Consider the following 55,349-nt stretch of genomic DNA (forward strand, 5'->3'; position numbering starts at 1 on the left):
CGCGGTGGAGCTGAAGGTGCTGATTGAGCAGATGCGAGAGCAGATCCAAAATATTGAGTGATGAAGATGAGTCGAGCGACACCCTGGAGTGCTGGCGAGGTAGAGGCAACCATTGCTACCTACCGGCAGATGCTAGTAGCAGAACTGAGCGGGCAAAGTTCTAACAAGCGCGCACTTAATCGAGCGCTGATGATACAGCTTGATGGCCGCTCGGCCAGTGCCATAGAGTTCAAGCACTGCAATATCAGCGCAGTGTTACGCGATGCCAACTGCCCCTATGTCGATGGCTATAAGCCGCGTAGCAACTATCAACAAAGCCTAGTTGAAGCTGTCGAGGGGCTGTTGTTGCGAAGCGAGCTTGTTGATCGCGCAGCGCGTTTGGCCGCTGATCTTCCAGTGATTGATACCACTGGCATCGTAGACGAGCGCATTATCGTCGAACCTCCTAGAACGACACCGCCGCAACAAGGCGTTCGAGAATTCCGCGCCGACTATTCAGTGCGCCCGCCGCAAAAACGGGACTACCTGGCCCGGGAAACCCGCAACCGCGAGCTTGGGCTAGCCGGTGAGCACCTAGTGATTCGGTTCGAGCAGCACCGGCTGATCCAAGCTGAGTACGATAAGCTGGCGGAGAGGGTCGAGCACGTTGCGGTAACTCAGGGTGACGGGCTGGGGTTCGATATCCGTTCCTTCGAGCCCGACGGCAGTGATCGGCTGATTGAAGTCAAAACCACCGCCTTTGCCAAAGAGAGTGCGTTTTTTATTACGCCCAACGAGCTCGAATGCTCGCGTGCCCATTCGGAACACTATCATTTGTTCCGACTGTTCAACTTCCGCAAGGGGCCGAAGCTTTTTTTCTTGAAAGGTGATCTCCACGAACAGCTCTGGCTGGAGCCAAATAGCTACCGGGCGGGAGTACGTTAATAGCTTAAAAGAGGGAGCTGCTTCAAGAAATCAAAACTTCAGCCGCTGAGATTGTTCGTGAAGCTATCGTTCACTCATCGCTCCGTTCGTGCTGCTGAAGCTGTTCAACGGCCTGAGCCCGTTCGCGCTCTAGCTCGCGTTTAAGCTCATCTTCAGAGGGCAGATACGGCAGGTACTTCGCCGCAAACAGCTGTTTTTGCTCGGCCAGTACCGAGTACTTGACCACGGCTTCGCTTTTTTCGCTGCACAGCACCAAGCCAATAGTGGGGTTGTCGTCGCTGCCTTTGCGCTGCTCATCGTATAAGCGCACGTAGGTATCCATTTGGCCGATATCCTGATGCCTGAGCTTGCCGAGTTTTAGATCCACCAGCAAAAAGCACTTCAGTTTGAAGTTGTAGAATACCAAGTCGATGTAGAAATCTTCGTCGTCAAAGCGAATGCGCTGCTGGCGCTCCACAAAGGCAAAGCCTTTGCCTAATTCCAGTAAAAACTGCTGCAGGTTGCTGATAATGGCCTGCTCTAGCTGGCTTTCCTGATAGGTTTTATCCTGCAGATTAAGAAAATCCAGAATGTAGGGATCACGCAGATAGTCTTTAGCGCTTTCTGCCAGTGGCTGGGTGTTTTGCTGGGCTTCTGCTGCCACCGAGGATTTTTCTTGGCTGGCCAGAAGTCGCTCGTAGTAGAGAGTGCTAATCTGGCGTTCTAGAGCTCTGGCGCTCCAGCTTTGGTTGATCGCTTCGTGCAAATACCAGTCGCGGGCTTGGGCGTTTTCTATTCGCAGAAGGGTGCGATAGTGAGTCCAACTCAATTCAAGACGCACTGCGTCGCGAATTGGAAAGGCGTGATAAAACTGGCGCATATTGCGTAAATTGGTGACATCAAAACCTTTCCCCAGCCGCTCGGTGAGCTGTTGTGAGAGCTGCTTTAGCTGCTGCTTACCATACTCAGCACGACGATTGCCTTGCTGTTCGTGTTCGACAATTAAACGGCCTATTTCCCAGTAGCTTTGTACCATGGCCGTATTCACGGCTTGGCGAACCTGCCCGCGTGCTTGCTCTATCTGTTGAGTAATTGCGCTAACGAGGCGGCTAAAAGCGGTTTGGTTCTGCTCCGTCATAGGCTTAACCCCTGGCGTTATAGAGTAATGTCAGCTGGCTGAGGCCTAACAATATCAAATTTTGCCGATAGGAAGAGTTGGTGATGGCGATCATATCAACAGTGCATATAGCCAACTGCTTCGCTCACAACCCCAACAACTCCTCAACCGGCAAGTGGCTGGTCGCCTTCATTTCCCTCAGCGAGAGGTTGGAGCGGATGCTCGACACGCCGGGGAGCTGGCGCAGTACCGTTTCGACGAAGTGGCTGTAGTCGTCTAGGCCTTTGGCGACCACTTGCAGTAGGAAGTCGGCCTCGCCGGTGGTGTTGTGGCAGCTCAGCACCCGAGAGCTTGATTGGATGATGCGCTCGAACTCTGCCGTCGCGGCTTCGCTGTGTTGGGTACAGGTAATCTGCACGAAGGCCAGTACGCTGGCGCCGACTTTGCGTCGATTGAAGATGGCTTGATAGCCCTTGATCACCCCCAGTTCTTCCAGGCGTTTGTGCCGTCGCCAGCAGGTGGCTTCGCTCAGGTGCAGCTGTTCGGCCAGTTGCGCGTTGGGCATTCTGCCATCAATCTGGAGTAACGCTGCTAACTTGGCGTCTTTTTTATCCAATGCGCTCATATTGCAAGTCTCTTTCTTATCAACACTATAAAGAGAAAGAGTGCTTCACATTGGTCAGTGTTGTCCACGATATGGAAAGCTCATTTCAGGTCAGGCTCGCTATAGTAGCGTTAGCGAATCCGCAGCCTAAACGTTCAGGAGTGGCCCATGAAAGCCGTCGTATTTGAGCAGTTTTCCACCCCGCCCACTATTCAGCAGGTGCCGGATCCGACTCCCGAACCTCACGGCGTCGTGGTCAAGGTGATGGCTAACGGCGTATGCCGCAGTGATTGGCACGGCTGGATGGGCCACGACCCGGATATTCGGCTCCCCCATGTGCCGGGGCACGAGCTATCCGGCGTGGTGGAAGCGGTGGGCAAGGACGTGACGAAGTGGCGGGTCGGGGATCGTGTGACCGTGCCGTTCGTGGGCGGCTGCGGCACTTGCCCGGAGTGTAACGCAGGCCACCATCAGGTATGCGATAGCCAGTTCCAGCCAGGGTTTACTCACTGGGGCTCGTTTGCCGAGTATGTGGGCATTTACTACGCCGATGTGAACCTAGTCGCCCTGCCAGATACCCTAGCGTTCGACACTGCCGCCAGCCTGGGTTGCCGGTTCGTGACCTCTTTTCGTGCGGTGGTGGATCAGGGCCGCGTGTCCGCCGGGCAGTGGGTGGCCGTGCACGGCTGCGGCGGTGTAGGGCTGTCGGCCATCATGATCGCCAGCGCGGCGGGCGCGAACGTGGTGGCGGTGGATATATCCGAACAGGCGCTCGCCTTGGCGCGCCAGTTGGGCGCGGTGGCCACGGTGAATGCCAACCAAGAGGCCGAAGTGGTGGAGTCGGTGGTGGAAATCACTCAAGGGGGCGCGCACGTCTCGCTGGATGCGCTGGGTCACCCCACCACCTGCTTCAACTCTATTAGCAATTTGCGAAAGCGCGGCAAGCATGTCCAGGTAGGGTTGATGCTGGCAGATCACAGCACGCCTGCCATTCCGATGAGCAAGGTGATTGCTAATGAGCTGGAAATTCTGGGCAGTCATGGCATGCAGGCCCATCGCTACGATGCCATGCTGGCGATGATTCAGTCGGACAAACTGGCGCCGGAAAAGCTGATTGGCCGCCGGATCACGCTAGAGGAGTCGGTGCAGGCGTTGATCAACATGGATAAGTTTGAAGGCGTGGGGGTCACCGTCGTCACGGAATTCTGATAAAAGAGGGCTGCTGGTGACGCATCAGGTGAATATCACGGCGCTGACCGGTGGGGGCGTTAGCTCCGGGGAAATGGTGGTCGTGCGCCCGCAAGAGGATAGCTTCACGGTGGTGGGACGGCTGAGCGTTCCCAGCCGTTAAGGCGTTCTATTCATTTCCTTCAATGAACCGGGGCAAATTATTCGCTCCTCATCCGTCAATTGAGGTTTTACGCTGGGCGTATCGATAAGGAGGACGTCATGTCATCACCCCATACCCCATCCGTTCGCCGTGTGGTCGCTCAGCATCCTGCCCATCGGGACGATATCGGTGACCTGGTCACCCGCAGGCCGCTGCCGGGGCCTGGCGTGGATCAGCTCGATCCGTTTCTGTTCCTGAATCACCACGGCCCGCAGGTTTACCCGGCCAACAACCGCGGGCTGCCCTTTGGGCCGCACCCGCACCGTGGGTTTGAAACGGTGACGTTTATTTTAGAAGGCTCGCTGGCCCATGCCGACAGCGCCAAGCACCAGAGCGTGATTCACGCAGGCGGTGTGCAATGGATGACCGCCGGTAGCGGCATCGTCCATGCGGAAATTTCGCCGGAGGAGTTTCTGCGCGAGGGCGGCCCGCTGGAAATCTTGCAGCTGTGGGTCAACCTGCCGTCACGGCTGAAGATGAGCGAGCCGCGCTACGTGGGCTTGCAGCAAGAGGGCATCCCCGCTGTTGAGCTGTCGGGCGGCGGTACGCTCAACCTGATTGCCGGGGAGTGGCAGGGGCAAACAGGCCCGATTGAATCGCTGACCGGCGTGTTCATGTCGACGCTAGCGCTGCCTGGGGGCGCGCGTGAGCAGCTACCCGTGGCTCCTGGCCGGCAGGTGTTTCTGTACGTGGTGAGTGGTGACGTGACGGTGGGCGGCGAGCCTGCCAAAGCGCACCATTTGATCGAGCTCGACCGTGACGGCGAAAGCCTTGCCATCGAGGCAGCCAGCGATGCGCGCCTGCTGTTTGGCCATGGCGATGTCATTGATGAGCCGGTCTACTCCCACGGCCCCTTCGTGATGACCACCCGCGACGAGATCGTGCAGGCGGTAGAGGATTACCAGAACGGCAAGTTTGGCGGGCTTACCCTTTAAAGACCCGCTAATGCTCTAAACGCCCGCGCTACACCGGCTCGCCGCGATAGTAGTGCCATAAAAACAGCGACCCCACGCTGCGCCAGGGTGCCCAGTGCTCTACCATCTGGCGCGCCTGCTTCGGCGTGGGTTTGTTTTCCATGCCCTTCAGGCGGCCCAGCGCCACTCTTAACGCAAGGTCGTCGGCGGGGAAGATATCGGGGCGCTGGAGTGAGAACATCAGGTAGATCTCGGCGCTCCAGCGGCCAAACCCACGCAGCTGGGTAATCGCGGCAATCGCCTCGTCATCGCTGAGGTGCGCCAATCCATCGGCGCTAAACGTGCCCGCCAGCTCCGCCTCTGCCAGCCCTTTGGCATACTCGATTTTACGCCACGATAGCCCCGCATCGCGCAGCGCCTGGCCTTCCACCTCCATCACCGCTTTGGCGTGCAGCTCCGGCAGCAGCGTATTCACCCGGCCCATGATGGCCCGTGCGGCCTCGGTAGAGATCTGCTGGCTGACGATGGTCGAGAAGAAGGTCGCAAAGCCTGGATCGCGCTGGCGCGGGTTGGGCGCGCCGACTAAGGGGTAAGCGCGGGCAATGTCGGGGTCGGCATTGGCCAGTGCCTGCATGGCGTGCTCGATGGTGCTGGAGGTCATAACCGGCTCACTTGATGAAAAGATAATCGTAACATCCTAGCAGTTGCTTCTTGGGTGCTGCCGCGTCAGTGTCCACGGGGCTGCCCCTTTGCACGCTAACTTTTTTAGCGTCATATATTTCTACTTTCGTCTAATCCTGCCATCATTTGACGCAATCTAAGACCGTTTTGATAAGCAGGCGTTTTATCCAGCGCCTGGGGAGAGAGGTATGCAAGAGTTGTCATCGGGGCTGGCGCGTAACCCGCGATTGGCAGAGTTTGTACTGGCGCTGGGTGGGTTCGGCATTGGTACCAGCGAGTTCGTGATCATGGGACTGATGAACCGCGTGGCGGAGGATTTAGCCGTAACGGTGCCGCAAGTGGGCTATGCGATTAGTAGCTACGCACTGGGCGTGGTAGTGGGTGCACCGCTGATTTCGGCGCTGGCCGCACGGGTACCCAGGCGGGCGCTGCTGATTGCGCTGATGCTGGTGTTTGCCGTGGGCAATATTGCCAGCGCCATGGCGCCGGGGTTTTGGTCGTTTGTGGGCCTGCGCTTTTTGGCGGGGCTGCCTCATGGTGCCTACTTCGGCATAGCGGCGCTGGTCGCGGCAGGAGCGGTGCCGATTGACCAGCGAGCGCGGGCTATTTCGCGGGTAATGTTGGGGCTCACGGTAGCGATTTTAATTGGTGCACCGCTGGGTACCTGGGCGGGTAACGTCTTTGGTTGGCAAATCGCTTTTGCCGGTGTGGGAGTGATTGCGCTGTTAACGGCACTGCTCATTCGGTTATGCGTGCCGGTGCAGCCGTTTGATGCCCACGCGAGCCCGTTAAGAGAGCTATCTGCACTGGTGAAGCAGCGGGTGCTGGTGACCATTGCGATTGCCTGTATTGGTTGCGGCGGTATGTTTTCGATCTTCAGCTATGTGATGCCGACGCTGACCCAGCAGGCGGGCATGAGCGAAGCGCTGGGGCCTTTGGTGCTGGTCATTTTTGGCCTGGGCTCCATCGCCGGTAACTTGGTGGGCGGGCGCATGGCGGATAAAGACCTGATGCGGGCCATTCCTACCATTTTGGTGTGGTGCGCGGTGGTGCAGGGGCTGTTCTACTTTGCTGCCAACCAGGTGTGGTCGGGACTGCTGTTCGTGGGATTGGTGGGCACCAGCATGGCGCTTGCGCCGTCGCTGCAAACCCGCCTGATGGACGTGGCCGAAGACGCCCAAACCATGGCGGCCTCCATGAATCATGCGGCGTTTAACGGGGCGAACGCGCTGGGGGCATGGCTGGCGGGCTTGGCGATTAGCGCTGGGTTCAGCTGGTCGAGCACGGGGCTGGTAGGGGCCGGGCTTGCGCTGTGTGGCCTAGTGATTTTCGCTTGGGGGCGCTGGCTGGAAAAACGCACCTATCCCGCGGAGCCGTCGGTGGCTCAGAACTACAAATAAAGCGCTATAAATAAGTGATTGCTAAATAAATATTTAGAGCATTTAAAGTGGCAAAAAACGCTTATCGTTTCTAGGGTGTAAAGGTGCAATCCATAAGGAGGTGACCTATGCATAACCTAGTGAAGACATCGCGCGTTGTAACCCCGCGACTCGTAACATTAAGTGCTATTGCAGCGATGACTCTGGCGCTGGCGGGCTGTGGAACGACCACTAGCGAGCGTGCTACCAGTGGTGCTGGCGTAGGGGCGGCTGTTGGTGCTGGGGCCGCTGCGGTCACCGGTGGTAGCGTCACCCAAGGTGCTGTGATTGGCGGTGGCGTGGGTGCTGCCACCGGTGCCGCCACTGATGAGGACGATATCAACCTCGACTAACCCGCCTATCTATCGACACAGCCTGAAGCCGCGCATGCCTAAATGAAAGTGGTCGGCATGCGCGGCGTTGTACTCAGGCCCCAGTACATTGCCGAAGGTATCGCAGGCGCCATCCCGCGCTGCCCGCAAGAGCTCTCCCATTTCTCCCTCGTCATCCCAGTCGCGAATCAGCGTAATCTGACCTCCGTGTGGTTTCTTGAACCCCTACAGTCCCTGCCAGGGGTGTGCGATACTGCGCACCCAATAACGCCGGCAGTGGCCGGCCTGCGTGATAACGAACGACCATTTTGACTAACTAGGGAAGCGCTTCATGTCCCAGGGTACGCTGTTTATTGTTTCTGCCCCGTCGGGCGCGGGTAAAACCAGCCTCGTTCGTGAGCTGATCGAAAGCCTGGACGGCATTCAGGTGTCGGTGTCGCATACCACGCGTGCCAAACGCGAAGGTGAGGTCAATGGCGTCAACTACCACTTTACCCAAGTGCCTGACTTCGAAGCGATGATCGACCGCGGCGACTTCTTCGAGTATGCCAAGGTCTTCGACAATTACTATGGCACGTCGCGTCAGTCGGTCCAAACCTTGCTAGACGCGGGGCAAGACGTCATCCTAGAGATCGATTGGCAGGGCGCGCAGCAGGTGCGCGAACAGATGCCTTCTGCCGTGTCGATCTTCATCCTACCGCCATCGCGTAGCGAGCTGGAGCGACGTCTCTCCAGCCGTGGCACCGACGAACACGCGGTGATCGCTCGGCGCATGCGCGATGCGGTCAGCGAGATGTCTCATTACGATGAGTACGATTACTTAGTAATTAACGACGATTTCACCACCGCCCTGCAAGAGCTGCAGTCGCTGGTGATCAGCCGCCGCCTCACGCGTGCTGCAATGCAAGAACGCCACGCCCCCTTGCTCGATGCGCTCTTGTCACAGGCGCCTAGCGTCGAGTAATCTATCAGGTCCTATCACCACTCTTTTCGCTGGGTCGGCGACGTTGTTCAACAACGCCGGCCCGGCGTCGTCATTACAGGAAGGCCCCATGGCTCGCGTAACCGTTGAAGATTGTCTGGAAAATGTAGAAAACCGCTTCAAACTGGTGATGATTTCCACCCATCGTGCTCGCCAGCTGGCCCGCGGCTCCCGCGATGCACTGCTGCCCTGGGAAAACGACAAGCCGACCGTGATGGCGTTGCGTGAAATCGCCGCTGGCCTGGTCGACCACACCGTTTTGGACGAGCCAGTTGAAGCTCCTGTGCGTGCGCGTCCTGCTATGACGCCTAGCGCTCAAATCGACGATTAAGCTAGCACCGATTAGAGGCGCGGTACATGTTCACCATTGATGACCTAGCTGACCGACTCGGCGGCTACTTACCCCCGGATGAGATCCAGCAGGTCAAGCGCGCCTTCTACTACGCTGAGCAGGCCCACGATGGCCAGCGCCGCCGCTCTGGCGAGCCGTACGTCACCCATCCGCTGGCGGTCGCTAATATTCTCGCTAACATGCACATGGACCATCAGAGCCTGATGGCCGCCATGCTGCATGATGTGATTGAAGACACCGGCGTCTCTAAAAAAGCCCTGGCGGCGCAGTTTGGCAAGCCTGTGGCTGAGTTGGTAGATGGCGTCTCCAAGCTGACCCAAATCACTTTTGAAGATAAAGCCGTCGCTCAGGCGGAGAATTTTCAAAAGATGGTGTTGGCAATGTCGCGGGACATCCGCGTCATCATCGTCAAGCTGGCCGACCGGCTGCACAACATGCGCACCTTGGGCGCACTGCGGCCCGATAAAAAACGCCGCATTGCCCGTGAAACGTTAGAAATCTACGCCCGTATTGCAGGGCGACTGGGGATCAACACCATTCGTGTGGAGCTGGAAGACCTCTCGTTCCAGGCGATTCACCCCATGCGGGCCGAGCGTATCAAACGCGCGGTGGCCAGCGCGCGGGGCAATCGCCGCAGCGCCATGCGGGAAATCCAGGCCTCGCTGCAGCAGAGCCTGGACGACGAAGGCCTAAAAGGCACGGTGATTGGCCGCCAAAAACATCTGCTCTCGATTTATAAAAAGATGCGCGACCAGCGCAAGCCGTTTGCCGAGATTATGGATGTCTTCGGTTTTCGCATTATCACCGAAGACGTGGCCAGCTGTTATCGCATCCTTGGCGTCGTGCATAACCTCTATAAGCCGGTACCGGGGCGCTTTAAAGATTACATCGCGATTCCCAAGGCGAATGGTTACCAAAGTCTGCACACCACGCTGTTTGGCCAGCGCGGCATGCCCATCGAGGTGCAAATCCGCACCCGTGAAATGGAAGCCATGGCCAATAACGGAATTGCCGCGCACTGGCTCTACAAAGCCGGGCAGACGGCGCATCCGATTGCTGAAGGCAGCCATGCCCGCGCCCGTGCCTGGGTGAAAGGGCTGCTGGAGATGCAGCGCCACGCGGGGGATTCGTTGGAGTTTATCGAACACGTCAAAAACGACCTGTTCCCCGACGATGTCTACGTGTTCACCCCAAAAGGCGACATCATGGAGCTGCCCCAGGGCGCCACGGTGATCGACTTCGCCTACAGCGTACACACCGATATCGGCAATAACTGCATCGCCTGCCGCATCGATCGCCACCTCGCGCCGCTCTCCACGAGGCTGGAAAGCGGCCAGACGCTGGAGATTATCACCGCCCCCGGTGCGCGGCCGAACCTAGCGTGGCTGAATTTCGTCACCACTGCCAAGGCGCGCTCCGCCATTCGCCATGCGTTGAAGCATCAGCAGCAGGCGGAGGCGGTGATGCTGGGCCGTCGACTGCTCAACAAGGCGCTGGCATCGTTCGAAACGAGCCTGGAAGAGCTCGACGAGAGTGTCTTCGAACAGGCGTTCAAAGAGTTGGATGTGTCGTCGCTGGACGCCTTGCTCGAATCGTTGGGGTTAGGCAACCGCATGGCCCACGTAGTGGCCCGCCGTTTGGTCGATGTTGCGCATGGCGATAGCTTTGATAAGACGCTTTCCGACAATAGCGATAAGGCTGTGGTGATTAGCGGAAGCGAAGGCATGGTGCTTAACTTTGCCCGCTGCTGCCACCCGTTACCCGGCGACCCGGTGGTAGGGCATCTGTCGGTCGGTAAAGGGCTGGTGGTACACCGTAGCGAGTGTAAAAACCTCGCTGACCGTAAAAACGATCCTGAAAAGCTGTTTGCCCTGGAGTGGTCCGAGCATATTGATGAGGACTTCCCTGTGGCGCTGCGCATCGAAATTGAAAGCCGCCGTGGCCTTGTTGCTGAACTGGCAGGCCTAGTGACCGATGCCGATGCCAATATCGAACGTATCGGCATTGAGGAGCGCGATGCTCGGCTTTCCACCGTCAATCTCACGCTGTCGGTGAAAGGACGGGTACACCTCGCCCGTATTATTAAACGCATTCGCAACCTGCCCAACGTTGGCAAAATTACCCGTACTGCAAACTAAACGCTTATGCGCCTAGCGCTGGCTTTTCAAGCTGGCAGCGTAGGCCATGGTGATAATAATCAACGTTTCATTAATACAGGAGCATGACACCCCATGAGCAATAAAGCGGTTATCAACACAGAAAAAGCCCCTGCCGCCATCGGCCCGTACTCCCAGGCTGTCAAAGCGGGCAACACGGTTTACCTGTCGGGTCAGATCCCGCTTAATCCGGAAACCATGGAAATTGTCTCTGATGATTTCGAAGCCCAGGCGCGTCAGGTGTTCACCAACCTACAGGCCGTGTGTGAAGAAGCCGCAGGCTCGCTGGGCGATATCGTCAAGCTCAACCTCTACCTGGTCGACTTGGACAACTTTGCGATCGTCAACAAGGTGATGGAAGAGTTCTTTTCTACGCCGTTCCCGGCGCGTGCGGCGGTCGGCGTGAAGGCGCTGCCCAAAGGCAGCCAAGTAGAAGCCGAAGCCGTGATGGTGATCGGCGACTAAACGGCGTGACACCGACGCATACAAAAAGAGCGAGCCGATGAGGCTCGCTCTTTGCCTTTTCTAGCGTTCTAATCGACTCGCGGCTAGGGCGCTAGGCTTTTTGCAACTCTAAAAAACCGCCCTCTTTCAACACCTGGGCATAGCCCTCTTTGTAGGTCGGATAGCGGAAGGTGTAGCCGGTTTCGAGAATACGGCGGTTGTCGCAACGCTTGCTGGCACGACGGCGCAGCGGCGACTGCATGGTGTCGGTGGACTCCACCTTCAACTGTTTGGCCAACCACGCCATCACGTTGTGCAGGGTCACCGGTTCGCAGTCGCTACCGAGATAAAGGTCGGCCAGCGGTGTGCCGCTCTCCTGGCAGCGGATCAGGTGCGCCAGAATGCCGGTGCAGTCGTCCCGATGGATGCGGTTGGAGTAGATCACCGGCGTGACGGCGGCCAGTCGGCCTTCGGCCACTTGGTGAATCAAACGATCACGCCCTGGGCCATAAATCCCGGAGAAGCGCACCACGGTGCCGGGCAGCGGGTGATTGAGCAGCGCCTGTTCGGCCTCACACATCAGGGTGCCGGAGAAACTAGTGGATTCCGTGGGGCTTTCTTCGTTAACGACTTCGCCCTCTTGCTGACCATAGACGCTGGTAGAGGAGACGAAGAAGATACGCCGTGGTGGTGTGTCGTGCTGCTCCAGTACGCTGAGCACACGCTTGAGACCGTCTGGGTAGGCGCTCTGGTAAGCACTCTCTTCAAAGCGGTCTGCGCTGACGGTGTAAATCACGTAGTCGGCTTGGGGCAGTGCGCTGGCGTCGGCCCCTTCCAAGGTGCTGAGATCAAGGGCTAACGGCTCAATGCCGGTATGCTCTAATGCCTTGGCTTGGCGGCGCACGCCAATCACCCGATGCCCCTCGTCCAGCAGCTCTTGTCCAAGCGTGACGCCGATGTCTCCACAGCCGATAATCAGTATCGTTAGCTTCAACTTGCTCACCCCTCTTGATTAATATTCCCTATCAGATACAAAGTCCCTATGAGATGTGCCATCTTCAATAGGGCTTGTCTGTCCTTTTCCGTCTCGCTAACACGATGACTAGTCACGAGCTGCAACGAGAGGATGCCACTGGCACCGCTATGACTTTAACAGAACTTCGCTACATCGTAACCCTTGCCCAGGAGCGCCACTTTGGCCGCGCCGCCGAGCGCTGCCATGTTTCTCAGCCGACGCTCTCTGTGGCCGTTAAAAAGCTCGAAGATGAGCTGGAAATTCCCCTGTTTGAACGCTCTAAATCCACGGTGCAAGTCACCCCTCTGGGCGAAAAAATTGTTGCTCAGGCACAGCGTGTGCTGGAGCAGAGCGGGCTGATTTATGAGTTGGCCAGTGCTGGCAAAGACCAGTTGGCGAACCCGCTGCGCATTGGTGCGATTTACACCATCGGACCTTACCTGTTCCCGCACCTGGTGCCCGCGCTGGCCAACGCCGCGCCGCAAATGCCGCTCTATATTGAAGAGGGCATGACCGGCACGCTGCGGGCCAAGCTGCGTAGCGGCGAGTTGGACGTGATCATTGTCGCGCTGCCGTTTACCGAAACCGACGTGGTCACCAAACCGATCTACGACGAGCACTTTGAAGTGTTAATGCCCGCCAGCCACCCGTGGGTCGAGCGCGAGGCGATCCATAAAGAAGACTTATTAGAAGAGCGGCTGCTGCTATTAGGGGAAGGCCACTGCTTCCGCGATCAAATTTTGGAAGCCTGCCCGGCGATTACCCAGAAGCTCAACAGCCCCAATAACACGCTGATTGCCGAAGGCGGCTCGCTCGAGACCATTCGCCATATGGTGGCCTCTAAGCTGGGTATCACCGTGTTGCCGCAGTCGGCGCTAGGCACCGACCAGTACGAAAACGCCATGCTGGTCAGCCGCCCGTTTGTGGACCCCGCCCCTTCACGCACCGTGGCGATTGCCTGGCGGGCCAGCTTCCCACGGCCCAAGGCCATTGATGCCTTGGCCAAGGCGATTAGCCAGTGCCAGCAGCCGGTGCATAAGAAGAATGCTCCCTCATGAGTGATCTGTCTGCACCGGTCACGGCGCTGAAGGGCGTGGGGGAAGCGCTGGCGATTAAGCTCGCCCGGCTCGGCGTGGAACGCATCAGCGACCTGTTGTTCCACTTGCCGCTGCGTTACCAGGACCGTACGCGACTCACCCCGATTGGCCTGCTGCGGGCGGGCCATGAAGCGGTAGTAGAGGGCGAAGTCACCGCCAGCGATATCGTTAAGGGGCGGCGGCGCAGCCTGCTGATCCGCCTGCGCGATGGTAGCGGTATTTTAAGCCTGCGCTTTTTTCACTTCTCGCCCGCTCAACAGCAACAGATGCGCCCCGGCGTGACCGTTCGGGCGTTTGGTGAAGCGCGGGCGGGGGCGACGGGGCTGGAGATTTATCATCCCGAGTATCGGCTTAGCGGCGGTAGCGAAACGCCGGTCGAGGAGTACTACACGCCGATTTACCCCACCACCGAGGGGCTTCACCAAACCCGTCTGCGAGCGCTGACCCAGCAAGCGTTGCGCCTGCTAGAGCAAGCCCCCGAAACGCTGCCCGATGTGATTCCCGATGCGCTGCGTCAGCGCTTCCAACTGCCGGGGCTTCACGCGAGCTTGCAGCTACTGCACCAGCCGCCGCCAGACGTAGATTTAGAGCAGCTTGCCCACGGCCTTCATCCCGCCACGCGGCGGCTCGCCTTGGAAGAGCTGCTGGCCCATCAGCTTAGCCTGCGGGAAGTGCGCCTGCGTATTCAGGCTGACGGCGCGCCAGAGCTGCCCTCCGGGCGTAGCCTGCAAACGCGCTTTCTGGCGCAGCTACCGTTTGCGCTCACCGGTGCCCAGCGTCGGGTGCTGGAAGAGATCGCCCTCGACCTAGCACGCCCTGCACCCATGCTGCGGCTGGTGCAGGGGGATGTCGGCTCGGGTAAAACCGTGGTGGCCGCCATAGCGGCGCTCTCAGCGCTGGCGGGCAATTGCCAAGCGGCCATGATGGCACCTACCGAAATCCTCGCTGAGCAGCACTACCGCGCATTTAAGGCATGGTTTGAGCCGCTGGGCATCGAAGTCGCGTGGCTGGCGGGCAAGCTAAAGGGCAAGGCCCGGCTGGATGCCAAAGCCGCCATTGCCGATGGCCGAGCGCGTATGGTGGTGGGCACCCACGCGCTGTTTCAAGGTGATGTGCACTTCCAGTGCCTGGGGCTGGCGATTATCGATGAGCAGCACCGCTTTGGCGTTCACCAACGCCTCGCCCTGCGTGAGAAGGGCGAAGCGGGTGGATTAACCCCTCATCAATTGATCATGACCGCCACGCCGATTCCCCGCACCCTGGCCATGAGTGCCTACGCCGACCTGGATGTGTCGGTGATCGACGAGCTGCCGCCAGGGCGCACACCGGTAAAAACCGTAGTGGTCTCTGACGAGCGCCGCCCCGAGGTGGTCGAGCGCATCCGCAACGCCTGCAGTGACGGTCGCCAAGCGTATTGGGTGTGCACGCTGATTGAGGAATCCGAGGTGCTCCAATGTCAGGCCGCCGAGGTAACGCGTGATGAGCTGACCCAAGCGCTGCCGGAATTAGCCGTTGGGCTGATTCATGGGCGCATGAAAGCTGCGGAAAAGGCCGAGGTGATGGACGCCTTCAAGAGCGGCGAGCTGGATCTACTGGTGGCCACCACGGTGATTGAGGTGGGAGTCGACGTGCCCAACGCCAGCCTGATGATCATCGAAAACCCGGAGCGCTTAGGGCTTTCCCAGCTTCACCAGCTGCGTGGGCGGGTAGGACGCGGCAGCACCGAAAGCTTCTGCGTGCTGCTTTATCACCCGCCGCTCTCCAAAAGCTCCCGGGAACGGCTCGGCGTGATGCGGGAAACCACCGACGGCTTCCGCATTGCTGAAAAAGATTTGGAAATTCGTGGCCCCGGCGAAGTGCTCGGCACTCGCCAAACCGGCCTTGCCCAGATGAAAATTGCCGACCTAGAGCGCGATGCCGATCAGCTAGAGCGGGTAACCGCCCTGGCCAAGGCGCTGCAGGGCAATGCCGACGTGACGGCCGTGCTGGTGCGCCGCTGGCTGGGTGAAGCGGCAGGCCGCTACGGGCAGGTGTAGCGGCAGGGCATGGGTATGCGCGCGGTGCTAAACCGCTGCGTTAGGCTCGTGGAGCTTTTCGGCGCTGGGGCTTGTTAAGCGGTTGGCGGCATCGCTCAGCGGGCCAAGCTGGCTGGCAATTAGGCGCAGCTGGCTTTGGATGGGGCGATAGAGCGTGACGGCCTTCTCTTCCGCTGTGCCGCTTTGCTCCTCTAACTGACTCAGCAGCTCGTTGGCAGGCGCGGTCAGCGGCTCCACGGGTAGGCGTTTATCCAGCTGCTCGGCCAGTTGCTCTAACAGGGCACTAATCCGCTTGGCAAGCGGCACAAAAGCGGCATCGTCCTCATCTTCTGCCAGCCGATGGCGGTGGGCACCCAGCGCGGAGAGGTGGCTTAACAGCGTGTTGGAAAGTACCAAAAAGCGCAGCCCGTTATCAGCATCCTGCTTACGATAGTGCCCCGGCTCGTGGAGCATGTTGGTGAGCAGGGTCGAGAGCGCCGCATCCGCGTTGTGCGCATTGCGCCGCGCCAAGCGGTAAGCTAGGTCGTCCTGCTTGCCCTCTTCGTACTGGTGGACGATTTCGTCCAAGTAGCGGCGGTGGTTGGTCAGCACCTTGGCGGCCTCACGGTAGAGGCGGCGGCTCTGCCAATCCGGCAGAATAAAAAATACCGCCAGTCCCGCAATCAGCGAGCCGATCAACGTATCAAACAGCCGCGGCCAGATCAGGTCGAAGCCATCCCCCACCTGATTGAAACTGCACAGCACCAGCAGGGTGATCGAGGCCGTGGCGATCACGTAATGCTTTTCACGATTGGCAAAGAACGATACGCCCGCCGCCACGGCAATCATGCTCTGGATAAGTGGCTGGGGGAACAGGCTGATAGACGCCCAGCCTGCAATCAGCCCAAGCACCGTGCCCAGAATCCGCTGGGAGAGAAAGCGCCGGGTGGTGGCGAAGTTAGGTCGACATACGAACAGCGTGGTCAGCAAAATCCAGAACCCTTGCTGGGGGTCGAGCCACTGCAGCAGCCCATAGCCCGCCACTAGCGCGGTGGTTAGGCGCACCGCGTGGCGAAAGGTGGGCGAACCCAGCGTAAAGTTCAGCCGCACCCGTTTCCAGGCTTCCAGCAGGCTAGAGGGCGAGCGGTCATAAAGCGCGCTGTCCCGGCGTTCGCTGCCGGTGTCCGGGTTGTGGACGCTGGCAATCTGAGCTTCTAGCGTGGAGAGGTTGTCCGCTAACGCATTCAGCGGGCGTATCAGTGGCCGCCATTCGGGCTTTCCGCGCTCGCTCAGATTATCGATCGAGGCGCGCAGGTCGGCCAGCGCCTGCTCGCTCTGCTCGTGGCTGAAAGGGCGGTTGAGCAGCAGCGACTTGGCTAGCTGGCGGCAGGCGCGGCCCTGCTGGTCCAGCAGCCGCTGGCAGCGAAACAGTACGTCGTGATGAAAAAAGGCGTCAGTAAGTGCGCTGTAAGGGTAGTGGGTGGAGCTTGCCCGCTCGTGGATATCCTGGGCGATAAAGTAAATTTGCAGGTAGCGGTTGAGCTTACGGCTGCCGCGCTGGCCTTCCAGGCGGCGAAAGATCATCTCTTTTGCTTGGTTAAGAGCATCCACTACCTTGCCGTTCTGGCGAGCGAGCGCCACGCGGCGGGCCTCTACATCAACGCCCCGTACCGGCTCAAACAGCGCCGATTTCAAAATCAAGAACTCACCTAGGGCTTTGTAGACCCGTGCCATGCTCTGTTTCACCGGCTGGCGAGAGAACAATGCACACCACACTACGGAAATTGCGCCGTACCAGGCGGCACCGGCCAACAGTAGCAGCTGGCGGGCGGCGACGTCTTCATCCACGCCGCCATGCTGCTCGATATTGATCATGGAGTAGATCGAAAGAATCAGCGTGCCGGAGGCAATGGTCGCGTAACGCTGGCCAATCGCTCCCAACATAATCAGCGTGAAGGTGGATACCGCCAAGCCCGCTGCAAATAGCCACGGCCACGGAAACAGCCACTGCACCACGAACGACGCCGAGGCAAAGCAGAGCAGCGTGACCACCAACGCCTGCAAACGCCCTTGCCAGCTATCGTCGGTCTCTGAGAGAGCGCTGGCAATAATGCCCAGAAACAGCGGAATCACCAGCGCCACATCCCCCGCCAGCCCGCTAAACAGCAGCGCCCCGCTGAAGGCGATAAACACCCGCAGGCTGTAGGCGAACTTATCTAGGGTCCAAAGGCGGCGCAGGGAAAGGGAGAGGGGCATAGAGGCTCTTGTGAGTTTGCTGTTGTTAGACTTTAGTATAAATAGTATGCCGGCACGTGGCTATGGTGTGCCGTTAACGAAAAACCCCGCAGCGTTTGGCTGCGGGGAGCTGGTTGCCTGCGGCTGGGCGTATGGCGCTACAAATACTTCAACAATTTTTGCAGCTTGTTCATATCGGAGGAGTCGCCGACGAGGCGGACGTCTCCTGCCACCATGCCGTCCAGAAACGCCTGCTGGGTAGGCTTCTTGAGAATACGCAGCGCCGCGTCTTGATCGCGAAAGCGCAGCTCAAGATCTAGATCGACGGGCAACCCCTTGCCGGTGGTGATGCCGTTAGGCGCCATCCGGTAGTAGCGGGCGGTGCTTAAGTCTTCCGTAGCGACACCCCAGTCGAGGCCGCGCATGCGCTCGAGCTGCTCACGAAAGCGCGGCTTGCGGCGCAGGGCTCGCTTGAGCATAAAGCCCAGCAGCCACAGCGTCAGCGAAAGCTTCATTAGGAAACGGCGTCCTTGAGCGCTTTGCCTGGCTTGAATGCCACGTTTTTGCTGGCCGGAATCTGCAGCGGTGCGCCGGTTTGCGGGTTTTTACCGGTGCGGGCAGCGCGCTCGCGAACGGTAAAGGTGCCAAAACCGATCAAGGCGACGTCTTCGCCCTTGGCGACGCTGTTGGTGATTTCGTCCAGAATGACGTTGAGCACTTGGCCCGCTTTGTCTTTGGACAGGTCAGCACTTTCAGCGATGGCTGCAGCGAGTTCAGGTTTGCGCATAAAGGAATCTCCCTTGTGGAAAACAAACATCAATGTTGTTGGTAGCCTACCCAGCAGGCAGCGCTTCTTTAGCCTAGTCGTGGATGCGGCGAAAATCAGCCTAGCAGGCCTGGGGCAGCTCTGGAAAGCTCCACTTTCCTTCTCACGCAGCCGCCTGTCAACGCAAAACCAATCAAATGTCCGTCTTTATTTTCCGCTAACGCGGTGAAATCATTGCCGTCGCCCTCAATCCGCCAGCGCTCTGGGGGCTGAGTGGGTGGGTAGGCCACCACGGGTAGCAGCGGGGTTTTCACCACGACTGGCCAAGCGCCGAAGCTAACAGACGTTGGGGTGCCGCCAAGGGTAGCTGCCAGGGCTTTGACGCTTGCTTGCAGCGGCTGCACATACATGGCGTTCACCCCATCAATACACGCGGCATCGCCCAACGCATAAATATGCGGCTGGTTGGTGCGTAGCTGCCGGTCAACCTGAATGCCGCTGGGGCTAACACTCAGCCCTGCCGCTTCAGCAAGCTGCGTGCGAGGTGCCAAACCGGTCGCGAATAGGATGATATCTACCGTATGGCGCTCGCCATTGTCGAGTTGCAGCGTCAAAGCGTTGTCTGCATCTTGGGATAATGTCTCTAAGGTGCGTCCAAGCGCTAAATGAATACCAGCCTCTTGAAACGCATTGGCCAGTGTACTACCCAGCCGCTCAGGGAGTAGGCGTGGTAGAGGGGCGCTCTCTGGCGCAATCACGGTGACTTGGTGCCCACCTGCGTGCAGGTCGTTGGCGAATTCACAGCCGACTAATCCGGCGCCAATAATCGCGACGCGAGTAGGCTGGTTGAGTGCTCCGTGTAGGCGGCGGTAGTCATCCAAGTCGTTGACGGTAAAACAGCGCTCGGCCAGCTCGCTCGGTATGCGAAACGGCGTGCGAGGGGCCGCGCCGGTGGCGAGCACTAGCTCATCGTAGCCAAGCGTTGTTCCGCTGCTGAGTTGCAGCACGTGGTTATCCACATCCAGTTGCGTGACGTGGGTGTGGGTAACGATATGTGCGTTTAATTCATCGGCGAGCGCTTCAGCGTTGCGCTGGGCGAGCTTGTCAGGGCTCAAGCGCTTGGCGAAGCCTGTCGACAGCAGCGGTTTGCTGTAATCATCACCGCTGTCAGCGCTGACCAGCGTGATTGTGCGCGTATCTCCCTGACGGCGCAGCGCGCGGGCCAGGCCAACGCCTGCCATGCCGGTGCCCACAATCACCAGTGCGGCGTGGTGGTGAGGTGTTCTGGAAGATGTCGTGTGTGAGTCGGGCATACCGTCACCAAACGTCGGTGGAACAAAAGCCTGTAAAGCCACCATGTTACACTAGCCCGCTCTGAATTGACCGCCTTGGAGGCTTAGGTGACCGCCCCTGTGTTATCCACACCTGCGTTTTCGCTCTTCCCTCAGTGGCTGCCCGTGGCAGCCACTCAGCCAGCCATGAGTGCGCCTTGGTGGCAGTGGGTAGCGTCCACGGATTCCTTAACCGCGCGCCTCATAGCAGCAGGCGAGCCGGGAGCGTTTCGGGTGCGCTTGCTGCGCCAAACCATTGGCCTGCCCCAGCGCGATGAAGCCTTGGCCCTAGGCATCGCGCCACGCCGCTACGCGTGGCTGCGCGAGGTGGCGCTGTGTGTTGATGAAACGCCGTGGGTGGTAGCGCGTTCGGTGGCCCCGCTTCACCAGCTACAGGGAAAAGGGCTAGGGAAGTTGGGCGAACGCTCGTTAGGCAGTTGGCTATTTCAGCAGCCCGATTTGGTTCGTGGGCCGCTGGAAGCCACGGCGACGCCGCCACGTTTTACCCACCAGCAGCCGGGGCTATCGGCCAATAGCTTATGGGGGCGGCGCTCTGTCTTTGAACATGGTGGGCTTTCGTTACTGGTTCAGGAGTATTTTTTATCTACCATGGCGGATGCGCTGGGCCTTCCGTCGCGCTAGGCTAACGCAGCAGCTTTTTTGACGAGGTAAGCATGAGCATGGACCGTTCTCTGTTGCGCCCGACCGGGTGGGCCCGTTTGGCAGATTTCTTACAGTTAATGCGCTTGGACCGACCCATTGGCACTTGGCTGCTGATGTGGCCAACGCTGTGGGCGCTGTGGGTCGCGTCAGAGGGCGTGCCAGGCCGCGATGTACTGCTGATTTTTATTGCCGGGGTATATGTGATGCGCGCCGCAGGCTGCGTGGTGAACGACTACGCCGACCGCCACTTCGATGGCCATGTAAAGCGTACCAAGCAGCGGCCACTGGCCACCGGTCGGATCAGCGAAACCGAAGCGCAGCTGCTATTTGTGGCGCTGGTGGCCGCCGCCTTTATTTTAGTGCTGCTGACCAACTGGTTTACCGTGCTGCTCTCGCTTGGGGGTGTGCTGCTGGCATTTATTTATCCGTTTATGAAACGCTACACACACTTTCCCCAGGTGGTGCTCGGGGCGGCTTTCTCCTGGGCGATCCCAATGGCGTTTGGCGCGGTACTGGGGCATGTGCCGCTGGAAGGCTGGCTGCTATTTAGCGCTAACCTGCTGTGGACGGTGGCTTACGATACCCAATACGCCATGGTGGATCGTGACGATGATCTGAAAATCGGCATTAAATCCACCGCGGTGCTGTTTGGCAGCGCCGACCGTTTCATCATTGGCCTGCTGCAGCTTGCTACGCTGGCGTTGCTTACCTGGGTGGGGTTGCGGGTTGGGTTAGGCGGTTTTTTCTGGCTGGGCTTGGTAGGCATGGCAGCGACGTTTGCTCATCAGCAGCGGTTAATTTTTCACTGTGACCGCGACCGCTGCTTCCAGGCGTTTCTGAATAACCACTGGTCAGGGCTCTTGGTATTTGCCGGAATTGTTCTGAGCTGGTGGCCTGCAGCTGGCTAATTATGCTGGGTGTCATAGAATTGTCATTAAGTCATGGTGTCATCGTCACAGACATGTCATTGAACTGTTTTGTATAAACGAGTTTTCATAGAACACCGTGAGGCCCTGGATGACCGCCAAGACCGTACTGATTGTCGATGACGAGGCACCCATTCGCGAGATGATCGCTGTGGCGCTGGAAATGGCTGACTATCGCGTGCTTGAAGCGGACAACGCCCAGGATGCCCATGCGATGGTCGTTGACCACCAGCCCGACCTGCTGCTGCTGGACTGGATGATGCCGGGCACCAGCGGCATCGAGCTGGCCCGTCGTCTCAAGCGCGAAGAGGCCACCGCTGAGCTGCCAATTATTATGCTGACCGCCAAAGGCGAAGAGGATAATAAAATTCAGGGCCTGGAGGCGGGGGCGGATGACTACATCACCAAGCCGTTTTCCCCCCGCGAGTTGGTGGCTCGTCTTAAAGCCGTGCTGCGCCGGGCGACCCCGCGCGGTGTGGAAGACCCCATCGAAATCAATGGATTGCTGCTGGACCCTGTGAGCCATCGCGTCAGCGCCCATGGCAAAGCGCTGGAGATGGGCCCTACCGAGTACCGCTTACTGCAATTCTTTATGACTCACCAAGAGCGCGCCTATACCCGTAGCCAGCTGCTTGATCAGGTGTGGGGCGGTAATGTGTATGTAGAAGAGCGCACGGTGGATGTGCATATTCGCCGGTTGCGCAAAGCACTAGGTGAAGCACATCAGAATCTGATTCAAACAGTGCGTGGCACTGGGTATCGTTTCTCTGCTCGGGTGTAATCGTGCGTTTGTGGAGCCGTGAGCTGTGGCGAATTATCTGGCTGGCTTTCCTAGGGATGTGCCTGGGATGGCTGCTAGGTTACCCCGGTTTCGGGTTAGCTGCGGGTCTAACGCTCTGTTTGGTGTATCAACTCCGCCAGCTTAGGGCGCTGTTCAAGTGGCTAACGCTCAACCCGCACGATGAGCCTCCTGCGGCAACTGGCATGTGGGGCGAGCTATTCGATCGCCTTTACCGTTACCAAAAAAGCCAACGCATTACCCAAAGCCGGTTGCGAGCAACCCTCGCGCGTATTCAAGAATCCTCGGAAGCGATGCGTGATAGCGTCGTGATGCTGGATCGCCACGGTGATTTAGAGTGGTGGAACAGTGCCGCCACCGACATGCTAGGCCTGCAAACCGCCCATGACCGCGGTCAGCACATTACTAACCTGCTGCGCGACCCGCGTTTCATCAGCTACTTTAATGCCCGTGAGTACAGCGAGCCGCTCACGCTCACCTCGCCCATTGATGAGCGTCGCATTCTGCAGTATCAAATCACGCTCTATGGTGATGACGAGCGCTTGGTTATGGCGCGGGATATTACCCGCTTGCATCGCCTAGAGCAGATGCGCCGCGACTTCGTCGCTAACGTTTCCCATGAGCTGCGCACCCCACTCACCGTTCTTTCCGGCTATCTGGAAACCTACGGCGATCTTAAAGAGATGCTGCCACCGCGCCTGAGTAAAGGCATTGGTCAGATGGAAGAGCAGACCAAGCGTATGCAGAGCTTGGTGAATGATCTACTGCTTTTGTCACGCCTGGAGATTGACCGAGGAGGCGAAGATCATCAGCCGCTTGAGGTTGGGTCGATGCTTGAGAGCATTCGCCGGGATGCGCTGGCGCTCTCGAACCAGCAGCATAGCGTTCAGGTGGCGTTGGAGTGCGAGGCGCGCCTGGTGGGCAGCGAGCAAGAACTACGCAGCGCCATCTCAAACCTAGCATTCAACGCAGTGCGCTATACGCCGGAGGGAAGTCAAATCACGCTCCGCTGGGTGGCTCTGTCCAATGGCAGTGCCTGCATTGAAGTGGACGACGACGGTGAAGGGATCGATCCGGTGCATATTCCGCGTCTCACCGAACGCTTCTACCGCGTTGATAAGGGCCGCAGTACCGCCACTGGCGGTACTGGTCTTGGCCTTGCCATTGTTAAACACGTTCTACTGCGCCATGATGCACAGCTTCAAGTGGAGTCGTTACCCGGTGAGGGGGCGTTGTTCCGCTGTGTTTTCCCACCCTCCCGTGTCGTTAACAGCTAACACTGTGTCATACCACTCTCCGTCTTGGCTTGCATAACTTATATATAAGTGTGCCATATTGGCATGCAATCATGGTCAAACACCGCGCATGTGTCATATGTAGCCAACTAATCATCTACTTAAGCCAGTGCTAGAGGGTTAATCGGCATAGTGGTTGTTTTTATAAGTGTCTGTATATAAATAGATTTTATTTCTATTGAGAGTTTTTGGCATATAGGCTGCTACATACTTGTCAAGGAAGATTACTGCAGGAACTGGTAAGACAAGATGTCACTCTTCCTTAAATAGCGGTATTTCACAGCGATCGAGGAGGCGGAATATGATGTCCAAGGAACTACTCAAGAAAGCTGGTATTTTAGGTGTAGCGTTTGGTCTGGTAGCAAGCCCACTGACATTTGCTCAAGAGCCTGCAGATCCGGCAGACAACATTTCTCCAGATGAGCAGCCGGTCGAAGCTCAGTCTAATGACTCAGCTATGCCGTCTGATCATGACAAGACAGATTTAACCCATGACGAGGGTGATAACGCCAGCGACATGGAACCAAACTCCATGAGTGATGACTCGGATGCTACCTATGACAGCACCGAAGAACTCCCAGAAGAAAATAGTGGTATGTAACGAGTAATATTTCTTTGCAAAGCTGTAAAAAACTCTTACGCTTAAGGAGTGAGCAACTAGAGAGGCAAGGATGTCTCATCGCAAGGATTCTCAATGATTCAAGGAGTGAATCAAAAGCGATCAATACACTGGTCAGGGTAAATTCCAAGGTTGGATCCCCGCAAAAGGATTGGAAGCCAGATGTAAGTATCGTGTAAAAGTAAGAGTTCTCAAGACCCCGCCCTGCGGGGTCTAATTTTTTATGCCTAACACATAAACCCCAGCGAATGGCATGGCTGCCCTCTTGGCGGGGATAATGAAGCGGTTGGGCAGCAAGGCAAGTGAGTCAATTTGCGTCACTTATCCGACGCATGTGCCATTATTATACAGTATATTTGTATGGGTAATGATTTTGCAGCTTTATATTGCGCGCAATTGAAAGTGAATAAGTTTATGTTTTTTAACAGATATTTAATTTATGTGGTATTTTTGGCATTCTGGATGCCTTGACAAGATGTAAAGTTAGCCATTAGTCGTAGTCGCTTAATTGGTTTCCACCCTACGTCGACTGGCTCAATGTTAAAGGAGTAGTAATTTATGTTTTTCAAAGACAAAGAGTTAGCTAAAAAAGCTGCAGTGTTAGGTGTTGCTTTTGGTTTGGTAGCAAGTCCGATGGCATTTGCCCAAACATCCATTGAACTCAACAAAGACCGCTCTGCAGGACACGATGTGATGCAGCCTAACTCGCACAATACGTCAGGCCCGGCTCAGTACTCTGCTAGTGACTTGACCCGTAATGAAGGCGATACGCTGGACTACTCCACTTCAAGCAGCGTCAGCGATTCCAACAACGTGGCTACCAGTAAAGCTGGCTATGATGCTAGCGAGCTGAACCGTGATGAAGGTGATGATCTTCGTTGGTAAGCGTTGATATTAATTCCACAAAAAACCCCGCTCCGACGGGGTTTTTTGCGTATGGCTGCGTGTTCTAACGACGTGCGACAACATCTTGGGTGTCACGGTAGTGACCATCCCACATCAGCACCGCCCCCGCTACGGCGCCAGGAATTAAAAACAGATTGGCAAGCGGGATCCAGGTGACCAGCATGATCAGCCCGCCGTAGGTGAGGCTAGGCCACCAGCGGCGCGAAAGACGGCTGCGCATATCGCGAAACGTGACCTTGTTGTTATCCATCGGGTAATCAAGGTAAGTGATGGCCATCACCCAGGCGGAAAACAGTGCCCACAAGATCGGTGCCAACAGATTGAGGCCCGGTATCCAGCTGAGAATAAACAGCGCCGCCATGCGCGGCAGAATATAGCCCAGCTTGACCAGTTCGCGACCCAGTGCATCGATGGCCGTTTTAGCTAGCCCGCGATCATCCAACGGTTCCCGTCCTGTAGCCTGACGCTCGACTTTAGCGGCTAAAAAGCCGTAAAACGGCGCGGCAATCAGATGTGTCACCAGGGTGAAGGTAAAAAAGATCACCACCAAGAGGCTAACGAAGAAGAGCGGCCAGATAAGCCAAGAGAGCCACTCCAACCAGCTGGGGACCATGGTCATGGCACTGTCGAGCCAGCTATCAAAGCGGTTGAGCACCAAGCTTAGCATGCTGGCATACACGATGAGGTTGACCAGGATCGGCAGGAAAATGTAGCGCCGCAGCCCTTTTTGGTACACCAAACGTGTGCCTTGGCTCAGCGCCGTTATTGCATCCACCATGCTTGCTCCTTAAATAAAAACGCCCAGATGTGTCATCTGGGCGTATTGCAGGAGGAATTACCTGCTAGGTCAAGACTTTTTAAGCACCTTCTGCTCTAAGGTGTCGGGGTCGCTGTGGCGAATATCCAGGCCCTTCACCAGGTAGACCACGTACTCTGCCAGGTTATTGGCGTGGTCGCCCACACGCTCTAGTGCCCGCAGTACCCACATGATGCTGAGGACGGAGCTAATAGAGCGGGAGTCTTCCATCATAAAGGTCATTAGAGAGCGCATGGCGCTGCCGTATTCGTCATCCACCGACTCATCTTCACGCACAACCTGCATGGCAAGTTCGGTATCGAAGCGGGCAAAAGCCGTCAGTGCATCGCGCAGCATTTTACGCACGTGTTCACTGATGTGACGCACTTCGACCAGGCCACGAATGCCGCCGCTGTTTTCACTCAGCAGTAGGGCGTTGCGGGCAATTTTGCTCGCCTCATCGCCAATCCGCTCAAGGTCTGAGGTGGCACGAATAACGGCCAGCACCAGACGAAGGTCCGAGGCAGCCGGCTGGCGACGGGCCAGGACGCGAGTACACTCATCATCAATCTGCAGTTGCAGGTCGTTCACTTGGCGGTCGTTGTCACGCACTTTTTCGGCCAGACGGCTGTCGCCTTCCAACAGGGCGTGAACGGCGTCTTGTACCTGTTTTTCCACCAGACCGCCCATGGCCATCAGGTGGGTTTTCAGCTCTTCCAGCTCCTGGTTGAACTGGCGAGAGATATGCTGGCTGTGGCTATCGCTCGTAATATCCATTGAGCACTCCTGACGTAACGTCGGTTGGGCCTAGGTCATGCGGCCGGTAATGTAGTTTTCAGTGCGTTGTAAACGCGGGTTGGTGAACACTTGATCCGTTGGCCCGTATTCAACGAGTTCACCTTGCTGCAAAAAAGCCGTGTAGTCGGATACCCGTGCGGCTTGCTGCATATTGTGGGTAACCAGTACCAGCGTGAGCTGGGATTTCAGGTTACGAATTAGCTCTTCAATTTTAAGCGTAGAAATAGGGTCGAGCGCCGAGGCCGGCTCATCCAATAGCAATACATCGGGCTGTACGGCCAGCGTGCGGGCAATCACTAAGCGCTGCTGCTGCCCACCGGATAACTGCCACGCGGAACGGTGCAGGCGATCTTTCACCTCATCCCACAGGGCGGCTGAGGTGAGCGCCCACTCGATAATATCGTCGCGTTTGCGCTTAGGCAGGCGCCTCTGCAGGCGCAGCCCAAACGCCACGTTTTCATAGATCGACATCGGAAACGGGTTGGGCGTTTGAAACACCATGCCCACACGGCGTCGCAGCTCGGTAACGTTCATCTGCGGGGCGTGGATGTCCTGATCTTCTAACTGGATTTGCCCATGGTGCGTCACCGACTCATTCAGGTCATGCAGCCGATTAATCGCACGCAGCAAAGTAGATTTGCCACAGCCCGACGGGCCGATGAAAGCGGTGACTCGATGGCGAGGCACGTCAAGCGTTAGGTCGCGCAACGCCGTTTTCCCCGCATAAGCGAGGTGAAACTGGTTGATGCTCAAACAGCAGGTCTCGGCTGAAAATCGAGTTACCGGTGCTTGAGTTGGGTTGGCGGACGATAACGCTAGCATTCGTTCCCTCGTTGACGCCTTAAATAATGACGCAGAAATATGGCAGTTAGATTAAGCACCAGCACAATCAGCACTAACAGCAGAGCGGTGGCAAACACCAGTGGGATAGCGGCTTGGACATCTTCACCGTGAAAAGCGGTATCAAATAAATGATAGCCGAGGTGCATAAACTTGCGCTCTAGATGCAGATAGGGAAATTCGCCATCGACGGGCATTTGCGGGGCCAGTTTTGCCACGCCCACCAGCATCAGCGGGGCGACTTCCCCTGCGGCTCGAGCTACCGCCAAAATCACACCGGTGAGCATCGCGGGGGTGGCCATGGGCAGTACCACGCGGGTCAGCATCTCCAAACGGGTGGCACCCAGCGCCACTGCACCTTCCCGCTGGGCGTCGGGAATACGCGCTAGCCCCTCTTCGGTGGCTACGATGACGACCGGCAGCGTTAGCAGCGCCAGAGTCAACGATGCCCAGAGCAGGCCGCCGGTTCCAAAGGTGGGCGAGGGCAGCGCATCCTCAAAAAACCAGCTGTCGATGGAGCCACCGATGCCGTAAACAAACACTCCTAAGCCAAATACCCCGTATACAATTGAGGGTACCCCTGCGAGATTGCGCACGCCGATGCGCACTAAGCGGGTTAGGCGGTTCTGGTGCGCGATTTCATTCAGATAAATGGCGGCCAGCACGCCAAACGGTGTCACGATGACCGACATCAGGATCACCATCAGCACCGTCCCGAAAATAGCGGGCCAAACGCCGCCACCGGTATTGGCTGCACGCGGGCCTTCGCTGAGGAATTGCCAAATGCGCTCACTCCAGACGACGACTTTCTGCCCCCAGGACATGGCGTTGGGCGCTTGAAAAAGCGTGACGCCCGACAGCGGCTGGGTAATGGTGTGCCCATTGGCGGCGGTCAGTTGGAGTTGTGCGTTAGGGCGCTGGCTGTCGGGCAGTGTCAGGGCTCGAGCGACAAACGCCCAGGCGGCGTCATCCTCAAAATGCTGACCTTCGCTCTCTACGGCCTCCAGGCGGCCAATAAAGTCGCCCCAGGGGGAGCGCTCTAACCGGATGAGGTCGTCGGGCACGGCGACGGTGTCGATATCGTCCAGGGCCACCCAGCGCCAGCTTGCGCCGTCGATATCTCGGTTGCCGGTAAAGTAGAGCCGCTCTATGCCCGCTGTGTTAGGCAGAGGGGTTTCTCGCACCGGCTGGCCGATGACCGTTTCGCCTGAGTGAAGGGTGGCCTCTTCCAGCGCGGCGGGCCAAAAGTGGCCAAGTCCGCGCGTGGCGAGCAGGGTGAGCAGCGTGGCGAGCATCAGCAGCGACAAGGCAACGCTAGCGGCGCACAACCAGGGCCACAGCAGACTACCCATAGCGCTGATACGAGATGGGCGAAATGACCAGCGCATTAGAGTTTACCTCCTAAACGCTGATAGCGCCGCCGCAGACGTTGACGCACCACTTCCGCTAACGTATTGACTAAAAAGGTGAAGATAAACAAGGATAGCGCGGCAAAAATTAGTAGATGGTACGTAAGGCCTCCGGGAGAAGCTTCCGGCAGCTCAATCGCAATAGACGCAGAAAGCGAGCGTAGCCCTTCAAAGGGGCTGGCGCTAAAGAGAGCGGTGTTGCCGCTGGCCATTAACACAATCATGGTTTCGCCCACGGCGCGCCCGGCACCAATCATGACCGCTGAAAAGACCCCTGGCCCTGCTGTGGGGAGCGCCACCTTCCACAGCGCCTGCCAGCGGCTGGCCCCCAGTGCTTGGGCACCCTCCATTAAACTTGCGGGCACATCGGCAAGGGCGTCTTCTGCCAGCGAGTAGATGCTGGGAATCACCGCAAACCCCATGGCAATCCCCACAATTAGCGCGTTGCGAGTGGCGTAGTCCAGCCCGTACTGTTGGTCGAGCAGGCGGCGAAGATCGCCGCCGAACCACGCTTGCTCCATCAGCGGAGATAGCCATAAGGCCAGCGTGACCATGATGGCCAGCCACGGCATCAGCCAGACGCCTGCCCAAGAGAGCGGCAGCCACTGGCGCAGGCGGGCGTTGGCGAGATACCAGAGCCCGCCTGCCAATGCGGCGCTAAGCGGTAGCCAAACGATCACTAGCAAAGTGCTGGCTAAGTGACGCTCTACCCACGGCGCTAGCAGTAGCCCGGCAATAAAGCCCACCACCACGCCGGGGATGGCTTCCATCAGCTCAAGAATAGGTTTTACCCGGCTGCGCAGTCGTGTCGACATAAACAGCGCCGAATACATGGCCGCACCCAGCGCAATAGGCGTGGCAAACAGCATCGCGGCGAGGGCTGCTTTAAGAGTACCCCAGGCAAGCGGTGATAAGGTGCTGAGCGAAAACGCGTCACCAAACGCCAGCAGCGGCAGTGTTTCCCAAATAAGGAACACGCCAATGGCGAGGATAGCCAACAGAACACCAATACCACCGGCGGTGATTAGCCCGGTCGCAATACGGTCGTGGATAAGGCGCAGCGGCTGACGCAAAAAAGGAAGCCGTGGAGGAGTCATGTCGACATCATAAAGAAACGAGTGCCGTAGCAAAAAGTACGTACATAGCCGAAGCTTTATACCCTACGTCATGTTTATGACAGTTAAGTGACAGTTTAGTCGCCAAGCAGTAGAGGTGAGCGCTGGGTCTGAGGCAGAGGCACAAAGCCAGCGGCTTGTACAATTTGTTGCCCTTCATCCGAGAAAATCAGTTCAAGAAACGCCTGCTCGGCGGGCGGCAGTCTCTCACCGGGCGGCAGGTTAACGTAAAGGTAGAGATCCCGCGAGAGCGGGTAGGTATCGTCCTGAATTGTCGCCACGCTGGGGGTAATGGCAGTGCCTTTATCGTTGATCAGCGGTAGCGCGCGTACCATGGGATTTAAGTGGTTATAGCCCGCATAGCCCATGGCGTTGGGAGATTCGCCTACGGCGGCAATCACCGCTGAAGAGCCGGGGTGTTCGCTAATATCGCGGCGAAACTGGCCGTTACATAGCGCCTGTTCCTGAAATAGCCTATGGGTGCCCGAGGCTAAATTTCGGCCGTGCAGGGCAATTTTTCCATAGGGCCACTGATCTGCGGGCAGCAGGTCTTCCCAGCGGCGAATGGGTTGGGGTCCTCCGCAGTCCAGCGATGTGGAAAAGATGGCATCGGCCTGCTTGCGGGTTAGCGATGCCAGTGGGTTATGACGGTGAACCACCAGCAACAGGGCATCCCGAGCGACGCTCAGCTCGTGAGGGGGGTAGCCGTAACGTTCGATAAACTGCTGGCGCTCGCGCTCGGTTATCGGGCGCGACATCGGCCCAAAGCGCGTTGTGCCCGCTACCAAGGCGGTCGGTGCGCTGGCGGAACCGCCTGCTTGAAACTGCAGCGTAATATCAGGGTAGCGGTGATGTAACGCTTCCCCCCAGCGTAGCATTAGCCCCGCCATGGTGTCGGAGCCAACCGCCCCTAAAGTGCCCCCAACAGGGCTTGGTTGCCCCCAAGCGCAGGCGCAAAAAAATAGCAGCCCGCCTGCCAACCAGAGGCGGTAGTGTTGGTTAAACCTCAAGCGATAGCGCTTCAAACCATTGCCCTTCAAACGTCACCCCTCTTATGATTAACTATCTATCGCCAGCCTGTTGCGATGCAGCAACACGACACTCATCCGTATCACCGAGTAACATCACAACAATAACCTTACAAAGCGACCACCTTATGACACCGCTGGACACCGACTTGGACGATGTACCCGCCCCAAAAGGGCAGCTCACCTTAAAGTTACTGGCTTCTCGACAAGATACCAATCTCTATGGCGATATTCCTGGCGGCTGGCTGGTGAATCAGATGGATCAAGCGGCGGAGTTGGCCGCCGGGCGCGAAGCCGGCGGGCGCACTGCCACGGTGGCCATTGAGGCGATGGACTTTCTCAGCCCTGTGCGGGTGGGCTCTATGGTGAGCGTGTATACTCAAGTGCAAGACATTGGCCACAGCTCCATCAAAATTGATGTAGAGGTATGGGTGCGCCCGCCCCACGGCCGCCATATTGAAGAGCGCCAGAAAGTCACCGAAGCACGCTTTGTGATGGTGGCGCTGGACGACAATGGGCGTATTCGCGCCGTACACGGCTAAGCTTTCTGTCACTTGTTCTATCTACAAAGCAGCAAAAAGGGCGCCGAGGCGCCCTTTTGTCATTAGCCGAGTGTCATTAGCCGAGAACAGGTTATGCACCTACGTTGTCGCGGCTCTTCAGGTAAGCGTACTCACCCGCATCGCTAAACGGGCGCACCACTTTCTGGAATGCCGAGTAGGATTCGTAAACGCGGCGAGACTCTTCGTCGCTATCTACCTGACGCTGAATGGCCTCTTTAGACGACTCGTACAGCGCGGCCATCACGTCTTCCGGGAAGGTGCGCAGCTGCACACCGTGCTCTTCCACCAGCGTTTCCAGGGCCTGGGCGTTGCGGTAGGCAAGCTCGCTGATCATCGCTAGGTTAGAAGCGCGTGCCGCTTCGCGGATCACGTCCTGCAGGTCTTCCGGCAGTGCATTCCACGCATCCAGGTTGATGGTGCCTTCAAGGACGGCAGAGGGCTCGTTCCACACTGACGTGTAGTAGTAGTCTGCCACTTGGTGCAGGCCAAAGGCCAGGTCGTTATACGGACCCACCCAGTCAGCGGCGTCTAGCGCACCGGTTTGCAGCGAGGTGAAGATCTCAGAACCGGCCATGTTCACGGTGCTCACACCGATGCCGTTCATGGCTTCACCGGCGAGACCCGGCAAGCGCAGCTTCAGGCCCTGCATATCGTCGAGGGAGTTGATCTCTTTTTTGAACCAGCCCGCCATCTGTGTGCCGGTGTTACCCACGGCAAACGGCTTCAGGTTGTGGTTGGCGTAGATCTCATCCCACAGTTCTTGACCACCGCCGTGGTACAGCCAGGCGTTCATTTCAGTGGTGGTCATGCCAAATGGCACGGCGGTGAAGAACTGGGAAGCCGCGACTTTACCGCGCCAGTAGTAAGACGCGGAGTGACCCATTTCAGCCGTGCCAGCGGCGACGGCATCAAAGACTTCCAGTGCCGGTACCAGCTCGCCTGCACCGTGAACGCGAATGCGCATGCGGCCGTTAGAGAGCTGTTCCACACGACGAGCAAAGTCGTTAGCACCGGTACCCAGGGCGGGGAAGTTTTTCGGCCAGGAGGTCACCATATCCCAGGTGTAGGTTTCGTTAGCGCTGGCGGTAGAAACAAAGGGGGCAGCAGCGACACCGGCGGCACCCAGGCCGGCGGTTTTCAAAAATTGGCGGCGTTGCATGGCGGGCATGACTCCGAAATTATAGGCTGTTTTTTATAAGCGCAGTGAGCGCAGTGTCCGCCCGTCAGTATGCGCTAAGCAGCTTTTATAGGGCAAGTGTCTGTCTTCCCTTGCCCTTTTTAGGCTTTAAAACGGCGATAGGTTTTAAAGCGGCGTAAGCTTGGCAAACCCGAGCACGAGCCACTTCACGCCGTTACCGTCGAAGCTTACCTGCACGCGAGCACGGGCACCTTCGCCCTCGGCGTTGAGAATAATCCCCTCACCAAATACCGGGTGCTCGACCCGCTGGCCGACATGCAGCGCAGGTAGCTCGCCGTCGCTCTCGATACTGGTTTGGGCGAAGCTTTGCCGCGATGCGGTTACCGGGCGGGAGATATGGCCCCTTAGGCGCACTTCTTCCAGCAGGTGGGGCGGCAGTTCGCGCAGAAAGCGCGAAGGGCGTGGAAACACCTCTTTGCCGTGCAGGCGTCGGGTTTCTGCGTGGGTCAGGTAGAGCTTCTGCATGGCGCGGGTAACGCCTACATAGCAAAGCCTACGCTCCTCCTCGAGCCGCCCCGGCTCCTCCACCGACATCTTATGCGGGAACAGCCCCTCCTCCACACCGGCGATAAACACCACGGGAAACTCTAGCCCTTTCGCCGAGTGCAGCGTCATCAGCTGCACGCTGTCCTCGAACTCCTCGGCTTCATGGTCGCCTGCGTTGAGGGCGGCTTCCGAAAGGAAGGCTTCCAGCGCGGCCATGCCTTCTCCGGCTTCCGGGGTCTCGAAGGCGTCGCCATGGGTGAAGGCGCGGGCAGCGGTGACCAGCTCTTCCAAGTTTTCGACCCGCGCCTGGCCTTTCTCACCACGCTCGCTTTTATGGTGCTCGATCAACCCGGTGTGCGCGGTGACATGGTCGATGATCTCATGCAGAGGCAGCCCGGCGGCGTCGTTATCGAGCTGCTCGATTAGGTTGGCGAAGGCCTGCACGGCGTTGCCCGCCCGGCCTCTTAAGGTGCCATCCTGAATCGCGTCGTGGAGCGCCTGCCAGAGCGAAACGCCCTGTTCTCGTGCGCGGTGGCGAACAATTTCCACCGTGCGGGTGCCAATGCCTCGGGTGGGCACGTTGATGACGCGTTCAAGGGAGGCGTCGTCGTCCCGGTTGAGCAGCAGGCGAAGGTAGGCCAGGGCGTTTTTGATCTCCAGTCGCTCATAAAAGCGGTGGCCGCCGTAGATGCGGTAGGGCATCCCTTGGCGAATCAGCGTCTCTTCCAGCAGTCGCGACTGGGCGTTAGAGCGGTAAAGAATGGCCACATCACGACGGTTGAAGCCCTCCTCGATTTTCTCTTTGATGGTGTCGACGATGTAGCGGGCTTCTTCCAGGTCGTTGAACCCGGCATACACCGAGATCGGCTCGCCCTTGATACCATCGGTCCAGAGGTTTTTGCCTAACCGCTCGCTGTTATGGCTGATCAGCGTATTGGCCGCTTCCAGAATCGCGCTGGTAGAGCGATAGTTCTGCTCTAGGCGCACGGTATGGGTGTTGGGAAACTCTTCTTCGAAGCGGCGAATGTTCTCGACCTTGGCACCCCGCCAGCCGTAAATGGACTGGTCATCATCGCCCACGGCGGTCATCGGCGTTTGCTGGCCGGTGAGCAGTTTCAGCCAGGCGTACTGAAGGGTGTTGGTATCCTGAAACTCGTCTACCAGCACATGGCCAAAGCGCTCGCGATAGTGGTTCAGCAGCGGCGGGTTGTCGCGCAGAAGCTCCAGGCTGCGCAGCAGCAGCTCACCGAAATCCACCAGCCCGCCTCGCTCGCAGGTGAACTGGTAGCGCTCGTAGAGCTCGACCATCTGGGCGAGGTACGCATCGCCATTGACGTTCACTTGATGGGGTCGCAGGCCCTCTTCCTTGCAACCAGAAATGAACCCCTGCACCTGGCGGGGCGGGAAGCGCTCGTCATCGATCGAGTAATCTTTGAGCAGCCGTTTGATCAGCCGGAGCTGGTCGTCGGAGTCAATGATTTGAAAGTGTTGGGGCAAGCGGGCGTCTTGCCAGTGGGTGCGTAGCAGCCGGTGGGCAATGGAGTGGAAGGTGCCGACCCACACGTGGCGCATGGAAATACCCAGCAGCGCTTCTAAGCGCGTGCGCATTTCCCGTGCCGCTTTGTTGGTAAACGTGACCGCCAGCAGCGCATAAGGAGACAGCCCCTCGGCCTGCATCAGCCAGGCAATGCGGTGAACCAGCACGCGGGTTTTACCGGAGCCAGCCCCCGCCAGTACCAGTAGGTTGCCCTGGGGGGCACTGACGGCCTCCCGTTGGGCGGGGTTGAGCTGATCAAGTATCGCCGTGACGTCGTCCATATAAGCCGCTGCCGGTTCGAAAAATGGGCGGTCAGTTTAGCACAGCCCGCCCACTGGCTGGGTATACAGCGTGCGTCGCGTTAGCCCGCCGTTAGTGGTCGTCTGGGTAACGCAGCGTGGTCAGGCTCTTTTTCACCGCTTTAAGCTGCTCGGCGAGTTTGGGGCCGCGGGTTTTCGCGACACCAACGGCCAGCACGTCGATCAGCACCAAGTGCGCGATGCGCGAGCTGAGCGGCGTGTAAATCTCGGTATCTTCATGCACATCGATAAACAGCGGTAGACTCACTTCATGGGCCAGCGGCGACTCGCTGGGGCACAGGCCAATCACCGTAGCGCCCGCTTCGCGGGCCAAGCGCACGCTGGCCACCAGCGCCTTGGTGCGCCCGGTTTGTGAAATCGCCACTACCACATCGCCCTCTTGCAGTGTCACTGCCGACATGTTCTGCATGTGAGGGTCGGCGTAGGCGGAGGTCGAGATCTGCAGGCGGAAGAACTTGTGCTGGGCATCGAACGCCACGGCACCAGAGGCACCAAAGCCGTAAAACTCCACCCGGTTGGCCATGGCCAGTGCATTCACTGCTCGCCCCAAGGCTTCATTGTCGAGCCGATCGCGTACCGACAGCAGTGTGCCGACGGTGGAGTCAAAAATGCTGTGAGAGAACTCCGCCACCGAGTCGCTATCGTTCATCGAGAACTGGGCGAACTGACTACCGCTGGCCAGCATCTGGGCGAGCTGAAGCTTGAAGTCCTGGAAACCGTTGCAGCCAAGGGCGCGGCAGAAGCGCACCACGGTAGGCTCGCTCACCTTCGCCTCGGTGGCAAGGTCCACGATCCGCATATGGATCACTTCATCGGGGTTACGCAGCACGAACCGCGCTACCTTTTGTTCGGAGCGACGGAAATGCTCCATGCGGCGTCTCATTTCATCGAACAGGGCGCGGCTCACGTTCAGCTCCTTAAATTCTCGATCGTGCTTATGCAGCCTAGGTGGCCACAGTATGCCTGAGTGACGCGAAGAGGGCAGCGGTAATCACCCGTAATGGCTGCCGTTTAAAGGGCGTTAACCCCCTTTCTTCAAGAATCGTCATCATTTTGTCAAGTAGGTTATAGTAAGAAGTGACGTGCCGCACTGCATCATTTAAAAATCAGTCGTCACGGATGCAGGTGGACGTAGGCAACTTCACCTGGAGGAGCGTCGATTATGAGAAACATCGAACGAATGACCTCGGTAAAAAGCGAATTGCTCGACATATTCATGAGTATGGAGGTCGATGAGCATGCCCAACGTCGGCGCAGCGCCGCCCAGCGTAGCTTAAGGGCACGCAGAGGGATTGAGCTGCATCGGGAGTTTCAGAAATTGTCGCGGGATATCGCTCCCTTGCCGGACGATGACGAACCGCAAGAGAGCGAACTGCACTAACAACCGCGTGCGAAGAGACTGCCCCGCCGATTAGCGGGGCGGTGACGGCTTAGATCAAGCCGGCCACGAACACGGCGATGACACCTGCGGGCGCGACGAAGCGTGCGAGTATGTTCCATACGCTTACGCCAGTGGCTGACAGCCCAAGCTCAGCCTCGACACTCTTGCGCTCTAAGCACCACGCAGCGAAGAGAATCGCACCCAAGCCGGTAAGCGGCAGCATGATTTTGCTGGTCAGCGTATCCAGTAGGTCGAACACGCCCATACCGAACATGAGCGGCTCGCTCCACACGTTGAAGGAGAGCAGAGCGGCAATACCCAGCGCCCAAGCGCCCACCCCGGCAACAACGGTCGCCATCACGCGAGACAGCGGCGTGCGCTCTTCAATAAACTCAACCACGGGCTCAAGCAGCGAAATGGCCGAGGTCAGCGCTGCGAAAGTGAGTAGCAGGAAGAACATCAAACCCAGCAGAGAGCCACCGTCCATATTGCCAAATGCTAAGGGCAGCGTAACAAAGATCAGCCCAGGGCCTGAGGCTAGGTCAAGGTTGTTCGCAAACACGATGGGGAAGATCGCAAGACCTGCGCCGAGAGCGATCACCGTATCCATAATGATCACTGTGCGGGCGGTTTGGAGTAGGTTGATCTCTTTGCCCAGGTAAGAGCCATACGCCATCATGATGCCCATACCCAGCGACAGGGTGAAAAAGGCGTGCCCTAACGCGGCCAGGACTGTCTCTGCGCTTAGCTTGCTCCAGTCCGGGTTGAACATATATGCCAGCGCTTCACCGAAATGGCCGGTCGACATGCCATAACCGATCAGCACGACCAGCAGTAACGCGAGTACCGGCATCAAGATGCGTACAGCGCCTTCCAGCCCTTTTGTTACACCACGGGCAACAATACCAATCACCAACAGCATAAAGGCAGAGTGGCCAAGCAGGAGTAGCCCGGGGTTGCTGAGCATACCGTTAAACAGCGCCCCGATGCCGTCGGCGTCTTGGCCGCTGAAGGTGCCGCTTACTGAGTTAAGGGTGTAGTAGAGCGACCAGCCGCCGATCACGCTATAGAACGACAGGATTAAAAACGCCCCCACAATGCCGCTAATACCCACCACGGCCCACATACTGGATTTATTGGCTTGGCGTGCCAGCTCAGACATCGTGCTTGCTGGATTCTTCTGGCCGCGCCGCCCGATAAGCCACTCAGAAACAAGAATGGGCAAGCCAATGAGCCCAATACAAAGCAGATAAACAAATACGAAAGCAGCCCCGCCGCTTTCGCCCACCATGTACGGGAACTTCCAAATATTTCCTAAGCCAACCGCTGAGCCCGCTGCGGCCAGCACAAAGGTCATACGCGATGACCACTGTGCATGTGCAAGTTTTGCCATAAATCACCTGTGTTATACGTTCAATTGTAATGAGTCGTTATCGGCTTGCTGCGCCGATTTTCGGAAATAGAGAAATTGCCAGCGTACTTTTCCGAAAGAACGCGCAATTTATCCGATCATGGTAGGGCATGCCAGTCAGCTCATCTAAAAAGACGGCTTAAAACAGCTGGCTCTGCTTTTCATCGGCAAAGGGGTCAAGCTCAGGCAGTGCGATGTGCTGTTGAAGGGTGTGGTACAGGTGTCGAGCCATCTCGGGGGACTCGCGGTTATCCGCTGTATGCACAAATAAGAAAGGGGTTTTCCCCTGACTTATCCACAGCTTTAGGCGCTCTATCCACGGAGCGAAGTAGCGAGTATTAATGGTTTTGTCAATATGGCCAATGAAGCGAATAATCGGCAGCTCCGCTGTGGAAAGCACGTGTAACGGGACTTTCGGCTTTTCCTGTTGGGCATGAGCGAGACCTGCATGGCCATTGGCAGGGGTCGAGAAGACGGGGCGCACATCGAGCATCACACGGTTGGCGCCATAAGTTATCAACAATTGGTTGAAGGCTTTCTCCTCCTCACCCTTGTGGAAAAAAACAGGGTGGCGCACCTCCACGGCGCAGGGCAGATACGCTGGCCAGTGGGCGAGCAATGCTTCGAGTTTAGGTAACTCTGAGGGGCCGAAATCACGCGGTAGTTGGACCATGGTTGGACCAAGCCGGTCATGGAGCGGCGTCATTGCCTCTATAAACTCCCAGGCAGACGCTAAACTGCCGAGGCGCTGGTCATGCGTCACGCTCGCCGGCAGTTTGAAGCAAAAGCGAAAGTGCGCTGGGGCTTGGCGGGCCCAAGCAGCGATGGTGTCGGATTTGGGCGCACCGCTGTAAAACGTCGTATTGCCCTCCACGCTGGAAAACACTGCCGCGTAATCACTGAGCAGGTCGGTTTTGGCTTGGCGCGGGTAGAGGCTGCCCTGCCAATCCTGATTGGCCCACATGGGCAAGCCCAGATAGAGCGGTAGAGGCGAGCGTGAGGCAGTCATCTAAGCGGTGGCCTTTGTCGAAACGTAGAATTGTCGAAACAGAAAGGCTTAGTGTAACCGTAACACCATGGGCTGTGGCGGGGGCTCAAGGCGTGTTAATGAAGATAACGGCCAAATTTATGCAATTTCCCCCGTCGCTGCAGCGCTACTATGGTAATCGTTATAACACTCACAAGATGGCCAACAGGAAGCCCCATGGATGCTGCTTATGTAAGCGCCGACGATATTCGCGATCAATTTTCCAAAGCGATGTCGGCGATGTATCAACAGGAAGTGCCGCAATATGGCACGTTGCTCTCGCTGGTAGAGAGCGTGAATCATGATGTGCTGGCAGAGGATGCCGCCTTAGCACATACGCTCGAAGCGTCAGACGAACTGGCGCGCCTTAGCGTTGAGCGCCATGGAGCGATCCGCGTTGGTTTGCCTGAAGAGCTGTCACTGCTACGGCGTATGTTTGCGGTGATGGGCATGCATCCCGTGGGGTATTACGACCTGGCTGCTGCCGGTGTACCGGTGCACTCCACGGCGTTTCGCCCGGTGGATGATGACGCCTTGAAGCGCAATCCCTTTCGTGTCTTTACCTCGCTGCTGCGGCTAGAGCTCATCGAAAACGCAGCGCTTCGCGAGCAGGCGCGGGAAATTCTCTCCCACCGTGAAATCGTCACCCCCGAGGCCCAGGCGCTAATCGCCCGCTGCGAAGAGCAGGGTGGCCTAAACGCGACCGATGCCAAGGCATTCGTGCAGGCCGCGCTCAATACGTTCCGCTGGCACCACGATGCCACCGCCGACCGCGCCACCTACGACCGTTTGCATCAAGAGCATCGGTTGATTGCCGACGTGGTGAGCTTTAGAGGCCCGCATATCAACCATTTAACCCCGCGCACCTTGGATATCGATGCAGTACAGCAGCAGATGCCGAGTGTGGGCATCGACCCTAAGGCGGTGATCGAAGGTCCGCCCCGTCGCCGCTGCCCGATTCTACTGCGCCAAACCAGTTTCAAAGCGCTGGAAGAGACCATTACCTTTGCCGACAGCGTGGCGGGACACCATACCGCCCGCTTCGGTGAAATCGAGCAGCGCGGGGTTGCTCTCACTCAAAAAGGACGCGCGCTATACGACCGCCTGCTGGCCAAGTCGCAGCAGTTGCCTCCCGCTAAAGATAACAGCGCTCATCAGGCGCAGCTGGCGGAAGTGTTCCAAGCATTCCCAGACGACCACGCCACGCTACGTCGTGAAGGGCTGGCGTTCTTCCACTATCACGCCGTGCCGGGTACCACTGCATCACTACCCGCGCAGATTAACCCGGATACCCTTGACGCACTCATCGAGCAAGGCGCGCTGACTTGCCAGCCCATGATTTATGAGGACTTTCTGCCGGTTAGCGCGGCGGGCATCTTCCAGTCGAACCTGGGCGGCGAGCAGCGCGATGAATACGCAAGCCAAGCCAACCAAGCCCAATTCGAGCGTGACCTGGGGGCCTCCGTGATTGATGAAATTGCGCTGTATGCACAGCGCCAGCAGGCATCACTGGACAAGGCGCTGGCGGTGCTTGCGGGAAGGTGTTAGAACGAGGCGACAAATGCAACACGGCTAACCACATCACCGAAGGAGTGCGCTATGCAGCAGGGCAAAGTATTGGTGTTACATGGGCCTAATCTCAACTTATTAGGCACGCGTCAGCCAGAGATTTATGGCTATGACACACTCGACGATGTGAATAACCTGCTGCGCGAAAAAGCGGTAATGGCAGGCTGGGAGATCACCTGCCTGCAAAGTAACCATGAAGGTGCGCTCATCGACGCCATTCACGCAGCGAGGGTAGATGGCACGCAGGCCATCATTATCAATCCGGCGGCCTATACTCATACCTCGGTAGCGATCCTCGATGCATTGAACGCCTTTGATGGCCAGGTCATCGAAGTCCATCTCTCCAACGTGCATAAGCGCGAGTCGTTTCGCCACCACTCCTATGTCTCGCTACGGGCCGATGGCGTGATTGCTGGCCTAGGCGTGCAGGGATATAAAGCGGCGCTAGAGGCGGTGATGGCTGCCTCCCATCAATAATATAACTCCTTTGTATCGTTAGCCCTTGGCGTTTCATTGGCTTGGTGAGGTTAAAAGGCGTATGGCTAAATTTTTCCGGGAATTCCGCGAGTTTGCCGTTAAGGGCAATGTGATTGATATGGCGGTGGGTATCATCATTGGCGGGGCATTTACGCTGATCGTGCAAAGCCTTGTCAAAGACGTGATGAATCCGCTGATTGGCCTGTTGGTGGGTGGGATCGATTTTTCGAATCTGTTCGTCGTATTGCGGGAAGGCGTGGCGGGAGCGCCCTATGCCACCTTGGCAGAAGCTCAAGCGGCAGGGGCGGTGACGCTGAACGTGGGGCTGTTTATCAACGCGGTGGTGAGCTTCTCCATCGTCGCGTTCGTGGTGTTTTTGCTGGTGCGTACCATCAACCGCTTAAAGCGCGAAGAGGCGGTGGCACCGGCAGACCCGACCGAAAAGCCCTGCCCTTACTGTTTTATGGTGGTGCCAATCAAGGCCGTTCGCTGCGGTCACTGTACGTCTGAGCTACAGGCGGCGGCCCCAGAGAAGCCTGCCGAGAGCGTGTAGTGAAGCGTTATTAAAAAAGGGTGCTCGTGGGCACCCTTTTTGCGTTACAGAAGGCGGTTATGCCGTCTTTTTCGCCGCTTTCTTATCGCTCTGCGTGCTGTCACTGGCATCGCTGGGTTGGGGCAGCGATGGCAGAGATTTGGCTAGCATATCAACACTGTGGCGATAGTAGAGCTGGCTCTTGTTGTGCTCGCCTAGGCTTGCGTAGAGGCGAGCAAGCTCGGCACACACTTCGCCATTGGGGCGCTGGCGCTGGCTGGCTTCAAAGTATTCCAGCGCTTTTTCCCACTGGCCAACACGTAGTGACAGGCGTCCACAGGCGAGCAGCAGCTCGGGGTCGTTGGGGCGCTCTTGTAGCCACTTTTCGGCCTTGGCGAGCTGGCGAGCGGCATCGACATTGAGCAGGCCGTAGCGCTTGACCAAGCGGGCGTCCCAGTGGTTATCCAGCGAGTGGTTCAGCAGACGCTCGGCAATCGGCTCTTCGTTGGCATGTAGCAGTGCCTCGGTATAGAGCACGATCAGCTCGGTATTGCCGCGCAGGTAGTCGGGCATATCCGCCCACAGCCCGCGAACCCGTTCGATATTGGTGGGGTTCTTCGCTTCGAAGATGATCAGCTCGCGATACGCTTTGAATTCCAGCTGTTCGCGCTCTTGCTGGGTAATCAGCTTCTGCGCGGCCAGACGTGGAATTAGGCGGCGCAGGCCTTCCCAGTCGTTGACGCTCAGGTGTACCTGCTTCAAAAGCTTCAGTACCTGCGGGTGATTGGTGAGCTGCTTATCCAGGCGAGTGAGAATTGCCAGAGCCTCTTCCGGCTGCTGACGGTCAATCATCAGCTGCGCCTGCATCAGGCCAACGGCGGTATCCGCGCCGTCGGTGGTCAGCTGGGCCTGATTCAGATGCTCCTGGGACTTCTCGTGGTCGCCTTGATAGTGGGCTGCCAGCGCGGCCGATAGGTAGTTAACGAGCGGTGTGCTGGAGTCGTCGGCGGCGCGCACCAAGGTTTTCTCGGCTTTTTTCCAGCGGCCTTCGGTGAGTGCCACCAAACCACGCACGGTGCGTTTCATGGCGCGACGGTTACGGGCGCGGCTGTTCCAGGTACGGAAGCGACCAACCGGGCGAATAATGCCGGTAAGCAGGCGTAACGCGAAGTGCAGCACAATAAAGGCACCCAGTAGCAGCACCAGACCAAACCAGAACGAGGTTTGAACCGAGGTGTCGCCCACTCGAATCAGCCAGTAACCGGGCACTGACATCATCAGGTGCCCAAAGAGCGCGCCAACCGCAAGGCCCGCGACGATCAGCAGGATGAGTTTTCTCATGCATCACCTCCATCCTGACGACGCGACTCGAAACGGTTGTCGATGAAGCTGGCCAGCGCTTGCTGTGAGGCGCTGATATCCGGCAGCTCGGGCTTTACTTCGGCCTGCTTCAGCTCTTGAAGGCGGGCTATGACGCTCTGGGTCTCTTCACGCTCGGTGTCGTAGTAGCCGTTCAGCAGCTCCAGGGCTTTGTCGATGCTCGCTTCGTACAGCTCGGGCTCCTCTTTGAGCAGCGCTAGCTGAGACTGCTCGAGAATCAGGCGCAGGCTCTGGCGCAGGTAGGACTCCTGCTCCGGCGTGATCAACGCTTCCAGCGCTTCATCGTGCTGACGAATCACCACGAGATCTTTTAGCTCTTCACCGAAGCGGGCGAGCTGGCGCTGGAAAGTTCCGGTAGGCGGCTGCTCAATGCTCGACGTCACGGCGCGCTCTTCGATCTCTTGAGATAGGCGCAGACCCGCTACGCGCTCTTGCTGGGCATTCAGAGCTAAGTAAATGCCTGTGCGGTCCACTTGAGGAACGGCGTCCAGCGCGGCGAGCTCGTTGGCAATTTCACGACGCACGGGCGTTAGCGCCGGGTTATCGGCATCGGCCAGACGGGCATCGGCGGTGCGCAGCAGAGCGGCGGCACCTTCCACATCACCCTCCAGCTGCAGGCGCTGATTCGCCAAACGCAGCAAGTAGGCCGCTTCGGCGTGAAGCCAATCGCGCTCGTCGGTGTCCTGCTCTTGTGAGAGCTGCGTCAGCACCTCGTCCAGCGTGCTGTTGATGTCGCTGCGATAGCTATCCAGCTCGCTGCGCAGTTCGCTCACGGTACTCTCCAGCGCTTGGCTTCGTTCGGCTTCGCCCTCTTCGATCCGTGACTCAAGCTCGCTGACCGCTTGCTGGGAAGCGCTGTTTTGCGCTTGCTGGGCCAATTCGTCCAGGCGCTGCTGCTGACTATCCAGGCGCTGCCAGCCTTGCCAAGTGATCAGGCCCAGGGCGAGTGCCAGGATAATCACCAGGGCAATGGCTACGCCGCCACCTTTGCTGCTGCCGCCACCGGTAGAGGAGGGCGGAGTCGGCTTGCCTGGGCCTCTAGTAGCGGATGTACTGCCGCTTTTCGAGGAGGTGGACGCTGCAGGTGTTGCTGTGGCGGTCGGCTTGGTGTCTGCTTCCGTCGCTTTGGTATCTTTTGGGGCGTTGGCCTGCGCAGTGCTTGCTGTGCCGGACGTGGGTGCACTGGCATTTGAAGCGCTGGTAGTCGAAGCGCTTGAGCCACTTTTGTTGCGGCGGCGCGAGCGGCTGTTCTTAGCCGCGTAAGAGGAGGAGGCGCTGCCAGCAGTCGACTCGCTTTTCGCCGATGATGCCGTAGTATCGCTCGGTTGCGCGTTATCTTGGGATGCATCGGCAGACGTGTTGTTAACGCCTTCCTGCTCGTTTGGTTGTTTGCTCATCTGTCGCTAGCCCTTATTAAGTTCCTTGATCGACATCGGCACCCTATGGGTTGCAGGACCGATCCAACGCGGCCACCAGCGCAGCCGGCGTTGCTCCCGACGCCACCTTGAGGTCACAAAAACCCAGTTTACCGGCCAGTGTAGCTAAACGGTGACTGGAAACGATTAGCGGTTGGTTCAACGCTGCTGGACCACACCATTTTGCCAGATATTCAAGCAGTTCGCCGCTGGTGACGATGAGCGCCCGGTAGGCACCTGTGGCGAGGCGCTTTTGCATCGCTGGCGAAGGCGGCTGATAAACCCGCCGATAGACCGCCAGCCGGGTAATAGTGGCCCCGCGTGCCGCTAGAGTGTCGGCGATCAGCGTGCGGCCGCCTTCTCCTGCCACCAGCAGCACTCGTTGATGTGCTAGGTGGCGAAGCGACGCTAGCGAAAGCAGCGCTTCGCTGGTGTCTTCACCCTGCTGGGGCGGAGGAATACGTACCCGAACCCCAAGCTGATCGAACAGTATGCTGGCAGTGCCCCGTCCAACGCTATAGTAATCAATACCGATAGGTAGCTGCGGCCAGTAGCGATCCAGCGCCTCGCTTAAACAGTAAGCGGCAAAGGGGCTGACCACCACTATCTTATGGTACTGATCAATATCCAACCAGACTTGGCGCTGCGTAGCATCTTCAGGCAGCGCTTCCAGATGCATCACGTCAAGCGACTCCACCCAGCCTTCGCTTGCCCGCAGGGCATCCGCCAGCGTTTCGCCCCGCTCCCCTGGGCGGCAAATCAGTACCGGCTGGCTCATACGTTGCGGCCGTAAACCTCTGCCAAGATATCGCCGGCGCCTTGATCCAGCAGCTCTTCGGCAATACGAATGCCGAGTGCTTCCGGCTCATGGATAGAGCCACGGCCCTCGGCACGCAGTACCTCGGTGCCCTCTGGGTTGCCCACTAGCCCGCGTAGCCACAGGGTATCGTTGGCTTTATCCAGTACGGCGTGCCCGGCAATCGGCACTTGGCAGCCACCTTCCAGGCGCGTGTTCATGGCGCGCTCGGCGCGCACGCGGGTGGCGGTATCCTGATCGTCCAAGGGGGCCAGTAGCGCAATCAATTCGGGGTCGTGCAAGCGACATTCGATGCCTAGTGCGCCCTGGCCGCAGGCGGGCAAGCAGATTTCAGGGGGCAGTGCTTGGGCGATTCGCGCATCGAGCCCCAGGCGCTGCAGGCCAGAGGTGGCCAGAATGATAGCGTCGAACTCGCCATCGTCGAGCTTCCCAAGGCGAGTCTGGACGTTGCCGCGCAGGTTGAGGATTTGCAGGTCCGGACGGGCTTCACGTATTTGTAGGCCACGACGTAGGCTGGCGGTACCGATGCGCGCACCTTCGGGCAGCTCGTCGATGCTGTTATAGTGGTTGGACACGAATGCATCGGTGGGGTCTGCCCCATCTAAAATCACCGATAGCCCCAAGCCTTCGGGGAAGTGCATGGGTACGTCTTTCATGGAGTGAACGGCAATATCGGCGCGTCCATCCAGCATGGCGTCTTCAAGCTCCTTGACGAATAGCCCTTTGCCACCAATTTTGGAGAGAGGCGTATCGAGAATTTTGTCGCCTTTGGTGGAGAGGGGGACAAGCTCAACTTCCAGACCGCTATGTGCCGCCATCAAGCGGTCGCGGACGTACTCGGCCTGCCACATGGCCAACTGACTTTTACGCGTGGCAATGCGCAATTTAGTGATGGATGACACCTGATTCTCCCTTTGCCGCTGACACGGCGCGTCGAACTGTGATAATTCTCATCATAAAGCACCCAGCCACACAGTAAAAATAACCGGCCGAATTTAGGGCCAGCGCTGAACGCGTTTAACGCCTGTTAGGAAATGCCATGCCCCCTGTTGAACCGCAAGGTAAGCTAGACCAATTCTTTCTGCTTTCGCAGGATTTGTTCTGCTGCATCGACTTTGCGGGCACGCTGCTCAGCATCAACCCAACCTTTGAGTCGTTACTGGGTTACCAAGCAGAAGCGCTGCTGGGTAGGCCCTGTGGTGTCGTGGTAGAGCCGCGTGATCATCCCGTTATCGAAGCAGCGTTGGCAAGGGTATGCCGGGGTGAAAAAATTAATGCCTTCGATATTTGTGCGTTAGCGGTAGATGGTAGGCGCGTTTGGTTGGAAGTGTCCGCTTCTGCCGGTGAGCAGGTGATTTATGTGATTGCCCGAGATATTTCTCGTCGCAAAGCGGTGGAAAAGCAGCTACGGCGCAATCAGCGGCTGTTCCGTATTGCCGGTGAGACAGCGCATATAGGCGGCTGGTATATGGATTTAGCGGTGGGGCTGCCGATCTGGTCGGAGGAGGTGTGCCGCCTTCACGATATGCCTGTTGGCCACCAGCCCACGCTGGAGGAGGCGATTGCTTTTTACACGCCAAGCTCTCGGTCGCGTATTCAAGCCGTGTTTACCAACTGCTGTGAGAAGGGGATAAGTTTTGACGAAGAGCTGGAGATTATTACCCAGCAGGGGCGACGGCGTTGGGTGCGAGTGATTGGCCGAGCGGTGCGCGATGAGCTAGGAAAAATTATTCAAGCTCAGGGCTCTACTCAGGATATTACCGAGCGCAAAGACACTGAACGGCAGTTGGCGCTGCTGGAGCGCAGCGTGGAGTCTAGCACCAATGGCGTGGTCATTGTGGATGCTCAGCGCCCTGATCTGCCGATAGTGTATGTGAACGCTGCCTTTGAGCGCATCACCGGCTACTCGCGAGAGGCCGCGCTGGGCCGCAACTGCCGTTTTCTACAAGGAATCGACACGGACCCTGCGACCCAGGTGCAATTGCGCAAAGGCATCAAAGAGCAGCGCGATGTGCACGTGGTGATTCGCAACTATCGCCGTAACGGCGCGCCTTTCTGGAACGATCTTTATATCTCCCCGGTGCGCGATGAAGCTGGCGTAGTCACACATTTTATCGGCGCGCAAAACGATATTACCGCCCAGCGAGAGTATCAGGCCCAGCTGAGCCATAACGCCAATCACGATGCGCTGACCGGGCTGCCCAACCGGCTGTTGCTGGACCAGCGCCTTGCCCAAGGTTGTTTGTTAGCCAGGCGCTACCAGCGTTATTTAGCAGTGCTGTTCATTGATTTAGACGACTTTAAGCCAATCAATGACACCCTCGGCCATGAAGTGGGCGACTATATTTTGCTAGAGGTCGCCAAGCGCTTGGAGGAGGAGCTGCGCCCCTGGGACACCGTGGCCCGATTTGGCGGCGATGAGTTTATCGTACTGTTGCCGGATTTAGCCCACGAAGACGATGTCTTACAGGTGGTCGAGCGGCTGCTGGCACGAGTTTCGGCACCTTACTGGTATCGCAGCAACGAGCTAAGAATTACTGCCAGTATTGGGATTGCCACCAACGATGGCACTATTCAAACGCCGCGTCAGCTCATTCAGCAGGCCGACCTTGCCATGTACAAGGCCAAACGCAGGGGGCGCAACACCTTTCAGTGGTATACCGACGAACTTAACCGCAAGGTCACCGAGCGGGTGAATTTGCGCCATGCCCTGCAGCAGGCCATTGAGCAGGAGCAGTTTGAGCTCCATTACCAGCCGCAAATTCACCATAGTGGGCGGGTCGCTGGGGTTGAAGCGTTGATCCGTTGGTACCACCCAGAGCGTGGCAACATCCCGCCAGGGCAGTTTATTCCTTTGGCCGAGGATACCGGGCAGATTATTCCCATCAGTGAGTGGGTGATGGAAACCGCATGCCGCGATGCGGTGGTGCTCAATGCCGAAAGCGCGACCCCCATAACCATGGCGATTAACGTATCACCCATGCAGTTTCAGCGCCCAGGCTTTTTAGACTCCGTAAAGCAGGTGCTGGCGCGTAGTGGCTTGCCCCCCGCGCTATTAGAGCTGGAGCTGACCGAAGGTGTATTAATGGATAGCGCCGAACACACCATTCAGGCTTTACAGGCCCTGCGCCAACTGGGCGTGCACATTGCGCTGGATGACTTTGGCACCGGTTTCTCAAGCCTTAGCTATCTAAAACGCCTACCCATCAATAAGCTGAAGGTTGACCGCTCGTTTGTGGGCGATGTGGCCGTTGATTCCCGTGACGCCGCTATTGTAGAGGGCGTTGTCACCATGGCAGATAAGTTGGGACTCGAGGTGTTAATTGAAGGCGTTGAAACCGCCGAGCAGTTTCACTTCCTGCGTACCCTGCAGTGCGGCCACTACCAAGGCTACTACTTTGCTCGTCCCATGGCCTTGAGTGCGCTGAAGGCATATTTGAAAACGCCGCTAGTAGTCGTTGCTAGCCAAGAATCTCCTACCTCGTTATAAACACTGCCATAAAACGGCATGCCGCTCTACGCAGTGACTCTGGTACACTTTCCGGTAACGACTCCATTAGTTTTGTCAGCAGGATATGTCTCCGATGAGCCAAGCTACGAACCAGTCTTGGGGCGGTCGCTTCAGCGAGCCCACCGATGCTTTTGTTGCACGCTTTACCGCGTCTGTGAACTTCGACCAGCGCCTAGCGCGCCAGGATATTCAGGGCTCGATTGCCCATGCCACCATGCTGGCGCGGGTGGGCGTGCTCACCGAAGAAGAGCGCGACGCCATTATTAACGGCCTGACCGACATTCAGGGCGAGATTGAGCGCGGCGAGTTCAACTGGTCGGTGCCGCTGGAAGACGTGCACATGAACATCGAAGCACGCCTGACCGACAAAATCGGCATTACCGGCAAGAAGCTGCACACCGGCCGCTCGCGCAACGACCAAGTGGCCACCGATATTCGCCTGTTCATGCGCGATGAAATCGACGTGATCGAAGCGGAGCTGACACGCCTGCGCGATGGCATGATTGAGCTTGCCGAGCGGGAAGCCGACACCATCATGCCCGGCTTCACCCACCTGCAGACGGCACAGCCGGTCACCTTCGGCCATCATCTGCTGGCCTGGCAGGAAATGCTGGCCCGCGATCACGAGCGCCTGCTGGATTGCCGTAAACGGGTGAATGTGATGCCGCTGGGCTCCGCGGCGCTGGCGGGCACGACCTACCCCATTGACCGCCACGTGACCGCTGAGCTGCTCGGCTTTGATCGCCCGGCAGAAAACTCGCTGGACGCCGTGTCAGATCGTGATTTTGCAATTGAATTCACCAGTTTCGCCAGCATCCTGCTTATGCACCTGTCGCGGATGAGCGAAGAGCTCGTGCTGTGGACCAGTGCGCAGTTCAACTTCATCGACCTGCCCGACCGCTTCTGCACCGGCTCCTCCATTATGCCGCAGAAAAAAAACCCCGACGTGCCTGAGCTGGTGCGCGGTAAAACCGGCCGTGTGTATGGCCATCTGATGGCGCTGCTGACGCTGATGAAGTCGCAGCCGCTGGCCTACAACAAGGACAACCAGGAAGACAAAGAGCCGCTGTTCGACGCCGTCGACACCGTGCGCGACTGTCTGAAAGCCTTTGCGGACATGGTGCCTGCCATTGAGCCGAAGAAAGAGAGCATGTACGAAGCGGCGCGGCGCGGCTTCTCCACCGCCACAGACCTGGCGGATTACCTGGTGCGTAAAGGCGTGGCCTTCCGTGATGCTCACGAGATCGTGGGTCTCTCCGTGGCCTACGGCCTGAAAACCAAGAAAGACCTCTCTGAAATGACCCTCGAAGAGCTCCAGCAGTTCTCCGATATCATTGAGCAGGATGTGTTTGAAGTGCTGACGCTGGAAGGCTCGGTCGCTGCCCGTAACCACATTGGCGGCACGGCGCCTGACCAAGTGCGCGCCGCTGCAAACCGTGCGCGAGAAGCGCTGGCAGCCCTGAAAGGTGCGTCATGAAACGCAGTGCAATCACACTTAGCGCGCTGCTGATGGCCGCATTGCTGCTTGTTGGCTGTGGTCAAAAGGGGCCACTTTATCTGCCTGACGATACCAATGATTCGGCCGCCGAGCAGGAGGGGTAATGGATCACTTTAACTACCGCGATGGCGTGCTCTACGCCGAAGATGTGCCGCTAACGCAGCTGGCCGCCGAGCTGGGCACGCCCTGCTATGTCTACTCAAAAGCGACCTTTGAGCGCCATTTTCGCGCCTACACCGAAGCCTTGGGTGGCCACTCGCACTTAATCTGCTACGCGGTGAAAGCCAACTCTAACCTTGCCGTGCTGGGCCTTTTGGCCCGCATGGGGGCCGGGTTTGATATTGTCTCCGTGGGTGAGCTTGAGCGGGTGCTAAAAGCGGGCGGCGACCCCGCCAAAGTGGTGTTTTCTGGCGTGGCTAAGCAGCCCCATGAAATGGCGCGGGCGCTAGAAGTCGGCATCAAATGCTTTAACGTCGAGTCGCGCCCAGAGCTTGAGCGCCTGAATGCCGTGGCAGGTGAGCTGGGGAAAATCGCTCCGGTCTCGCTGCGCGTCAATCCTGATGTGGATGCGGGCACTCACCCTTATATCTCTACCGGCCTGAAAGATAACAAGTTTGGCATTCCGGTGGATGACGCGCTGGAGGTGTATCAACTGGCGGCCAGCCTGCCAAACCTGCGCGTGACGGGCCTGGATTGCCATATCGGCTCGCAGCTCACCGAAACCGCGCCGTTTCTAGATGCCCTGGAGCGCCTGTTGGTGCTTATGGAGCGCCTTCGCGAGCGCGGCATCGAGATCGACCATCTGGATTTAGGCGGCGGCTTAGGCGTGCCCTACCGTGACGAGAAGCCACCCCAGCCGTTCGATTACGCTAGCCAACTGCTGGCGCGCCTCTCCCGCTGGGAAGGCGGCGAAAAGCTCACGCTGCTGTTTGAGCCGGGTCGCTCTATTGCGGCCAACGCCGGGCTGATGCTCACCCGGGTAGAGTTCTTGAAACCCGGCGAGACCAAGAACTTTGCCATTGTCGATGCGGCCATGAACGACCTGATTCGTCCGGCGCTGTATCAGGCGTGGCAGGCGATTGTGCCGGTGGATACCCGCCAGCCTCGTGAGAGCGCCACCTACGACGTGGTTGGTCCTGTGTGTGAAACCGGTGACTTCCTGGGTAAAGAGCGTGAGCTTGCTATCGCCGAAGGCGATCTGTTGGCGGTGCGCTCCGCCGGAGCTTACGGTTTTGTGATGGCGTCGAACTACAACAGCCGCCCGCGCCCGCCAGAGGTGATGGTGGATGGCGACACGTACCACGTGGTGCGCGCTCGGGAAACGCTGGAAAGCCTGTGGGCCGGTGAGGCGTTGCTGCCGGAAGGGGCGCGCTGATGCTGCTGCACTTCACCAAAATGCACGGCCTGGGCAACGACTTCATGGTGGTGGACCTGGTCACTCAGCGGGCGCGCCTGCGGGACGAGCAGATCCGCCAACTGGCGGACCGGCGCTTTGGCATTGGCTTTGACCAACTGCTGATCGTCGAGCCGCCCCGCGACCCGGACATGGACTTTCGCTACCGTATCTATAACGCCGACGGCAGCGAAGTGGAGAACTGTGGCAACGGCGCGCGCTGCTTTGCCCGCTTTGTGCGCGACCAGCGTTTAACCCACAAGCATGAAATCCATGTGGAAACCGCCGGTGGCCCGCTGGTGCTCAATGTTCAGCACGATGGCATGGTACGGGTCGATATGGGTAGGCCGCGCTTCAACCCGGCGACGCTGCCGTTTGAAGCGCCGGGTGATCAACCGCTGCATGAGGTAGATGTAGGCGGTGAAACGCTGCAGCTTGGCGTGGTCTCCATGGGCAATCCCCATGCTGTCCTCCAGGTAGAGAGCGTGGATAGCGCCCCGGTGGAGCGCTTGGGGCCGCTGTTGGAGTCGCATCCTCGGTTTCCCAAGCGGGTCAACGTCGGCTTCATGCAGGTGGTCTCGCCCAGCGAGATTCGTCTGCGGGTGTTCGAGCGTGGCAGCGGTGAAACCCTGGCCTGCGGCACCGGTGCCTGTGCGGCGGTGGCCAGTGGGATTCGTCAGGGGCTTCTGAAGAGCCCAGTGAAAGTGCACTTGCCCGGCGGGCAGCTCAGTATCGAGTGGCCTGACCCCGAAGCGTCACTCGTCATGGTGGGCCCTGCTACCCGGGTGTTTGATGGTCGGGTATCACTCAACTAATGCGAGGAGAACGGCGATGTCTCAAGCTCCTGAGCCGCGCAAAACGCTCGACCCTGACCAAGTAGCGTTTTGGCTGGCCCGTCACCCCGATTTTTTTATTGGTCGTGAAGGGCTGCTGCAGCAGCTCAAAGTGCCCCACCCGAATATCGATGGTGCTGTGTCGCTGCTGGAGCGGCTGGTGATCGACCTGCGCCAGCGAGCTGAAACGGCGGAAGGGCGGCTTGAGCATTTGCTGGAAACCGCTCGTCATAACGAGGCTCAGTACCGTCGTCTGCGGGAAACGCTGCTCAGCTTAGTTGAAGCGGAAGACCGTGATGCCTTGGCCCAAGCGCTGGCGACTCAGCTTAGCGAGCGCTTTCAAACCCCGGCGATGGCCCTATGGTGCCCCGCGTCGTTAAGCGATGCAGAGTCCACGCCACCCCAGCCGCCACGCCATATTCTCGACCAGCACGCCAGCGCTCGCTTGGCGGCGCTGCTGGATGGCCGCACCAGTCGCTGCGCCAAGCTGAGCGTCAGCGATTGGAAGTGCCTACTGCCCCATACCAAAGCACCCCGTAAAGCGGGTTCCTGTGCGATTACGCGTCTCTCGGCGGGGGAGCAGCTGGGTTATTTGCTGCTCGCTAGCCCTGATCCTGAATGTTACCGCGCCAGTATGGATACGCTGTTTACCGAGTACCTGGGCGATATTGTCGCGCGCCTACTGCTGCGGTTGGGGCCGGAGCCGCATGGACAGCGATAGCTTGCTGGCAGACACGGTCACTAACTACTTAGCGCAGCTAGCCACCCATGCCAGCCCGGCCACGGTGGCGGCCTATCGTCAGGATTTATCCGCCTTTTGCCAGTTTGCCGAACAGCGTGGCATCACTCAGGCCAGCGCGCTGGACACGGCGCTGGCGAGAGCCTTTCTAGGCGCTGAACGTAGCCGGGGGCTGGCGCCGAGAAGCCTCGCCCGCCGACGTGCGGCGTTATCTCGCTTTGCCGATGCGTTAGTGCAGCATCGCGTGTTGGCAGATAACCCGGTCAGCCTACTGCGCACCCCTAAGCAGCCCAGCCATCTGCCCAGACCGCTGGATGTGGATGCGCTGGCGCGCTTTCTGGATACGCCCCACGACGGCTCGCCGCTGGCGCTTCGCGACCAAGCTATGCTGGAGCTTTTCTACTCCAGCGGCCTGCGCTTAGCCGAGCTGGCGGCGCTGGATATGGGCCACTTAACGGCCAATTATGTGCGGGTGATGGGTAAGGGCAGCAAGCCCCGCCAAGTGCCGGTGGGACGACGCGCCCAGCAGGCGCTGGAAGCATGGCTCACCTGCCGGGCCAGTTTGGCGGCCAGCGCTGAAACGGCGCTGTTTGTTGGTCAGCGGGGGCAGCGGTTGGGGCATCGAGCGATCCAGAAGCGCTTAGCGCAGCTCTCGGTGGTGCGCGGCCTGCCCGAACATCTTCACCCCCACCGCCTGCGCCACTCTTTTGCCAGCCATCTGCTGGAATCCAGCCAGGATCTGCGTGCCGTGCAGGAGCTGCTGGGTCATGCCAATCTATCCACTACTCAGGTGTATACGCGGCTGGATTGGCAGCACTTGGCAGAAAGTTACGATGCCGCCCACCCGCGCGCCAAACGCCGCCCCAGTGAGAGTTAATCATGGTCACGTTAGACGCCATCACCTTTGATTTAGACGACACTCTATGGGACAACCAGGGCGTCATGCTGAAAACCGAAGAGGGCCATTACCGCTGGCTGCTGGAAGCGCTGGCAGCGTGGCGTGCTGCCCGTCAAGAGGCGCCGTTGCCGTTAACGTATGAGGAGGGCGTGGCGGATTACCTGCAGCGCCGCCAGCAGTGGGCAAGCCAAGTGCCTGAACGGCGAGGTGACTTTACCTGGCTAAGGCTACGAGCGTTAGAGGCCCAGTTGGAAACCAGCGGTTTGCCTCGCAGCGCTGCACTGTTATGGGCCGCCGCGGCAATGAATGAGTTCCACCGCCTGCGGGTGCAGGTCACGCCGCACCCAGAGGCAGCTGGGCTGCTATCGGCGCTTGCCGAGCGCTATCGGCTAGCGGCGATTACCAACGGCAATATTCACCTTAAGCGCCAGCCATTGGCGGCCCACTTTCCGGTAGCGATTGCCGCTGGAGAGCTGCTGGCTCCCAAGCCTGATCCCAAGCCTTTTCTCACCGCTTTGGAGCGACTGAATACCGTACCGCAGCGCGCCATGCACGTGGGCGACTCCTGGAATGAGGACGTGCTTCCCGCCCAGCAACTGGGTATGCATGCCGCCTGGGTGGCTGAATGCGGCGACCAGATGCTGCCTGAGCGGGTGCACCGCATAGCCCATGTCAAAGAGCTGCCGGAGCTGATTGCATGGCTGGAGAGGCGTGCCTAGACCACGCCTGTTAACGGGCGTCTTCTGGGGTGTGCAGCCACTGGTCTAGTTTTTGGGAAAGGGTATCGACGCCGTCGCGTTTCAGCGATGAAAACAGCTGTACCGATACAAGGTCTTCCCACTCTTTTAAGCGGGAGCGCACTTTCTGTAGGGCGGCGCTGGCTGGGCCACGCTTCAGTTTGTCGGCTTTGGTCAGCAGAATATGCACCGGCATCCCGCGCTGGTCAGCATAGTCGAGCATCATTTGGTCGAACTCGGTCAGCGGGTGGCGCACGTCCATGAGCAGCACTAAACCACGCAGGCTAAAACGGCCGCGCAGGTAGTCAGAAAGATGCTTTTGCCACTCGATTTTGACCGCTTCAGGCACTTTGGCGTAGCCATAGCCGGGCAAATCCACTAAGCGGCGCGACTCGTCGTTCATCACAGTGAAGAAGTTGATGAGCTGGGTTCGGCCCGGGGTGCGCGAGGTGCGCGCCAGCGCATTTTGCTGGGTTAGCGCGTTAATGGCGCTGGATTTACCGGCATTTGAGCGTCCGGCAAACGCTACTTCTGCACCGGTATCGTCAGGACACAGTGCCAGGGTTGGCGCGCTGATCATAAAACGCGCCGTGGGGTAGTTCAGCCGAGGGACTGGGCTATCATGGGGGGTAGACATGGAATTAATCCTGAAAAACAAACGTATAACACGGCCCGCTGGCC

The 55,349-nt window shown here is 58.3% G+C and carries 56 protein-coding genes and 1 pseudogene (1 of these 57 only partly in view); 32 read left to right on the forward strand and 25 right to left on the reverse strand.

Annotation, left to right across the window (positions count from 1 at the left end):
• Together AC13CN_RS09730 and AC13CN_RS09735 are read left to right on the forward strand one after the other, a co-directional pair.
• Positions 1-61 carry the final stretch of a YicC/YloC family endoribonuclease gene (locus AC13CN_RS09730; protein WP_253556795.1) on the forward strand. It extends 818 nt beyond the left edge of the window, so only the last 61 of its 879 coding nucleotides appear in the window; its start codon lies beyond the left edge, outside the window; the stop codon is at positions 59-61.
• 5 nt (positions 62-66) lie between these two features.
• Complete coding sequence (locus AC13CN_RS09735; protein ID WP_062363270.1) at positions 67-924, forward strand: protein NO VEIN domain-containing protein; 858 nt, start codon at positions 67-69, stop codon at positions 922-924.
• A 70-nt stretch (positions 925-994) separates the two neighbouring features.
• Here the strand turns inward: AC13CN_RS09735 and AC13CN_RS09740 are convergent, their stop codons facing one another.
• The gene (locus tag AC13CN_RS09740) at positions 995-2,041 is read right to left on the reverse strand and encodes a PDDEXK nuclease domain-containing protein (protein ID WP_062363274.1); all 1,047 of its coding nucleotides are present in this window, start codon (positions 2,039-2,041) and stop codon (positions 995-997) included.
• A gap of 124 nt (positions 2,042-2,165) precedes the next feature.
• Positions 2,166-2,645, reverse strand: coding sequence for an Lrp/AsnC family transcriptional regulator (locus AC13CN_RS09745; RefSeq protein WP_054644917.1), 480 nt, complete (start codon positions 2,643-2,645; stop codon positions 2,166-2,168).
• Between the two features lie 147 nt (positions 2,646-2,792).
• On the opposite strand from AC13CN_RS09745, the gene AC13CN_RS09750 reads away from it, so the two are divergent.
• The 3 genes from AC13CN_RS09750 (at position 2,793) to AC13CN_RS09760 (ending at position 4,949) form a co-directional block, all read left to right on the forward strand.
• Complete coding sequence (locus AC13CN_RS09750; protein WP_253556794.1) at positions 2,793-3,833, forward strand: zinc-dependent alcohol dehydrogenase family protein; 1,041 nt, start codon at positions 2,793-2,795, stop codon at positions 3,831-3,833.
• 16 nt (positions 3,834-3,849) lie between these two features.
• On the forward strand, positions 3,850-3,975 hold the full coding sequence (locus AC13CN_RS09755; RefSeq protein ID WP_255319122.1) for a hypothetical protein: 126 nt from the start codon (positions 3,850-3,852) through the stop codon (positions 3,973-3,975).
• A 98-nt stretch (positions 3,976-4,073) separates the two neighbouring features.
• Complete coding sequence (locus AC13CN_RS09760) at positions 4,074-4,949, forward strand: pirin family protein (RefSeq protein ID WP_253556793.1); 876 nt, start codon at positions 4,074-4,076, stop codon at positions 4,947-4,949.
• 28 nt (positions 4,950-4,977) lie between these two features.
• Here AC13CN_RS09760 and AC13CN_RS09765 read toward each other — a convergent pair whose 3' ends face one another.
• A complete protein-coding gene (locus AC13CN_RS09765; RefSeq protein ID WP_172515114.1) occupies positions 4,978-5,589 on the reverse strand; it encodes a DNA-3-methyladenine glycosylase family protein in 612 nt (203 codons plus the stop codon).
• Positions 5,590-5,797: 208 nt separating this feature from the next.
• Here AC13CN_RS09765 and AC13CN_RS09770 point away from each other — a divergent pair, with 208 nt between their 5' ends.
• Positions 5,798-7,009 carry an MFS transporter gene (locus tag AC13CN_RS09770; RefSeq protein ID WP_074211257.1) on the forward strand — a complete coding sequence of 404 codons (1,212 nt, stop codon included), beginning with the start codon at positions 5,798-5,800 and terminating at the stop codon, positions 7,007-7,009.
• 107 nt (positions 7,010-7,116) lie between these two features.
• The gene (locus AC13CN_RS09775) at positions 7,117-7,380 is read left to right on the forward strand and encodes a hypothetical protein (protein WP_044629293.1); all 264 of its coding nucleotides are present in this window, start codon (positions 7,117-7,119) and stop codon (positions 7,378-7,380) included.
• A 9-nt stretch (positions 7,381-7,389) separates the two neighbouring features.
• On the opposite strand, the pseudogene AC13CN_RS09780 reads toward AC13CN_RS09775, so the two are convergent.
• A pseudogene (locus AC13CN_RS09780) lies at positions 7,390-7,569 on the reverse strand (extensin family protein); the annotation flags it as partial.
• Between the two features lie 121 nt (positions 7,570-7,690).
• Between AC13CN_RS09780 and gmk the strand changes: the two are divergent.
• From gmk to AC13CN_RS09800, 4 genes are all read left to right on the forward strand, one after another.
• A complete protein-coding gene (gene gmk, locus AC13CN_RS09785; RefSeq protein ID WP_044629294.1) occupies positions 7,691-8,323 on the forward strand; it encodes a guanylate kinase in 633 nt (210 codons plus the stop codon).
• An 88-nt stretch (positions 8,324-8,411) separates the two neighbouring features.
• Positions 8,412-8,672: a DNA-directed RNA polymerase subunit omega gene (gene rpoZ, locus AC13CN_RS09790; protein WP_044629295.1), complete on the forward strand. Its 261-nt coding sequence runs from the start codon at positions 8,412-8,414 to the stop codon at positions 8,670-8,672.
• A 26-nt stretch (positions 8,673-8,698) separates the two neighbouring features.
• Positions 8,699-10,831: a RelA/SpoT family protein gene (locus AC13CN_RS09795; RefSeq protein WP_044629296.1), complete on the forward strand. Its 2,133-nt coding sequence runs from the start codon at positions 8,699-8,701 to the stop codon at positions 10,829-10,831.
• Positions 10,832-10,924: 93 nt separating this feature from the next.
• Complete coding sequence (locus AC13CN_RS09800) at positions 10,925-11,314, forward strand: RidA family protein (RefSeq protein ID WP_044629297.1); 390 nt, start codon at positions 10,925-10,927, stop codon at positions 11,312-11,314.
• Between the two features lie 91 nt (positions 11,315-11,405).
• Here the strand turns inward: AC13CN_RS09800 and AC13CN_RS09805 are convergent, their stop codons facing one another.
• A complete protein-coding gene (locus tag AC13CN_RS09805; RefSeq protein ID WP_058577373.1) occupies positions 11,406-12,287 on the reverse strand; it encodes an SDR family oxidoreductase in 882 nt (293 codons plus the stop codon).
• A 149-nt stretch (positions 12,288-12,436) separates the two neighbouring features.
• Here AC13CN_RS09805 and AC13CN_RS09810 point away from each other — a divergent pair, with 149 nt between their 5' ends.
• The gene (locus AC13CN_RS09810; protein ID WP_054640733.1) at positions 12,437-13,366 is read left to right on the forward strand and encodes a hydrogen peroxide-inducible genes activator; all 930 of its coding nucleotides are present in this window, start codon (positions 12,437-12,439) and stop codon (positions 13,364-13,366) included.
• Positions 13,363-15,441 carry an ATP-dependent DNA helicase RecG gene (gene recG, locus AC13CN_RS09815; protein WP_253556791.1) on the forward strand — a complete coding sequence of 693 codons (2,079 nt, stop codon included), beginning with the start codon at positions 13,363-13,365 and terminating at the stop codon, positions 15,439-15,441. The genes AC13CN_RS09810 and recG overlap by 4 nt, the downstream gene beginning before the upstream one ends.
• 27 nt (positions 15,442-15,468) lie before the next feature.
• Here the strand turns inward: recG and yccS are convergent, their stop codons facing one another.
• The 4 genes from yccS to AC13CN_RS09835 form a co-directional block, all read right to left on the reverse strand.
• Positions 15,469-17,676 (reverse strand): YccS family putative transporter, encoded by a 2,208-nt coding sequence (gene yccS, locus AC13CN_RS09820; protein ID WP_137093823.1) that lies wholly within the window; start codon positions 17,674-17,676, stop codon positions 15,469-15,471.
• A 137-nt stretch (positions 17,677-17,813) separates the two neighbouring features.
• Complete coding sequence (locus tag AC13CN_RS09825; protein WP_044629301.1) at positions 17,814-18,170, reverse strand: hypothetical protein; 357 nt, start codon at positions 18,168-18,170, stop codon at positions 17,814-17,816.
• On the reverse strand, positions 18,170-18,442 hold the full coding sequence (locus tag AC13CN_RS09830; RefSeq protein ID WP_018918476.1) for an HU family DNA-binding protein: 273 nt from the start codon (positions 18,440-18,442) through the stop codon (positions 18,170-18,172). The genes AC13CN_RS09825 and AC13CN_RS09830 overlap by 1 nt, the downstream gene beginning before the upstream one ends.
• 95 nt (positions 18,443-18,537) lie before the next feature.
• Positions 18,538-19,734: an NAD(P)/FAD-dependent oxidoreductase gene (locus AC13CN_RS09835; RefSeq protein WP_054640783.1), complete on the reverse strand. Its 1,197-nt coding sequence runs from the start codon at positions 19,732-19,734 to the stop codon at positions 18,538-18,540.
• 87 nt (positions 19,735-19,821) lie between these two features.
• Between AC13CN_RS09835 and AC13CN_RS09840 the strand changes: the two genes are divergently transcribed.
• The 6 genes from AC13CN_RS09840 to AC13CN_RS09865 all read left to right on the forward strand — a co-directional run bounded on the left by AC13CN_RS09840 (position 19,822) and on the right by AC13CN_RS09865 (position 24,939).
• Positions 19,822-20,394, forward strand: coding sequence for a chorismate--pyruvate lyase family protein (locus AC13CN_RS09840; RefSeq protein ID WP_054640734.1), 573 nt, complete (start codon positions 19,822-19,824; stop codon positions 20,392-20,394).
• Positions 20,395-20,432: 38 nt separating this feature from the next.
• Positions 20,433-21,323, forward strand: a complete 891-nt coding sequence (gene ubiA / locus AC13CN_RS09845) for a 4-hydroxybenzoate octaprenyltransferase (RefSeq protein WP_062374510.1) — start codon at positions 20,433-20,435, stop codon at positions 21,321-21,323.
• A 109-nt stretch (positions 21,324-21,432) separates the two neighbouring features.
• The gene (gene phoB / locus AC13CN_RS09850) at positions 21,433-22,122 is read left to right on the forward strand and encodes a phosphate regulon transcriptional regulator PhoB (protein ID WP_054640735.1); all 690 of its coding nucleotides are present in this window, start codon (positions 21,433-21,435) and stop codon (positions 22,120-22,122) included.
• A gap of 2 nt (positions 22,123-22,124) precedes the next feature.
• Entirely contained in the window at positions 22,125-23,417 is a 1,293-nt protein-coding gene (gene phoR, locus AC13CN_RS09855; protein ID WP_054640736.1) for a phosphate regulon sensor histidine kinase PhoR, read from the forward strand.
• Between the two features lie 319 nt (positions 23,418-23,736).
• On the forward strand, positions 23,737-24,036 hold the full coding sequence (locus AC13CN_RS09860) for a hypothetical protein (protein WP_044629305.1): 300 nt from the start codon (positions 23,737-23,739) through the stop codon (positions 24,034-24,036).
• A gap of 576 nt (positions 24,037-24,612) precedes the next feature.
• Complete coding sequence (locus AC13CN_RS09865) at positions 24,613-24,939, forward strand: hypothetical protein (protein WP_054640737.1); 327 nt, start codon at positions 24,613-24,615, stop codon at positions 24,937-24,939.
• Between the two features lie 64 nt (positions 24,940-25,003).
• On the opposite strand, the gene cysZ is transcribed toward AC13CN_RS09865, so the two are convergent.
• From cysZ to AC13CN_RS09895, 6 genes are all read right to left on the reverse strand, one after another.
• The gene (gene cysZ / locus AC13CN_RS09870) at positions 25,004-25,738 is read right to left on the reverse strand and encodes a sulfate transporter CysZ (protein WP_054640738.1); all 735 of its coding nucleotides are present in this window, start codon (positions 25,736-25,738) and stop codon (positions 25,004-25,006) included.
• 69 nt (positions 25,739-25,807) lie between these two features.
• Positions 25,808-26,533 carry a phosphate signaling complex protein PhoU gene (gene phoU, locus AC13CN_RS09875; RefSeq protein ID WP_044629308.1) on the reverse strand — a complete coding sequence of 242 codons (726 nt, stop codon included), beginning with the start codon at positions 26,531-26,533 and terminating at the stop codon, positions 25,808-25,810.
• A 30-nt stretch (positions 26,534-26,563) separates the two neighbouring features.
• Complete coding sequence (gene pstB, locus AC13CN_RS09880) at positions 26,564-27,376, reverse strand: phosphate ABC transporter ATP-binding protein PstB (protein ID WP_172515111.1); 813 nt, start codon at positions 27,374-27,376, stop codon at positions 26,564-26,566.
• Positions 27,370-28,782 (reverse strand): phosphate ABC transporter permease PstA, encoded by a 1,413-nt coding sequence (gene pstA / locus AC13CN_RS09885; RefSeq protein ID WP_062374500.1) that lies wholly within the window; start codon positions 28,780-28,782, stop codon positions 27,370-27,372. Before pstA ends, pstB begins: the two co-directional genes overlap by 7 nt.
• On the reverse strand, positions 28,782-29,900 hold the full coding sequence (locus AC13CN_RS09890; protein WP_044629311.1) for an ABC transporter permease subunit: 1,119 nt from the start codon (positions 29,898-29,900) through the stop codon (positions 28,782-28,784). Before AC13CN_RS09890 ends, pstA begins: the two co-directional genes overlap by 1 nt.
• A gap of 95 nt (positions 29,901-29,995) precedes the next feature.
• Positions 29,996-30,943, reverse strand: a complete 948-nt coding sequence (locus AC13CN_RS09895) for a PstS family phosphate ABC transporter substrate-binding protein (protein ID WP_289113214.1) — start codon at positions 30,941-30,943, stop codon at positions 29,996-29,998.
• Positions 30,944-31,074: 131 nt separating this feature from the next.
• On the opposite strand from AC13CN_RS09895, the gene AC13CN_RS09900 reads away from it, so the two are divergent.
• Positions 31,075-31,488, forward strand: a complete 414-nt coding sequence (locus AC13CN_RS09900) for an acyl-CoA thioesterase (protein WP_058577681.1) — start codon at positions 31,075-31,077, stop codon at positions 31,486-31,488.
• 91 nt (positions 31,489-31,579) lie between these two features.
• Here AC13CN_RS09900 and AC13CN_RS09905 read toward each other — a convergent pair whose 3' ends face one another.
• The 3 genes from AC13CN_RS09905 to hexR form a co-directional block, all read right to left on the reverse strand.
• Positions 31,580-32,668 (reverse strand): TRAP transporter substrate-binding protein, encoded by a 1,089-nt coding sequence (locus AC13CN_RS09905; RefSeq protein WP_074211266.1) that lies wholly within the window; start codon positions 32,666-32,668, stop codon positions 31,580-31,582.
• Between the two features lie 144 nt (positions 32,669-32,812).
• Positions 32,813-35,011, reverse strand: a complete 2,199-nt coding sequence (gene uvrD, locus AC13CN_RS09910) for a DNA helicase II (protein WP_253556789.1) — start codon at positions 35,009-35,011, stop codon at positions 32,813-32,815.
• Positions 35,012-35,102: 91 nt separating this feature from the next.
• The gene (hexR, locus tag AC13CN_RS09915; protein WP_044629315.1) at positions 35,103-35,957 is read right to left on the reverse strand and encodes a transcriptional regulator HexR; all 855 of its coding nucleotides are present in this window, start codon (positions 35,955-35,957) and stop codon (positions 35,103-35,105) included.
• Between the two features lie 255 nt (positions 35,958-36,212).
• On the opposite strand from hexR, the gene AC13CN_RS09920 reads away from it, so the two are divergent.
• On the forward strand, positions 36,213-36,431 hold the full coding sequence (locus tag AC13CN_RS09920) for a PA3496 family putative envelope integrity protein (RefSeq protein WP_054640739.1): 219 nt from the start codon (positions 36,213-36,215) through the stop codon (positions 36,429-36,431).
• A gap of 49 nt (positions 36,432-36,480) precedes the next feature.
• Here AC13CN_RS09920 and AC13CN_RS09925 read toward each other — a convergent pair whose 3' ends face one another.
• Positions 36,481-37,824 (reverse strand): sodium-dependent transporter, encoded by a 1,344-nt coding sequence (locus AC13CN_RS09925; RefSeq protein ID WP_253556787.1) that lies wholly within the window; start codon positions 37,822-37,824, stop codon positions 36,481-36,483.
• Positions 37,825-37,981: 157 nt separating this feature from the next.
• Positions 37,982-38,851: a DUF72 domain-containing protein gene (locus tag AC13CN_RS09930; RefSeq protein WP_253556785.1), complete on the reverse strand. Its 870-nt coding sequence runs from the start codon at positions 38,849-38,851 to the stop codon at positions 37,982-37,984.
• A gap of 195 nt (positions 38,852-39,046) precedes the next feature.
• Between AC13CN_RS09930 and hglS the strand changes: the two genes are divergently transcribed.
• The 3 genes from hglS to mscL all read left to right on the forward strand — a co-directional run bounded on the left by hglS (position 39,047) and on the right by mscL (position 41,468).
• On the forward strand, positions 39,047-40,417 hold the full coding sequence (gene hglS / locus AC13CN_RS09935; RefSeq protein WP_074211270.1) for a 2-oxoadipate dioxygenase/decarboxylase HglS: 1,371 nt from the start codon (positions 39,047-39,049) through the stop codon (positions 40,415-40,417).
• Positions 40,418-40,468: 51 nt separating this feature from the next.
• A complete protein-coding gene (gene aroQ / locus AC13CN_RS09940; RefSeq protein WP_054644913.1) occupies positions 40,469-40,915 on the forward strand; it encodes a type II 3-dehydroquinate dehydratase in 447 nt (148 codons plus the stop codon).
• A 61-nt stretch (positions 40,916-40,976) separates the two neighbouring features.
• Entirely contained in the window at positions 40,977-41,468 is a 492-nt protein-coding gene (gene mscL / locus AC13CN_RS09945) for a large conductance mechanosensitive channel protein MscL (protein WP_054644912.1), read from the forward strand.
• A gap of 57 nt (positions 41,469-41,525) precedes the next feature.
• Here the strand turns inward: mscL and AC13CN_RS09950 are convergent, their stop codons facing one another.
• The 4 genes from AC13CN_RS09950 to hemC are packed head-to-tail and all read right to left on the reverse strand — an operon-like array spanning position 41,526 to position 45,961.
• Positions 41,526-42,788, reverse strand: coding sequence for a heme biosynthesis HemY N-terminal domain-containing protein (locus AC13CN_RS09950; protein ID WP_044629837.1), 1,263 nt, complete (start codon positions 42,786-42,788; stop codon positions 41,526-41,528).
• Positions 42,785-44,224 carry a uroporphyrinogen-III C-methyltransferase gene (locus AC13CN_RS09955; RefSeq protein ID WP_172416685.1) on the reverse strand — a complete coding sequence of 480 codons (1,440 nt, stop codon included), beginning with the start codon at positions 44,222-44,224 and terminating at the stop codon, positions 42,785-42,787. Before AC13CN_RS09955 ends, AC13CN_RS09950 begins: the two co-directional genes overlap by 4 nt.
• Before the next feature lie 43 nt (positions 44,225-44,267).
• Positions 44,268-45,020, reverse strand: a complete 753-nt coding sequence (locus tag AC13CN_RS09960) for a uroporphyrinogen-III synthase (protein ID WP_044629839.1) — start codon at positions 45,018-45,020, stop codon at positions 44,268-44,270.
• Positions 45,017-45,961, reverse strand: coding sequence for a hydroxymethylbilane synthase (gene hemC, locus AC13CN_RS09965; RefSeq protein ID WP_172515109.1), 945 nt, complete (start codon positions 45,959-45,961; stop codon positions 45,017-45,019). The genes AC13CN_RS09960 and hemC overlap by 4 nt, the downstream gene beginning before the upstream one ends.
• A 137-nt stretch (positions 45,962-46,098) precedes the next feature.
• Here hemC and AC13CN_RS09970 point away from each other — a divergent pair, with 137 nt between their 5' ends.
• The 8 genes from AC13CN_RS09970 to AC13CN_RS10005 all read left to right on the forward strand — a co-directional run bounded on the left by AC13CN_RS09970 (position 46,099) and on the right by AC13CN_RS10005 (position 54,650).
• Entirely contained in the window at positions 46,099-48,549 is a 2,451-nt protein-coding gene (locus tag AC13CN_RS09970) for a sensor domain-containing protein (RefSeq protein ID WP_172515108.1), read from the forward strand.
• A gap of 94 nt (positions 48,550-48,643) precedes the next feature.
• On the forward strand, positions 48,644-50,047 hold the full coding sequence (gene argH, locus AC13CN_RS09975; RefSeq protein WP_172515107.1) for an argininosuccinate lyase: 1,404 nt from the start codon (positions 48,644-48,646) through the stop codon (positions 50,045-50,047).
• Positions 50,044-50,172 carry an LPS translocon maturation chaperone LptM gene (lptM, locus tag AC13CN_RS09980; RefSeq protein ID WP_074211274.1) on the forward strand — a complete coding sequence of 43 codons (129 nt, stop codon included), beginning with the start codon at positions 50,044-50,046 and terminating at the stop codon, positions 50,170-50,172. Before argH ends, lptM begins: the two co-directional genes overlap by 4 nt.
• A complete protein-coding gene (lysA, locus tag AC13CN_RS09985; protein ID WP_044629843.1) occupies positions 50,172-51,443 on the forward strand; it encodes a diaminopimelate decarboxylase in 1,272 nt (423 codons plus the stop codon). The genes lptM and lysA overlap by 1 nt, the downstream gene beginning before the upstream one ends.
• A complete protein-coding gene (gene dapF / locus AC13CN_RS09990; RefSeq protein ID WP_228219212.1) occupies positions 51,443-52,276 on the forward strand; it encodes a diaminopimelate epimerase in 834 nt (277 codons plus the stop codon). The genes lysA and dapF overlap by 1 nt, the downstream gene beginning before the upstream one ends.
• A 16-nt stretch (positions 52,277-52,292) precedes the next feature.
• Complete coding sequence (locus AC13CN_RS09995) at positions 52,293-53,015, forward strand: DUF484 family protein (RefSeq protein ID WP_062359241.1); 723 nt, start codon at positions 52,293-52,295, stop codon at positions 53,013-53,015.
• Positions 53,002-53,910: a tyrosine recombinase XerC gene (locus AC13CN_RS10000; RefSeq protein WP_228219211.1), complete on the forward strand. Its 909-nt coding sequence runs from the start codon at positions 53,002-53,004 to the stop codon at positions 53,908-53,910. Before AC13CN_RS09995 ends, AC13CN_RS10000 begins: the two co-directional genes overlap by 14 nt.
• Positions 53,911-53,912: 2 nt before the next feature.
• Entirely contained in the window at positions 53,913-54,650 is a 738-nt protein-coding gene (locus AC13CN_RS10005) for an HAD family hydrolase (protein ID WP_228219210.1), read from the forward strand.
• Positions 54,651-54,660: 10 nt separating this feature from the next.
• On the opposite strand, the gene yihA is transcribed toward AC13CN_RS10005, so the two are convergent.
• Positions 54,661-55,305, reverse strand: coding sequence for a ribosome biogenesis GTP-binding protein YihA/YsxC (yihA, locus tag AC13CN_RS10010; protein WP_044629848.1), 645 nt, complete (start codon positions 55,303-55,305; stop codon positions 54,661-54,663).
• Between the last annotated feature and the right edge of the window lie 44 nt (positions 55,306-55,349).

The sequence above is a fragment of the Vreelandella sp. L-25 genome, from assembly GCF_056857535.1.

Coding starts and splice junctions, on each gene's coding strand:
- AC13CN_RS09735 (WP_062363270.1), top strand. CDS start 67: ATGAGTCGAGCGACACCCTGGAGTGCTGGCGAGGTAGAGGCAACCATT.
- AC13CN_RS09740 (WP_062363274.1), bottom strand. CDS start 2,041: ATGACGGAGCAGAACCAAACCGCTTTTAGCCGCCTCGTTAGCGCAATT.
- AC13CN_RS09745 (WP_054644917.1), bottom strand. CDS start 2,645: ATGAGCGCATTGGATAAAAAAGACGCCAAGTTAGCAGCGTTACTCCAG.
- AC13CN_RS09750 (WP_253556794.1), top strand. CDS start 2,793: ATGAAAGCCGTCGTATTTGAGCAGTTTTCCACCCCGCCCACTATTCAG.
- AC13CN_RS09760 (WP_253556793.1), top strand. CDS start 4,074: ATGTCATCACCCCATACCCCATCCGTTCGCCGTGTGGTCGCTCAGCAT.
- AC13CN_RS09765 (WP_172515114.1), bottom strand. CDS start 5,589: ATGACCTCCAGCACCATCGAGCACGCCATGCAGGCACTGGCCAATGCC.
- AC13CN_RS09770 (WP_074211257.1), top strand. CDS start 5,798: ATGCAAGAGTTGTCATCGGGGCTGGCGCGTAACCCGCGATTGGCAGAG.
- AC13CN_RS09775 (WP_044629293.1), top strand. CDS start 7,117: ATGCATAACCTAGTGAAGACATCGCGCGTTGTAACCCCGCGACTCGTA.
- gmk (WP_044629294.1), top strand. CDS start 7,691: ATGTCCCAGGGTACGCTGTTTATTGTTTCTGCCCCGTCGGGCGCGGGT.
- rpoZ (WP_044629295.1), top strand. CDS start 8,412: ATGGCTCGCGTAACCGTTGAAGATTGTCTGGAAAATGTAGAAAACCGC.
- AC13CN_RS09795 (WP_044629296.1), top strand. CDS start 8,699: ATGTTCACCATTGATGACCTAGCTGACCGACTCGGCGGCTACTTACCC.
- AC13CN_RS09800 (WP_044629297.1), top strand. CDS start 10,925: ATGAGCAATAAAGCGGTTATCAACACAGAAAAAGCCCCTGCCGCCATC.
- AC13CN_RS09810 (WP_054640733.1), top strand. CDS start 12,437: ATGACTTTAACAGAACTTCGCTACATCGTAACCCTTGCCCAGGAGCGC.
- recG (WP_253556791.1), top strand. CDS start 13,363: ATGAGTGATCTGTCTGCACCGGTCACGGCGCTGAAGGGCGTGGGGGAA.
- yccS (WP_137093823.1), bottom strand. CDS start 17,676: ATGCCCCTCTCCCTTTCCCTGCGCCGCCTTTGGACCCTAGATAAGTTC.
- AC13CN_RS09825 (WP_044629301.1), bottom strand. CDS start 18,170: ATGAAGCTTTCGCTGACGCTGTGGCTGCTGGGCTTTATGCTCAAGCGA.
- AC13CN_RS09830 (WP_018918476.1), bottom strand. CDS start 18,442: ATGCGCAAACCTGAACTCGCTGCAGCCATCGCTGAAAGTGCTGACCTG.
- AC13CN_RS09835 (WP_054640783.1), bottom strand. CDS start 19,734: ATGCCCGACTCACACACGACATCTTCCAGAACACCTCACCACCACGCC.
- ubiA (WP_062374510.1), top strand. CDS start 20,433: ATGGACCGTTCTCTGTTGCGCCCGACCGGGTGGGCCCGTTTGGCAGAT.
- phoB (WP_054640735.1), top strand. CDS start 21,433: ATGACCGCCAAGACCGTACTGATTGTCGATGACGAGGCACCCATTCGC.
- AC13CN_RS09860 (WP_044629305.1), top strand. CDS start 23,737: ATGATGTCCAAGGAACTACTCAAGAAAGCTGGTATTTTAGGTGTAGCG.
- AC13CN_RS09865 (WP_054640737.1), top strand. CDS start 24,613: ATGTTTTTCAAAGACAAAGAGTTAGCTAAAAAAGCTGCAGTGTTAGGT.
- cysZ (WP_054640738.1), bottom strand. CDS start 25,738: ATGGTGGATGCAATAACGGCGCTGAGCCAAGGCACACGTTTGGTGTAC.
- phoU (WP_044629308.1), bottom strand. CDS start 26,533: ATGGATATTACGAGCGATAGCCACAGCCAGCATATCTCTCGCCAGTTC.
- pstB (WP_172515111.1), bottom strand. CDS start 27,376: ATGCTAGCGTTATCGTCCGCCAACCCAACTCAAGCACCGGTAACTCGA.
- pstA (WP_062374500.1), bottom strand. CDS start 28,782: ATGCGCTGGTCATTTCGCCCATCTCGTATCAGCGCTATGGGTAGTCTG.
- AC13CN_RS09890 (WP_044629311.1), bottom strand. CDS start 29,900: ATGACTCCTCCACGGCTTCCTTTTTTGCGTCAGCCGCTGCGCCTTATC.
- AC13CN_RS09900 (WP_058577681.1), top strand. CDS start 31,075: ATGACACCGCTGGACACCGACTTGGACGATGTACCCGCCCCAAAAGGG.
- AC13CN_RS09905 (WP_074211266.1), bottom strand. CDS start 32,668: ATGCAACGCCGCCAATTTTTGAAAACCGCCGGCCTGGGTGCCGCCGGT.
- uvrD (WP_253556789.1), bottom strand. CDS start 35,011: ATGGACGACGTCACGGCGATACTTGATCAGCTCAACCCCGCCCAACGG.
- AC13CN_RS09920 (WP_054640739.1), top strand. CDS start 36,213: ATGAGAAACATCGAACGAATGACCTCGGTAAAAAGCGAATTGCTCGAC.
- AC13CN_RS09925 (WP_253556787.1), bottom strand. CDS start 37,824: ATGGCAAAACTTGCACATGCACAGTGGTCATCGCGTATGACCTTTGTG.
- AC13CN_RS09930 (WP_253556785.1), bottom strand. CDS start 38,851: ATGACTGCCTCACGCTCGCCTCTACCGCTCTATCTGGGCTTGCCCATG.
- hglS (WP_074211270.1), top strand. CDS start 39,047: ATGGATGCTGCTTATGTAAGCGCCGACGATATTCGCGATCAATTTTCC.
- aroQ (WP_054644913.1), top strand. CDS start 40,469: ATGCAGCAGGGCAAAGTATTGGTGTTACATGGGCCTAATCTCAACTTA.
- mscL (WP_054644912.1), top strand. CDS start 40,977: ATGGCTAAATTTTTCCGGGAATTCCGCGAGTTTGCCGTTAAGGGCAAT.
- AC13CN_RS09950 (WP_044629837.1), bottom strand. CDS start 42,788: ATGAGAAAACTCATCCTGCTGATCGTCGCGGGCCTTGCGGTTGGCGCG.
- AC13CN_RS09955 (WP_172416685.1), bottom strand. CDS start 44,224: ATGAGCAAACAACCAAACGAGCAGGAAGGCGTTAACAACACGTCTGCC.
- AC13CN_RS09960 (WP_044629839.1), bottom strand. CDS start 45,020: ATGAGCCAGCCGGTACTGATTTGCCGCCCAGGGGAGCGGGGCGAAACG.
- AC13CN_RS09970 (WP_172515108.1), top strand. CDS start 46,099: ATGCCCCCTGTTGAACCGCAAGGTAAGCTAGACCAATTCTTTCTGCTT.
- argH (WP_172515107.1), top strand. CDS start 48,644: ATGAGCCAAGCTACGAACCAGTCTTGGGGCGGTCGCTTCAGCGAGCCC.
- lptM (WP_074211274.1), top strand. CDS start 50,044: ATGAAACGCAGTGCAATCACACTTAGCGCGCTGCTGATGGCCGCATTG.
- lysA (WP_044629843.1), top strand. CDS start 50,172: ATGGATCACTTTAACTACCGCGATGGCGTGCTCTACGCCGAAGATGTG.
- dapF (WP_228219212.1), top strand. CDS start 51,443: ATGCTGCTGCACTTCACCAAAATGCACGGCCTGGGCAACGACTTCATG.
- AC13CN_RS09995 (WP_062359241.1), top strand. CDS start 52,293: ATGTCTCAAGCTCCTGAGCCGCGCAAAACGCTCGACCCTGACCAAGTA.
- AC13CN_RS10000 (WP_228219211.1), top strand. CDS start 53,002: ATGGACAGCGATAGCTTGCTGGCAGACACGGTCACTAACTACTTAGCG.
- AC13CN_RS10005 (WP_228219210.1), top strand. CDS start 53,913: ATGGTCACGTTAGACGCCATCACCTTTGATTTAGACGACACTCTATGG.
- yihA (WP_044629848.1), bottom strand. CDS start 55,305: ATGTCTACCCCCCATGATAGCCCAGTCCCTCGGCTGAACTACCCCACG.